52 protein-coding genes and 5 tRNA genes (1 of these 57 running past the window's edge) are annotated in these 57,671 nt (G+C 39.4%); 16 read left to right on the top strand and 41 right to left on the bottom strand.

The window, feature by feature from the left end:
* On the bottom strand, window positions 1-296 hold the 5' portion of the coding sequence (locus I6F45_RS09025) for a prolyl-tRNA synthetase associated domain-containing protein (RefSeq protein ID WP_165741164.1). The gene continues 205 nt to the left of window position 1, outside the view; only the first 296 of its 501 coding nucleotides appear in the window; its start codon is at window positions 294-296; its stop codon lies beyond the left edge, outside the window.
* A gap of 1 nt (window position 297) precedes the next feature.
* Complete coding sequence (locus I6F45_RS09020) at window positions 298-693, bottom strand: hypothetical protein (protein WP_010554359.1); 396 nt, start codon at window positions 691-693, stop codon at window positions 298-300.
* Between the two features lie 166 nt (window positions 694-859).
* Here I6F45_RS09020 and I6F45_RS09015 point away from each other — a divergent pair.
* The 4 genes from I6F45_RS09015 (at window position 860) to I6F45_RS09000 (ending at window position 7,861) form a co-directional block, all read left to right on the top strand.
* A tRNA-Ala gene (locus I6F45_RS09015) sits at window positions 860-935 on the top strand.
* A gap of 179 nt (window positions 936-1,114) precedes the next feature.
* The gene (locus I6F45_RS09010; RefSeq protein ID WP_197160272.1) at window positions 1,115-2,377 is read left to right on the top strand and encodes an ABC transporter substrate-binding protein; all 1,263 of its coding nucleotides are present in this window, start codon (window positions 1,115-1,117) and stop codon (window positions 2,375-2,377) included.
* The gene (locus I6F45_RS09005) at window positions 2,377-5,595 is read left to right on the top strand and encodes an ATP-binding protein (protein WP_197160270.1); all 3,219 of its coding nucleotides are present in this window, start codon (window positions 2,377-2,379) and stop codon (window positions 5,593-5,595) included. The genes I6F45_RS09010 and I6F45_RS09005 overlap by 1 nt, the downstream gene beginning before the upstream one ends.
* A gap of 58 nt (window positions 5,596-5,653) precedes the next feature.
* Entirely contained in the window at window positions 5,654-7,861 is a 2,208-nt protein-coding gene (locus I6F45_RS09000) for a two-component system response regulator (protein WP_197160268.1), read from the top strand.
* A 76-nt stretch (window positions 7,862-7,937) separates the two neighbouring features.
* Here I6F45_RS09000 and I6F45_RS08995 read toward each other — a convergent pair whose 3' ends face one another.
* Together I6F45_RS08995 and proB are read right to left on the bottom strand one after the other, a co-directional pair.
* Window positions 7,938-9,185 carry a glutamate-5-semialdehyde dehydrogenase gene (locus I6F45_RS08995; protein ID WP_007586417.1) on the bottom strand — a complete coding sequence of 416 codons (1,248 nt, stop codon included), beginning with the start codon at window positions 9,183-9,185 and terminating at the stop codon, window positions 7,938-7,940.
* Window positions 9,182-10,288 (bottom strand): glutamate 5-kinase, encoded by a 1,107-nt coding sequence (proB, locus tag I6F45_RS08990; protein WP_010554355.1) that lies wholly within the window; start codon window positions 10,286-10,288, stop codon window positions 9,182-9,184. Before proB ends, I6F45_RS08995 begins: the two co-directional genes overlap by 4 nt.
* Before the next feature lie 870 nt (window positions 10,289-11,158).
* Here proB and I6F45_RS08985 point away from each other — a divergent pair.
* Window positions 11,159-13,006 carry a cation:proton antiporter gene (locus I6F45_RS08985; protein WP_007586413.1) on the top strand — a complete coding sequence of 616 codons (1,848 nt, stop codon included), beginning with the start codon at window positions 11,159-11,161 and terminating at the stop codon, window positions 13,004-13,006.
* Window positions 13,007-13,076: 70 nt separating this feature from the next.
* Here I6F45_RS08985 and I6F45_RS08980 read toward each other — a convergent pair whose 3' ends face one another.
* The 21 genes from I6F45_RS08980 to rpsJ form a co-directional block, all read right to left on the bottom strand.
* Window positions 13,077-13,715, bottom strand: a complete 639-nt coding sequence (locus tag I6F45_RS08980; protein WP_007586412.1) for a tetratricopeptide repeat protein — start codon at window positions 13,713-13,715, stop codon at window positions 13,077-13,079.
* Between the two features lie 111 nt (window positions 13,716-13,826).
* Window positions 13,827-15,140, bottom strand: a complete 1,314-nt coding sequence (locus tag I6F45_RS08975; protein ID WP_010554354.1) for an adenylosuccinate synthase — start codon at window positions 15,138-15,140, stop codon at window positions 13,827-13,829.
* 214 nt (window positions 15,141-15,354) lie between these two features.
* Window positions 15,355-16,233: a protease modulator HflC gene (gene hflC, locus I6F45_RS08970; protein ID WP_010554353.1), complete on the bottom strand. Its 879-nt coding sequence runs from the start codon at window positions 16,231-16,233 to the stop codon at window positions 15,355-15,357.
* 5 nt (window positions 16,234-16,238) lie between these two features.
* On the bottom strand, window positions 16,239-17,408 hold the full coding sequence (gene hflK / locus I6F45_RS08965) for an FtsH protease activity modulator HflK (RefSeq protein WP_010554352.1): 1,170 nt from the start codon (window positions 17,406-17,408) through the stop codon (window positions 16,239-16,241).
* 100 nt (window positions 17,409-17,508) lie between these two features.
* Window positions 17,509-18,798, bottom strand: a complete 1,290-nt coding sequence (gene hflX / locus I6F45_RS08960) for a ribosome rescue GTPase HflX (protein ID WP_197160266.1) — start codon at window positions 18,796-18,798, stop codon at window positions 17,509-17,511.
* 15 nt (window positions 18,799-18,813) lie between these two features.
* Complete coding sequence (gene hfq / locus I6F45_RS08955) at window positions 18,814-19,077, bottom strand: RNA chaperone Hfq (RefSeq protein WP_007586402.1); 264 nt, start codon at window positions 19,075-19,077, stop codon at window positions 18,814-18,816.
* A gap of 78 nt (window positions 19,078-19,155) precedes the next feature.
* The gene (miaA, locus tag I6F45_RS08950) at window positions 19,156-20,073 is read right to left on the bottom strand and encodes a tRNA (adenosine(37)-N6)-dimethylallyltransferase MiaA (RefSeq protein ID WP_007586400.1); all 918 of its coding nucleotides are present in this window, start codon (window positions 20,071-20,073) and stop codon (window positions 19,156-19,158) included.
* 10 nt (window positions 20,074-20,083) lie between these two features.
* Window positions 20,084-21,931: a DNA mismatch repair endonuclease MutL gene (mutL, locus tag I6F45_RS08945; protein ID WP_197160259.1), complete on the bottom strand. Its 1,848-nt coding sequence runs from the start codon at window positions 21,929-21,931 to the stop codon at window positions 20,084-20,086.
* 32 nt (window positions 21,932-21,963) lie between these two features.
* A complete protein-coding gene (locus tag I6F45_RS08940; protein WP_197160257.1) occupies window positions 21,964-23,307 on the bottom strand; it encodes an N-acetylmuramoyl-L-alanine amidase in 1,344 nt (447 codons plus the stop codon).
* A 27-nt stretch (window positions 23,308-23,334) separates the two neighbouring features.
* The gene (gene tsaE / locus I6F45_RS08935) at window positions 23,335-23,802 is read right to left on the bottom strand and encodes a tRNA (adenosine(37)-N6)-threonylcarbamoyltransferase complex ATPase subunit type 1 TsaE (RefSeq protein WP_007586392.1); all 468 of its coding nucleotides are present in this window, start codon (window positions 23,800-23,802) and stop codon (window positions 23,335-23,337) included.
* A 486-nt stretch (window positions 23,803-24,288) separates the two neighbouring features.
* On the bottom strand, window positions 24,289-24,546 hold the full coding sequence (gene rpsQ, locus I6F45_RS08930; RefSeq protein ID WP_002957888.1) for a 30S ribosomal protein S17: 258 nt from the start codon (window positions 24,544-24,546) through the stop codon (window positions 24,289-24,291).
* On the bottom strand, window positions 24,546-24,737 hold the full coding sequence (gene rpmC, locus I6F45_RS08925; RefSeq protein ID WP_002957889.1) for a 50S ribosomal protein L29: 192 nt from the start codon (window positions 24,735-24,737) through the stop codon (window positions 24,546-24,548). Before rpmC ends, rpsQ begins: the two co-directional genes overlap by 1 nt.
* Window positions 24,737-25,150 carry a 50S ribosomal protein L16 gene (gene rplP / locus I6F45_RS08920; RefSeq protein ID WP_002957890.1) on the bottom strand — a complete coding sequence of 138 codons (414 nt, stop codon included), beginning with the start codon at window positions 25,148-25,150 and terminating at the stop codon, window positions 24,737-24,739. Before rplP ends, rpmC begins: the two co-directional genes overlap by 1 nt.
* Window positions 25,151-25,162: 12 nt before the next feature.
* Window positions 25,163-25,864 carry a 30S ribosomal protein S3 gene (gene rpsC / locus I6F45_RS08915; protein ID WP_002957891.1) on the bottom strand — a complete coding sequence of 234 codons (702 nt, stop codon included), beginning with the start codon at window positions 25,862-25,864 and terminating at the stop codon, window positions 25,163-25,165.
* 11 nt (window positions 25,865-25,875) lie between these two features.
* Window positions 25,876-26,208 carry a 50S ribosomal protein L22 gene (gene rplV / locus I6F45_RS08910; protein ID WP_002957892.1) on the bottom strand — a complete coding sequence of 111 codons (333 nt, stop codon included), beginning with the start codon at window positions 26,206-26,208 and terminating at the stop codon, window positions 25,876-25,878.
* Between the two features lie 13 nt (window positions 26,209-26,221).
* Window positions 26,222-26,500, bottom strand: coding sequence for a 30S ribosomal protein S19 (rpsS, locus tag I6F45_RS08905; protein ID WP_004588689.1), 279 nt, complete (start codon window positions 26,498-26,500; stop codon window positions 26,222-26,224).
* A gap of 15 nt (window positions 26,501-26,515) precedes the next feature.
* Window positions 26,516-27,340 carry a 50S ribosomal protein L2 gene (rplB, locus tag I6F45_RS08900; RefSeq protein WP_002957895.1) on the bottom strand — a complete coding sequence of 275 codons (825 nt, stop codon included), beginning with the start codon at window positions 27,338-27,340 and terminating at the stop codon, window positions 26,516-26,518.
* A 15-nt stretch (window positions 27,341-27,355) separates the two neighbouring features.
* Window positions 27,356-27,658, bottom strand: coding sequence for a 50S ribosomal protein L23 (gene rplW, locus I6F45_RS08895; protein ID WP_002957896.1), 303 nt, complete (start codon window positions 27,656-27,658; stop codon window positions 27,356-27,358).
* Window positions 27,655-28,260: a 50S ribosomal protein L4 gene (rplD, locus tag I6F45_RS08890; protein WP_002957897.1), complete on the bottom strand. Its 606-nt coding sequence runs from the start codon at window positions 28,258-28,260 to the stop codon at window positions 27,655-27,657. The genes rplW and rplD overlap by 4 nt, the downstream gene beginning before the upstream one ends.
* Window positions 28,261-28,277: 17 nt before the next feature.
* A complete protein-coding gene (rplC, locus tag I6F45_RS08885; protein ID WP_002957898.1) occupies window positions 28,278-28,913 on the bottom strand; it encodes a 50S ribosomal protein L3 in 636 nt (211 codons plus the stop codon).
* Between the two features lie 27 nt (window positions 28,914-28,940).
* Complete coding sequence (gene rpsJ, locus I6F45_RS08880; RefSeq protein WP_002957900.1) at window positions 28,941-29,252, bottom strand: 30S ribosomal protein S10; 312 nt, start codon at window positions 29,250-29,252, stop codon at window positions 28,941-28,943.
* A gap of 418 nt (window positions 29,253-29,670) precedes the next feature.
* Here rpsJ and plsB point away from each other — a divergent pair, with 418 nt between their 5' ends.
* The gene (gene plsB / locus I6F45_RS08875; RefSeq protein ID WP_197119723.1) at window positions 29,671-32,109 is read left to right on the top strand and encodes a glycerol-3-phosphate 1-O-acyltransferase PlsB; all 2,439 of its coding nucleotides are present in this window, start codon (window positions 29,671-29,673) and stop codon (window positions 32,107-32,109) included.
* Between the two features lie 21 nt (window positions 32,110-32,130).
* Here the strand turns inward: plsB and tesB are convergent, their stop codons facing one another.
* The gene (tesB, locus tag I6F45_RS08870) at window positions 32,131-32,988 is read right to left on the bottom strand and encodes an acyl-CoA thioesterase II (RefSeq protein ID WP_165740429.1); all 858 of its coding nucleotides are present in this window, start codon (window positions 32,986-32,988) and stop codon (window positions 32,131-32,133) included.
* A 77-nt stretch (window positions 32,989-33,065) separates the two neighbouring features.
* Here tesB and I6F45_RS08865 point away from each other — a divergent pair, with 77 nt between their 5' ends.
* Together I6F45_RS08865 and I6F45_RS08860 are read left to right on the top strand one after the other, a co-directional pair.
* Window positions 33,066-33,524 carry an EVE domain-containing protein gene (locus I6F45_RS08865; RefSeq protein WP_024592465.1) on the top strand — a complete coding sequence of 153 codons (459 nt, stop codon included), beginning with the start codon at window positions 33,066-33,068 and terminating at the stop codon, window positions 33,522-33,524.
* A 69-nt stretch (window positions 33,525-33,593) separates the two neighbouring features.
* Complete coding sequence (locus I6F45_RS08860) at window positions 33,594-34,628, top strand: hypothetical protein (protein ID WP_007587047.1); 1,035 nt, start codon at window positions 33,594-33,596, stop codon at window positions 34,626-34,628.
* Window positions 34,629-34,664: 36 nt separating this feature from the next.
* On the opposite strand, the gene I6F45_RS08855 is transcribed toward I6F45_RS08860, so the two are convergent.
* On the bottom strand, window positions 34,665-34,862 hold the full coding sequence (locus I6F45_RS08855) for a PLDc N-terminal domain-containing protein (protein ID WP_007587044.1): 198 nt from the start codon (window positions 34,860-34,862) through the stop codon (window positions 34,665-34,667).
* The gene (locus tag I6F45_RS08850) at window positions 34,862-35,929 is read right to left on the bottom strand and encodes a potassium channel family protein (RefSeq protein ID WP_007587041.1); all 1,068 of its coding nucleotides are present in this window, start codon (window positions 35,927-35,929) and stop codon (window positions 34,862-34,864) included. Before I6F45_RS08850 ends, I6F45_RS08855 begins: the two co-directional genes overlap by 1 nt.
* Before the next feature lie 169 nt (window positions 35,930-36,098).
* Here I6F45_RS08850 and I6F45_RS08845 point away from each other — a divergent pair, with 169 nt between their 5' ends.
* Window positions 36,099-37,409: a short-chain fatty acid transporter gene (locus I6F45_RS08845; protein ID WP_165740426.1), complete on the top strand. Its 1,311-nt coding sequence runs from the start codon at window positions 36,099-36,101 to the stop codon at window positions 37,407-37,409.
* A gap of 55 nt (window positions 37,410-37,464) precedes the next feature.
* Here I6F45_RS08845 and I6F45_RS08840 read toward each other — a convergent pair whose 3' ends face one another.
* Window positions 37,465-38,481: a metalloprotease gene (locus tag I6F45_RS08840; RefSeq protein WP_165727092.1), complete on the bottom strand. Its 1,017-nt coding sequence runs from the start codon at window positions 38,479-38,481 to the stop codon at window positions 37,465-37,467.
* 166 nt (window positions 38,482-38,647) lie between these two features.
* Here I6F45_RS08840 and I6F45_RS08835 point away from each other — a divergent pair, with 166 nt between their 5' ends.
* On the top strand, window positions 38,648-39,859 hold the full coding sequence (locus tag I6F45_RS08835; protein ID WP_165727091.1) for an EAL domain-containing response regulator: 1,212 nt from the start codon (window positions 38,648-38,650) through the stop codon (window positions 39,857-39,859).
* A gap of 32 nt (window positions 39,860-39,891) precedes the next feature.
* On the opposite strand, the gene I6F45_RS08830 is transcribed toward I6F45_RS08835, so the two are convergent.
* Complete coding sequence (locus I6F45_RS08830; RefSeq protein ID WP_024590554.1) at window positions 39,892-40,968, bottom strand: hemolysin family protein; 1,077 nt, start codon at window positions 40,966-40,968, stop codon at window positions 39,892-39,894.
* A gap of 84 nt (window positions 40,969-41,052) precedes the next feature.
* Here I6F45_RS08830 and I6F45_RS08825 point away from each other — a divergent pair, with 84 nt between their 5' ends.
* Together I6F45_RS08825 and I6F45_RS08820 are read left to right on the top strand one after the other, a co-directional pair.
* A complete protein-coding gene (locus I6F45_RS08825) occupies window positions 41,053-43,548 on the top strand; it encodes an alpha/beta hydrolase family protein (RefSeq protein ID WP_197160255.1) in 2,496 nt (831 codons plus the stop codon).
* Window positions 43,549-43,764: 216 nt separating this feature from the next.
* Entirely contained in the window at window positions 43,765-44,469 is a 705-nt protein-coding gene (locus I6F45_RS08820; RefSeq protein ID WP_002957913.1) for a response regulator transcription factor, read from the top strand.
* Here the strand turns inward: I6F45_RS08820 and I6F45_RS08815 are convergent.
* The 8 genes from I6F45_RS08815 to nudE form a co-directional block, all read right to left on the bottom strand.
* Window positions 44,466-45,977 carry a YifB family Mg chelatase-like AAA ATPase gene (locus I6F45_RS08815; RefSeq protein ID WP_165727089.1) on the bottom strand — a complete coding sequence of 504 codons (1,512 nt, stop codon included), beginning with the start codon at window positions 45,975-45,977 and terminating at the stop codon, window positions 44,466-44,468. The two genes, I6F45_RS08820 and I6F45_RS08815, sit on opposite strands and share 4 nt — an antisense overlap.
* Window positions 45,978-46,011: 34 nt before the next feature.
* Window positions 46,012-46,626, bottom strand: a complete 615-nt coding sequence (locus I6F45_RS08810) for a trimeric intracellular cation channel family protein (RefSeq protein ID WP_007587018.1) — start codon at window positions 46,624-46,626, stop codon at window positions 46,012-46,014.
* Between the two features lie 919 nt (window positions 46,627-47,545).
* Window positions 47,546-47,622, bottom strand: a tRNA-Met gene (locus I6F45_RS08805).
* 62 nt (window positions 47,623-47,684) lie between these two features.
* Window positions 47,685-47,761 (bottom strand) — tRNA-Met (locus tag I6F45_RS08800).
* A 62-nt stretch (window positions 47,762-47,823) separates the two neighbouring features.
* Window positions 47,824-47,900 (bottom strand) — tRNA-Met (locus I6F45_RS08795).
* 79 nt (window positions 47,901-47,979) lie between these two features.
* Window positions 47,980-48,056: transfer RNA gene (locus I6F45_RS08790), tRNA-Met, on the bottom strand.
* A 136-nt stretch (window positions 48,057-48,192) separates the two neighbouring features.
* Window positions 48,193-48,996 carry a 3'(2'),5'-bisphosphate nucleotidase CysQ gene (cysQ, locus tag I6F45_RS08785; RefSeq protein ID WP_007586545.1) on the bottom strand — a complete coding sequence of 268 codons (804 nt, stop codon included), beginning with the start codon at window positions 48,994-48,996 and terminating at the stop codon, window positions 48,193-48,195.
* On the bottom strand, window positions 48,989-49,561 hold the full coding sequence (gene nudE / locus I6F45_RS08780; RefSeq protein WP_007586548.1) for an ADP compounds hydrolase NudE: 573 nt from the start codon (window positions 49,559-49,561) through the stop codon (window positions 48,989-48,991). Before nudE ends, cysQ begins: the two co-directional genes overlap by 8 nt.
* 61 nt (window positions 49,562-49,622) lie before the next feature.
* Here nudE and yrfG point away from each other — a divergent pair, with 61 nt between their 5' ends.
* The gene (gene yrfG / locus I6F45_RS08775; protein WP_007378908.1) at window positions 49,623-50,270 is read left to right on the top strand and encodes a GMP/IMP nucleotidase; all 648 of its coding nucleotides are present in this window, start codon (window positions 49,623-49,625) and stop codon (window positions 50,268-50,270) included.
* Window positions 50,271-50,285: 15 nt separating this feature from the next.
* Here the strand turns inward: yrfG and I6F45_RS08770 are convergent, their stop codons facing one another.
* The 3 genes from I6F45_RS08770 to I6F45_RS08760 all read right to left on the bottom strand — a co-directional run bounded on the left by I6F45_RS08770 (window position 50,286) and on the right by I6F45_RS08760 (window position 51,724).
* A complete protein-coding gene (locus I6F45_RS08770; protein WP_165726845.1) occupies window positions 50,286-50,909 on the bottom strand; it encodes a dUTP diphosphatase in 624 nt (207 codons plus the stop codon).
* A gap of 105 nt (window positions 50,910-51,014) precedes the next feature.
* Window positions 51,015-51,383, bottom strand: coding sequence for a YacL family protein (locus I6F45_RS08765; RefSeq protein ID WP_024592461.1), 369 nt, complete (start codon window positions 51,381-51,383; stop codon window positions 51,015-51,017).
* A 116-nt stretch (window positions 51,384-51,499) separates the two neighbouring features.
* Window positions 51,500-51,724 (bottom strand): hypothetical protein, encoded by a 225-nt coding sequence (locus I6F45_RS08760; protein WP_169060705.1) that lies wholly within the window; start codon window positions 51,722-51,724, stop codon window positions 51,500-51,502.
* 303 nt (window positions 51,725-52,027) lie between these two features.
* Here I6F45_RS08760 and uvrD point away from each other — a divergent pair, with 303 nt between their 5' ends.
* The 3 genes from uvrD to I6F45_RS08745 all read left to right on the top strand — a co-directional run bounded on the left by uvrD (window position 52,028) and on the right by I6F45_RS08745 (window position 57,191).
* Window positions 52,028-54,193: a DNA helicase II gene (gene uvrD / locus I6F45_RS08755; RefSeq protein WP_197160254.1), complete on the top strand. Its 2,166-nt coding sequence runs from the start codon at window positions 52,028-52,030 to the stop codon at window positions 54,191-54,193.
* Window positions 54,171-56,240: a GNAT family N-acetyltransferase gene (locus I6F45_RS08750; protein WP_197119728.1), complete on the top strand. Its 2,070-nt coding sequence runs from the start codon at window positions 54,171-54,173 to the stop codon at window positions 56,238-56,240. Before uvrD ends, I6F45_RS08750 begins: the two co-directional genes overlap by 23 nt.
* Before the next feature lie 102 nt (window positions 56,241-56,342).
* Window positions 56,343-57,191: a chemotaxis protein gene (locus I6F45_RS08745; protein WP_165727087.1), complete on the top strand. Its 849-nt coding sequence runs from the start codon at window positions 56,343-56,345 to the stop codon at window positions 57,189-57,191.
* Window positions 57,192-57,671 lie beyond the last annotated feature (480 nt).

Raw genomic sequence — 57,671 nt, 5'->3', positions numbered from 1 at the left:
GGAGCCACTTTTAAATACGTTGCTAAGCGTTCACTCGATGCAAACCCTAAACGCGAAAGCCCTTGTTGCTTTGATAGTGCCTTTAAATCGAGTTGCTTATTGTGCGCTGTAATAACTAAAAAGTGTCGCTTGCCTTCGTTATCGCGTAAAAATAGGTTTTTAAGACGAGTACCTGGGCGCTCAATCATAAACTCATCAGCCGCTAAGCTAGTATGTAGCGGCGGATGTTCTATTGCATCGTAAGTAATATTTAGGTCCACTAAAAGCTCTGCTAACTTAGTTTTATCAGCCAACATATTACAAGCAACGTCCTCTTAGCTGTACGCTCAAATCTCGCCATAAAACATCATTAACTTCATGTTTGTTATCGCAATACTCACGCTCTTTTAGCTCTTGATTTAATAATTCAACTGCTTGATCTTCTAGCTGCAACTTCAGAATGCTCGACTCTTCAAAATGCTCTTTCTCTATATACTGCTTAACCTCACCACGGCTTGGTCTATTGTTAGGACCACGGTCTAGGTTAAAGTTTTCACGATGCTTAGCTTTTACCGAAACAACATAAGCAAAAAGCTTATTGCCTTGCTCATCTTGCTTTTCGTGAAACTGTTTATTATTTATTTCAAAAGGCGGCTCATCATTTGAGGCACAGCCAGCGAGTAAAACCATAAGCGCTAGAACACATTTTTTCATTGTTTTTTATCGTTTTAGTTTTGAATTAAGCCGAGTCTAACAAAAATTGACGTAAACAGTGAAAATTTACGAAAAAATACTTGACCAAATTTATAAAAAAACTTAAAGTTCGTCCCGCTTGGAACTCAGCAGTCAAGCAGTTACATTATATGTAATTTAGGAATGTGGGGCTATAGCTCAGCTGGGAGAGCGCCTGCCTTGCACGCAGGAGGTCAGCAGTTCGATCCTGCTTAGCTCCACCACTTTCCTACTCCTTTTCAAATTCGCTCTACTCTTCTATTTTTCCATTGTTTTTATTATTTTTTGACACCCTACTATTCTAGTTTTTCATTTTATATAATTTTAAATTTATCCATTCAACTTGTGTCTTTACAAGTTCTTAGCTATACATAATGTCACACATTAGTACTTTAGGCTTAACATGGACATACCTAAGCGTTCAACGCTAAAAAAGCTAGCTGCAATAGGTTTAACAGCTGGTGCAATAACACATGCGCCTTATGTTTTTGCTCGAAAAAAAGTCACATTAAGAGTGCTTGGTACGCATGTAACACTCCAAGAGGCTATCCGCAAACAAGCGATGAGTGACTTGGGTATTAATATAGAATTTACTCCCGCAGGCAGCGCTGCTGTTTTGCAAAAGGCATCAATGGACCCTAGCTCCTTTGATTTATACGAACAATGGTCAAACAGCATTAATGTGCTTTGGGATGCAGGTTCTATACAGCCAATAGAAAAAAAACGACTCACCTACTTTAACGAGATAAATCCACTTACTAAAACGGGAAAACTAACCGAAACTGCAAGTATTGGTGCAGGTGATGCTCCCTATAAATTATTAAATGTTCAACCCGATGGCACATTAAGCTCACAAGAAAGCGATCATATTAGCTTTTTACCTTATGTGCATAATGTTGACTCTTTTGGTTACAACACCGATTTTATTAAGCCCGGTATAGCATACGAAACCGAAAGCTGGAGTTGGCTGCTTGATGACGAGAACAGAGGTAAAGTAGCTATCGTAAATGCGCCTACCATTGGACTCTTTGACCTAGCCCTAGCAGCGCAAAGTAAAGGGCTTATAAAATTTAAAAATATAGGTGCGATGACTCGCCCAGAACTTGATAGATTGTTTAGTATATTACTCGACTTTAAACGCCAAGGTCACTTTAGTGGCTATTGGAACTCGGTTCCTGAGTCGATTGAATTTATGAGAAGTAAGCGAGCCCATATAGAAAGTATGTTTTCGCCTGCCGTCTCTGCGTTAAACAGCCAAAATATTAATATTCGTTTTGCCGCGCCAAAAGAAGGCTACCGAGGCTGGCATGGTGTTATGTGTTTATCGTCACAAACACAAAGTAGCGTAAAAGATGCAGCTTACGATTATATGAATTGGTGGCTTTCAGGCTGGCCTGGTGCATTTATTGCTCGCCAAGGTTATTACATTAGTAACCCACAACGCTCTAAACTACTCTTATCGCCGGCCGAATGGGATTACTGGTACGGTGGAAAAGCAACAAACATAGACTTATTAAATACAAATGGCGACGTAGCTATTAAAGCTGGTGCGCAACGTAATGGTGGTAGTTACTATAAACGCTTTAGCAATGTAGCAGTATGGAATACAGTTATGCCAACCTATGACTACAGTCTACAAAAATGGTATGAGTTGATTAGCCGATAATGATAATAAATTCAATTAAATCAAAAATAATATTAGCTTTGTGTTCGCTGATTGGATTACTTCTTTTACAAAGCTATTTGTTTAACTATTCGCAAACGTCCTTACTTAACTTGCAAAAGTCGCAGCATAACGCGCTTATTCAAAGTGAAGCTGTGAATCACTTAGAAAACGATATTATTTCCCTGCAAGGGCATGCAGTTTCATTTATTGACAATGCAAATGAAAATACGATTACCAAATTTAATTTTTATTTAAATAAGGCAAATCTAAATCTCGAGCAGCTAAAAACAAACACTCAAAACCAGACCCCTGAGTATCAAAACTCACTAATACGCCTTGGCGAGTATCTAAATAATTACCAAGATACATTTGGCCAAGTTGTCGTAAACAGACAAAAACGCGAACACCTTTACACTACTCAGTTCAAACAGCCTATTGATGACCTACAGGTAACAATTAGTGATTTAGAAGGGTCTTCAAACAATGATAATAAAGTTATTTTTAACGATGTTTTACTCACAATAAGTAATTTAAAACACGCAATTATAAGCTATCTCTATAAACCTAATTTTGATGAAGCACAAAATGTAAAACAAAACTTAAATCACTTACATAAAAAACTAACGAGCACCTCTGTAATAAATGAATCCCTCTCCAATAAAACAACAAGCTTAAAACAAGCTTATAACCAACTTGTATTACTCACCCGTAGCTACACTTTTTCTGTAAATGTAGTGCTTACAGGCATAGAAAACGAATTGCTGTATTTAACTAATGAAATTAAAAATATAGAAAAAAATAAACTAACCGAAACAGAAGAGCTACTAAGTAGCCACTTAACAAAAAATACAGAACAGGCAAATATATTTGCCGTTTTAATTATGTTAATCATTTTATTATTAAGCTATTTTATTTTTAGATCGGTTATAAAACCGATTACCCAGCTCACTTTATTACTTAAAGACATGAATAACGAAAAGCCAGTAACCATTTCAAATACCAGCCAAAATCAAACTGAAATAGCGTCGGTAATAAAAGCAGCCAACGCTTTATATTTAAAAAATAAGCAAACCAAAGAGCTACTCAATGAAACCCGCGTATTAAATTCCCAAATGGAAGCAATGAATGCCGACCTGACGAGTGCTATGGAGCAAACTGATAAAGCCAATAAAACAAAAATAGATTTTGTAGCCAATATGAGTCATGAACTTCGCACCCCAATGAATGGTATATTAGGTATGTTGCAACTTTTACAAAGCAGCGAGCTTCCCTCAAGGCAAAAACACTACGCAGATAAAGCTTTTTCAAGTGCTCAAAATTTATTGCAGATTTTAAATAATATTCTGGATTTTTCTAAACTAGAATCAGACAAAGTTCAGTTAGAGCAAATCCCGTTTACCTTACATACTATAGTTTCTAACGTTCAAAATTTATTCTCAACAAATGCTAAGCAAAAAGGCTTGTTATTAAACTTTACTTTACACGTTGATGCAGGGCTTGAACTTATTGGCGATCCAATGCACTTAAGTCAAATAATAAATAACTGTGTAGGTAACGCAATTAAGTTTACTGAGCATGGTGAAATATCATTAATTATAGAAGCGACATCTCAACACGAAAAAACAATAAACCTTCGCTTTAGTATAAAAGACACGGGTATTGGGATGACTGAAGAGCAATCAAAAATTATATTCCAGTCTTTCTCGCAAGGTGATTCAAGCACAACAAGAAAGTATGGTGGGACTGGTTTAGGACTCACTATAAGCAAACAATTAACTAAATTGCTGGGCGGAGATATACAAGTAAGGAGCACGATTAATCAAGGTAGCGAGTTTTTCTTTACTCTACCCTTTACTTTATCTGAGCAACAAAAGCTTAAAAAACACGCCTTATTAATTAGCCCTGATAATGACCAAATTAAAAAATTAATGGACTTACTAAGTGATATAAATATAACGACAGAAACAACACAAGAACCATTAAGAGCCATTGCAAAAATGTCTCAGCCTAGTAGCCCATTTAGTATTGTAATAATGTCGATAGAAAAAAAAGAGCTCAACGATAACTTTATTTTACAACAACTGTACGCTCAAAATAAAAACGTTAATGAAAAATTGACACTGATTTTATTAATTACCGATGAAGAGTCTCCTGAGCCAATTGCAAAAAATGAAAATATAGACATTATAATTATTGGTAATAAAAATAGTGAAGTTGAAATTTTAAGAAAGCTTTCACCAAATAATTTCAAAGAAAAGCAATTAAAGCCTCACCCTAAATTCTCGGGTTTTAATGCATTAGTTGTTGATGATAATAGAATTAACCAAGAAATAGCCTCCGCCCTTTTAGCAAAATTAGATATGACCGTGATCATTGCTGATAATGGACATGATGCATTAGATAAAATAGAGATAAATGACATCGATATTATTTTTATGGATGTTCAAATGCCAGTTATGGATGGGCTTGAAGCAACAAGCATATTAAGAGAGCGAGGCTACAAAACTCCCATAATTGCAATTACGGCAGCCGCAGATCCTAATGATAAAAAAGCAGCGTTTAGAGCGGGTATGGATGACTTTTTAGTAAAACCGATTATTTTTGATGCGCTTTACGAAAGTATAGAAAAGCATCTGCAAAGTAGCGAATCTCTGAGCACTATAAACCTGCCTTTAGCAAAAGAAAACCTAGAAAACAATGACGAATTGTTAGCTAAATTATTTACTCAGTTTGTCAACGATTACAATGACTTTTCGATTAAAGCTGATATATTAATCAAAAATGGAGAGTTAGAAAGCTTAATTCGACTAGTACATACACTCAAAGGCTTGGCCGGCACATTAGGCTTTGAGCTACTGCAACAAAGTGCGCAAAGTGTTGAGAAAAGCTTAATAGATAAGAAAAGTATTAATTTATCTCATTTTAATGAGCAATTAATACTTACACTTTTTGCTGTAAAACAATTTTTGATAGCTTACAGCTTTAAAAAAGAACATATACAGCAACATGAACTAGAAAACGAAGACTCAGTTATTGATAATATATACTCATTAGCATTAACGGCTCGCCCCGTACCTAGCAGTTTGATTAGACAGCTAGAAATGAATCAATATGAGAGAGACCACTCTCTATTTAAGCTCAAAGAAGCAATTGATCATTTTAACTACGCGTTAGTAATTGAGCTTATTGATAAGTATAGAAACGATAATAAAAATTAGGCATAACCACTAACCTGAACTAGATTAATATTGTAAAGAACGCAGAGAAGGACAGATAGTGCATTCAAATTACCTCGCAAACAATAATGGATTAACCACAGAACAAAAGCATAAACCTTTAATTCTTATTGTTGATGACGAACCTAGTAATTTACACGTATTAGTAGAAGGACTTTTAACTGACTACGATGTACGTATTTCTACTAGTGGTGAGCAGGCTTTGATCTTTATTGAGTCAACTCGGCCTGACTTGATTTTATTAGACATAATGATGCCTGGCATGGACGGCTACGAAGTATGTAATATACTCAAAGCGAAACAAAATACCAAAGGCATCCCCGTCATATTTGTAACTGCGCTTACCGAGGAAGAGTCTGAAGAAAAAGGCTTTGCTATGGGCGCAATTGACTACATACACAAACCTTACAAGCTAGCGCTCGTTAGAGCACGCATTCGCACTCATATTACCGCTCAAGGCATGCTAGATAGGCTTATAGAAAAAAACTTTGACCTGCACGACAAACTACTTGAAATAGAGTCACTGGCGAAAGAGTTAAGTCAGCGTGAAGAAGAATTAAAAGAACTCTCCTCAAAACAAAAGTTATTTTATCAAGCCCTAACGGGAACCGCTGATGGCGTTGTTATTACCGACAGTAACGGAAAAATTATTGCCGTAAACCCTTCATTTTGCCGGATTACAGGTTACTCTGAATCTGACTCCCTGCAAATGCAGTTGCACGATATTAAACAAAATAACCACCCTAGTATTAGCTTTGATCAAGTATGGCATCATGCAAACCAAGCAGGATATTGGAGTGGAGAGCTAGTAACCAGACGAAAAAATGGCGAGCTTTATCCTGAGTTATTAACTCTTAGTATGGTAAGAGGCGAGCAAGATACCAACGTGCACTATATTGGTGTATTTAGTGATATTTCTAGCGTTAAGATAACGCAAGAAAGAATTCACTACCTCACATGGCATGATGAACTTACAGGTTTGCCCAACCGAAATGGTTTTTTAAAGCAGTTGGAGCAGCAACTTCAGGTTTGTAGTACCGAAAATAGTTATGCCTATATTTATATTATTGACATAGACAGCTTCCACTCAATAAATGATGGATTAGGCCTACTCGCTGGCGATAACATTTTAAAAGAATTAACTAAACGAATTCATTCTAAGGTGAATAAAAAAGATGTTATTGCTCGCTTAGGCAGTGATGAATTTGCAGTACTGTGTACAGTTGAAAAAGGCGTTGGCAGGATCAGAGCCCAAGCTATGGCTGAAAATAAAGCCCAAGAACTGATCATAAGTGTAAACCACCCCTTTGTCGTTGATGAACAAGACGTTAGCTTAACAGTAAGTATTGGCACGTATATTTTTCCTCGGGAAGATCAGTGGGAAAGTGCTATAGAAACAATCCGTAACTGTGAGGCGGCTTGTTACAAAGCAAAAGAAAAAGGCGGTAATAGAGTTACCTTTTTTGATACTTCGTTTGGCGAGCAAGCAAAACGCCGTTTTGAAATAGAACAAGATTTACGTAAAGCAATCTCAAATAATGAGTTATCCCTATATTTACAATCCCAATTTGACCGAAGCCAAACCCTTAAAGGGGCTGAGGTTTTATTAAGATGGGAGCATCCTCAAAAAGGCTTCATTAGCCCTGGTGAGTTTATATCTATAGCCGAAGAGTCAGATATAATTTATGACTTAGATTGCTGGGTAACTTCAAATGCACTTGAAATATTAACGCAACTTAGTAAAACTCATCCTGAGTTAAACCTATCAATTAATGTAAGTGGCAGGCACTTTCATGAAGCGCGCTTTTTAAGCTTTATTAGCCAACAAATAAAGCAACATAGCATTAATCCTCAGCAACTCACTATTGAGATAATTGAAGGTACATTGCTTAATCACATGGAAGCGGCTATTGAGGCTGTTCACTTTCTCAAGAAGCTAGGTATTAGGGTATCAATTGATGACTTTGGTACTGGATATTCGAGTTTAACTTATCTTAAACAATTACCCATACAAGAACTAAAAATTGACCGTTCTTTTGTATTGGAAGCACCGACTGATAATAACGATAAGTTGATTATTGATATGATTGTAAGCTTAGGCCGTTTATTTGAACTCGAGATAGTTGCCGAAGGTGTAGAGAATCAGTCCCACTTTGATTTATTGCAAGAATATCCAGAAGTTATTCTTCAAGGCTATTATTTACACAGGCCTGAACCTGCAAGCGACTGGCTTGAAAAACTAAATTAATTACAGAGTAGTCTGAAAAAACAAAAAAGCCGAGTATTTCCATACTCGGCTTTTTAATGAAATTAAGCTTTAGCGGTTACTCGCGAACTTGGCCTTCACCATTCACTAAGTACTTCTCAGTAGTCAGTGACTCAAGTCCCATAGGGCCGTATGCATGAAGCTTAGAAGTTGCTATACCAATCTCTGCGCCTAGACCCAGCTGTGAGCCATCAGAAAAGCGAGATGATGTATTAACCATAACTACAGAAGCATCAACACTACGCTGGAATAACTCTGCAGCGGCTGCGTTCTTAGTGCAAATTACTTCAGTGTGGTTTGAACCAAACTGTGCAATGTGTTCAACCGCTGCCGTAAAGTTTGGTACAACGCGAATAGCGATTTCTAGGTCTAGATATTCTTCACCAAATTCGTTATCGGCTAACACAGTTGCATTATCAAAGTATTTAGCTGCAAAGCTGTCAGCATTTATTTTTACACCTTCTTGGCGTAATACAACTGCGCACAGATTTAAAAACTCATCTGCAACATCTTGATGAACTACTAAGCCCTCAAGTGCATTACAAACACCGGTACGCTGCGTTTTACCGTTAAGTAGTAAGTTAAGCGCAATTTCTAGGTCTGCATCTTTATCTACATATAGATGACAAACGCCTTTGTAATGCTGAATTACTGGGATCGTGCTGTTTTCAGTAACAAAGTTAATTAAGCCTTCACCGCCACGTGGAATTATTAAGTCAATGCTTTCACGTTGCTGCATTAATTCCATTAATAGTGCACGATCTGGATCTGGAATCACTGAAATAAGTGATACTGGTAAGTTATGCTTTTCAAGTACGCTGTGCATTACACTTGCGATAGCTTGCGAACTTTTAAGTGCTTCTTTACCGCCACGTAAAATTACGCCATTACCTGATTTAAAACATAATGCGCCAGCGTCTGCTGTTACATTTGGGCGTGCTTCGTAAATCATACATACAACGCCAAGAGGTACGCGCATTTTACGAATTTTAATGCCATTTGGACGCTCTGTAATATCACGTAGCTGACCAACAGGATCGTCCAGGCTTACGATTACTTCAATGCCTTCTGCCATTGCTTCAATACGCTCATCGTTTAGCGTTAAGCGGTCGATCATTGAAGCTGCTAAGTTATTGTCGCGTGCTGCGCTTAGGTCACTTTCGTTTTCTTTGATTATAAATGCTTTTTGCTCTCTTAGTGCCGCTGCCATTTCAACTAGTACTTGATTTTTAGTCTCGGTATCGAGTAAAGCAAGTGTATGGGCAGCTTTAGCTGTCTGGCGTGAAATGTCCGTAATTAAACTCATGACTTCTCCAATAATGCGATATGTTTTTCAGATATAACTGGTCCAATTGAATCCTGCATTTTTTCGCTGAATTCACTCTGTTCGTTGTCTGCAATAAAGTTTAACAAACAGCTACTATAATTTGCGGTCGCTTTAGCTAAACGCGTACCGTCTTCACTACGTACTAAAATGGTATCACCAACAGCAAATTCACCATGGACTTCCATGATTTCATCACCGCGAATACATCCACTTTCACCTTCAAGGGATTCATCAAATGATCCATCAACAACAACTTCACCTTGCTCATTTGCTGTGTGTGTCATCCAATGTACAGAATCTTGCATCGGTTTTTCGTACGGTAAAAATACGCTACCAGGATTTTCCCCAGCTAGCAGTTTCGTAAATGTTTCTTCTTTAAAGCCGTTTATAATATAAGTCGCGATACCATGTGACGTTGCTTTTTCTGCCGCTTCTATTTTGGTTTTCATGCCACCAGTACCAACAGCACTTGTAGCACATCCTGCCATAGCATAAATAGATTCATCAATTGATTTTATTTCAGGCAGTAACACCGCATCATCATGTAAGTTAGGGTTTTTATCATATAACCCATCAACGTCTGAGAATATTAATAAAGCATCGGCATCGGCTGCTGCTGCGACCATTGCTGATAAGTTGTCGTTATCACCCACTCTTAAGTCGTCGGTAGTTACAGCATCATTTTCATTAATGATAGGAAAAACACCATGCTCAAGTAAAGTAAACACTGTTTCGCGAATACTTTGGTAACGCTCGCGGTCACGTAAATCGCCGTGCGTTAATAATAGTTGCGCAGATGGAAAGTCAAAAAAGCGGTCCCACATGGCGATCATTTCTGTTTGGCCTGCTGCTGCCATTGCTTTTTTCATCACCACAGAGCGAGGTTTGTCTGATGGGAATAAATGCGCTCCAGCCGCTACAGAACCCGATGATACTAAAATGACCTCGATTCCACGGGCACGACAACGAACAATGAACTGTGCGATGGTTAATATGTAACGCGAACGGCAGCCATCTTGATCTGGTGCAATTAATGCACTACCTACTTTAAGTACGATACGTCGCCAATTTAACTTTTGCATAAATGCTCAACTTTCCATTTTATCTGCGCTCATCTTAATTAGACGAGCTAAAACTAAGTAGCTAGGTTTAAAACATAGCTTCGAATTTTTCTTTTCATTTAGGCAACACTTTTTTACACACACGCAAAAACCATATCTAAAACAAGAAGCTTAGATTTGAGGTTAAGTAAAAGTAGCAACAACCCAATAATATTGAGCAGCACTAATCAAAAAATTTAAAAGTGTTGTTTATGCATCGCTGTAAAAAGCTGTGTGTGGCTTTTTTATTAACAACATACATAGAGCCTCTAAAGTCTGATACACCAACAGATAGGGTGAAGACCAAAGGACCGAGATTTAACCGCCACGATGGGGGGCTAAATATTGAAAGTAATAGTTCAACTCAAACCTTTATTTACTTAAATAATTAAATAAACTTGTTTGGCAAAACCATACCAAGAATTCGGCAAATGATATTTTGTAATGCTCTAATACTAGAAACATCACTAACACATGATTATAAAGATTAAAAATGACGTTAAGATTAACAAGCCTGTTTTATCTTCAATAAACTTCGTTAGATGACTAATTATTAGAACACGAAGCATAATACACCAAATACCCCTTTAAAATCAAGGTTAAAATTCGAACTAAGTTAATACGAAACACTCATACCCTTTATATTGTTATTAAAATTCAATAAATTAAACAATTAATACACTTTAAAATAAGGTGGCTAAGTTCTCGCTAAATAATTTAAGCCTACTAATCTTTTATAAGCAGCTAAAATTGATTAGTAATATTTCAGTTTCCGGTGTATACCCCTGTATTAATAATTAACAAAAGTTATACTTTCTAAACATATCGTCATAAATAAGGAATTCTTAATCTATGTCAGCAATTTACATAGCCGGTATCGCACTTTGCTCTGTGCTTGCCCAATGGGTCGCGTGGGCTTTTAGAGTACCCGCTATTCTTTTTTTATTGCTTACTGGTCTTTTACTTGGACCATTTAGTGGTGTTTTAGACCCTGATGCACTTTTAGGTGATTTACTGTTTCCAGTAGTATCACTAAGCGTTGCCATCATTTTATTTGAAGGTTCCTTAACTCTGCATTTCAGAGAATTAAAAGGGATAGGAAAAGTTGTAAGGAATCTCTGCTCAATCGGTATGCTTACTACCTGCATTATTATTAGCTTAAGCGCCTACTGGTTGCTTGAGCTCAATTGGCGTGTTGCTGCGGTACTAGGCGCAGTACTCGTTGTTACTGGCCCTACCGTTATAGCACCGCTATTAAACTCAATGCGTCCAACACAAGACATAGACCGCATACTTCGCTGGGAAGGTATTGTAATAGACCCAATTGGCGCATTATTTGCTGTATTGGTATTTGAAGCTGTAATGCTTGTAGGCCAAGGCGAAGTATTTAGTCATACTATTATTGCTTTAGTTAAAACCCTGGGTGTTGGTTTAAGTATTGGTGTTGCTGCAGGTTGGCTAACAACCCTATTAATGCGTCGCGAGTGGCTGCCATTTGAATTACATAAGTTTGGAATTTTAGCACTAGTCCTTATTAGTTTTTCTGTATCAAACTATTTAAGCCATGAATCAGGCTTATTAGCAGTAACTGTATTTGGTATTTGGCTTGCGAACCAAGACGATTTAGAAATAGATTCTGTACTTGAGTTTAAAGAAGACTTGTCGATGATATTAATATCAACGCTGTTTATTTTACTTGCAGCACGTTTACAGCTTTCTGATTTGATGATGCTCGACAGCGATGTATTTATATTTTTAGCTATTGTGCTTTTTGTTGCACGCCCACTGTGTATTGCTATTTCAACCTTTGGTACTGACTTACCAATGAAGTCTCGCTTGGTACTTGCCTGGATTGCTCCACGCGGTATAGTTGCCGCAGCCGTTGGGTCGGTATTTGCACTAAGTATGATGGAAGCTGGCGTTGCTGATGCTGAAAAGATGGTGCCACTTATATTTACGGTGATCATCATTACGGTTGTGCTGCAAAGCTTAACAGCCATCCCTGTTGCCAAGCTATTAGGTGTACGCCAACCATCGCCAAACACAATATTAATTATTGGTGCAAACCATGTATCGCGTGCAATTGGACGTGGCTTACAAGAGCAGAATATTCCGGTTCACCTTTCAGATCCTGCATGGGAAAACTGCAGAATGGCACGTATGGATGGCTTAGCTTGTTATTATGGTAACCCGCAATCAGAGCATGCTGAACGCTACTTACCTCTAACAACTATTCGCAGTGTCTTAGCGCTATCGCCAAACCGTCATCATAATGCGCTAGGCGTTCAATACTTTTCGCATTTACTTAATGAAAAAAATGTATTTTCGCTTCGCTCATCAACGTCGCATGCTAAAGCAAATAAAGACAGTGCAACGTTTTTATCTAGACAAATATTGTTTGGCGACGAAGGCTCATACGCACGTTTGAGCAGTATCATAGCTAAAGGCGGTAAGGTTAGTTCAACACGTATCTCGGATGAGTTTAGCTGGGAGCAATACCTAGAAATGAACCCTGAGGCTATCCCTTTGTTTATTCTTAAAGGTGATAAAGACAGCGACGACGATACGCCAATTAAGCTAAGACCGTTTACAATCAACATGGAAAAACCGCCGCAAGAAGGCGAGCGTGTTGTTGCATTACAGCCGCCTAAAATGTCAGTCTTAAAAGACCCGCAAACAAAGGCTAAAGAAGAAAGTTAAACACTTTTATTACCTGTAAAAACTGAAAAACCCTAACTTAAAAAGTTAGGGTTTTGTTTTTTAAGAGCCATTAAATAGGAAGGCGAGCTCGCGCAACCACACTATCTGGCATTTTTTGCGCTAACTTAGTCAGCGCTCGCTCAATTTTTTTATGAGTCGCTTTATCTGCGACCATAGAATTAAATAGCCAACGGTATGCATCTTCAAAATCACGCGGGCTGCCATAGCCATCATTAAATAATTTAACCAAACGTAGTTGTGCTTTTAAATTGCCTTGCGACGACGCTTCACGCAAATACGTAATTGCCATTGCTTTATCTTGCTGAACTAAACGCCCGGTGTCGTAGTAACGCCCTAACTGCTCTAGCGCTGCCGCTAAGCCTTGTTCAGCCGCTTTTCGCATGTAATACACACCTAACTCTACATTACGATCCACGCACACGTTATAAGCCAGCATATCGCCGTATAAAAATTGATAAGACGGCAATGCCATTTTATTGGCTCGTGCTTCTATATCTTGCACTAACTGGCAATCATCTGCCTTCACCCGCGCTAAATGCGTATTTTTATTTATTAACGCAATTAGCTCAGATTCTGTATACAGCGGTACAGCAGCAGGGCTTTCTGTAGCTAAGCTGTTGGTTGCTATAAATAAAGACAGCGGAATTAATGAAAGCCTTAATACGCAATTACGGTAAAATAAACGCATGCTCACCACTTATAAAAATAAACTTATTAAAATATATACAAAGATCGTTCCAAGGTGAATTTTAGATACAAAAAAAGCTGCACTAGGCAGCTTTTTTTAATCTAATGGTAATTACGCAAACGGGTTGCGAAGTACCATAGTTTCTACGCGGTCTGGACCTGTAGAAATAATATCAATTGGAACACCCGTAATTTCTTCAATACGCTTGATGTAGTCAATCGCAGCTTTTGGTAAACCGTCAAGACTCGTTACACCAACAGTGTTTTCTGACCAACCTGGCATTTCTTCGTATACTGGCGTTACTTTATCGTAACCTTCAGCTGCTAATGGTGTTACGTTAGTAACTGTGCCATCTTCAAGCTTGTAACCAATACAGATTTTAAGCGTTTCTAAGCCGTCTAAAACATCAAGCTTAGTTAAACAAAAACCTGAAATACTGTTGATTTGAACCGCACGGCGCATAGCCACTGCATCTAACCAACCAGTACGACGAAGTCGACCTGTTGTAGCGCCAAACTCATGGCCTTTATCACCTAAGTGCTTACCAACTGGATCTTGTTTCTCAAGACCGTCGTAAAGCTCTGTAGGGAAAGGACCTGAACCAACACGTGTAGTGTACGCTTTAATAATACCTAAAACGTAATCAAGGTTTAATGGACCAAAACCTGCACCAGTAGCAACACCACCAGCTGTAGTATTTGAAGATGTTACATAAGGGTAAGTACCGTGATCGATATCAAGTAACGTACCTTGTGCACCTTCAAATAAAATGTTTTCGCCTGCTAAACGCGTTTGATCTAAAAGCTCAGTTACATCTACAACCATTGCTTTTAAGATATCAGCAACAGCCATTGCATCATCAAACGTTTTTTGGAAATCTACAGCGTCTACTTTGTAGTAGTTAACTAAAGTGAAGTTATGGTATTCAAGAACTTCTTTTAATTTAGCTGCAAATAATTCAGGATTAAATAAATCGCCTACGCGTAAACCACGGCGAGCCACTTTATCTTCGTACGCAGGACCGATACCACGGCCAGTTGTACCAATTGGCTTATCGCCACGAGCAGTTTCGCGGGCTACATCTAATGCAACATGGAAAGGCAAGATTAGCGGACATGCTTCACTTATTAAAAGACGCTCACGTACTGGTACGCCGCGTTCTTCAAGCATGCCAATTTCTCTCATTAGCGCTTCTGGTGATAAAACTACACCATTACCAATCACACATTTAACATTGTCACGTAATACACCCGATGGAATAAGGTGTAGAACCGTCTTTTCACCTTCGATAACTAAAGTATGACCCGCATTGTGGCCACCTTGATAACGAACTACTAAAGATGCTTTGTCTGTAAGGAGATCAACTACCTTACCCTTTCCTTCGTCACCCCATTGGGTGCCTAATACAACAACGTTTTTACCCATCGTAAATTCACTTAGAGAAAATTAGGACGAGATTTTACCAGAAAACTAAAGTAAAGATCACCCCTGTTCAGCTTATTTTTTCTGCGCGCATTTGTTATATCCAAATATTAGCTAATAACCACATAAATAACAGTGATTTAAAGAACTAGACTGTGTTTAACAAAAAGCCCCGCAAATGCGAGGCTTTTTAACTTCTAAATAATTAACGTAAAACCTATTGAGCTTTAGCGCCTTTCATATATTGGAAGAAGTCGCTATCTGGTGAAAGCACCATAACGTCTTGCTTATTTTTAAAAGTCTTTTTGTAAGCCTCAAGCGAACGCACAAAACTAAAGAACTCAGGGTCTTTGTTATACGCGCTTGCATAGATGCCTGCGGCATCAGCATCGCCTTGACCACGTACAGAACGCGCATTACGCTCTGCATCGGCAAGCATTACTGTTACACGACGGTCAACACCCGCACGAATAGTCTCGGCTTTTTCCTGACCTTCAGAACGATGCTCTTTTGCAACAGCAGTACGCTCAGCGCGCATACGTTGGTAAATAGAGCTACTCACTTCTTGTGGTAGGTTAATTTGCTTAACACGTACGTCTAGCACCTCAATACCAAGCTCACGTGCACTTTCAGAAGCTTGTACTAACGCTTCTTCCATCAACTCGCTACGCTCACCCGATACAATTTCGCGAATTGTACGTGTACCAAAGTTTGTACGAAGACCATTATTTACTTTTTGTTTAAGTAGCGTTTCAGCATATTGCTTATCGCCACGGGCACGTAAGTAAAAAGCGCTAAAGTCATTAACACGCCATTTTACAAACGAATCAACAATTAAGTCTTTTTTCTCACTAGTAACAAAGCGGTCCGGCGCACCATCTAGCGTTTGAATACGTGCATCAATGCGACGTACTTGGCTAAAAAATGGCACCTTAAATTGTAGGCCTGGGCCATATACAATCGCTTGATCGTCGCTGTCTTTTTGTACTTTACTAAATAACATTACAATTGCTTTTTGCCCTTCAGGTACAACAAATACCGATGAGAAAGACATAACAATGGCAGCTAATAGTATTACTAAACTAAAGTTTTTCATTATGATTATCTCCCATCATTGAAGCGGTCGTTGTTAAAGCGGTCATTACCACTATTAACAGAGCTATTGCGCGACGTATTTACTTTATTGCGTAAATCTTGAATATCACTAGAGCTTGGAAGTGCAACACGTGTTGCTGTCCCTTGCTTATCCATGATCTTATCAAGTGGTAAATAAAGCATGTTATTACCGCCTTTAACATCAACCAATATTTTAGAACTACTCCCTAACACTTCTTCCATTGCATCAATGTATAAGCGCTCACGAGTAACTTCTTTAGCTGCTTGATATTCAGGTAATAGCTTTTCAAAACGAGCTACTTCACCTTGTGCTTCTAATGTAATACGCTCTTGGTAACCTTCCGCTTCTTGAGTCATACGCGTTACTTGACCACGAGCACGCGGTTCAATTTCACGAGCATATGCTTCTGCTTCACGAATGAAACGTTCTTCATCTTCTTGTGCAGCAATCGCATCATCAAATGCATCTTTAACTTCAGTTGGCGGACGAGAGTCTTTAAAGTTCACGTCAGTAACAATTAAACCTAAGTTATATGGTTCGATAATCTTATTAAGCTCATCCCATGTATTTTGACGAACAACCTCACGGCCATTAGTTAATACTTGGTCCATTTTTGCATGGCCCACAACGTAACGTAGTGCACTATCTAGTGCTTCTTCTAAGCTACTATCAGCGTTAGTTACGCTAAATTCATAAAGGTATGGGTCAATAACACGGTATTGCACCTGAAACTCAACGCTCACTACGTTTTCGTCTTCAGTAAGCATAAAACCAGAAGCCGATAATGAACGAACTGCTTCAATATCTACTGGGATTACCGTTTCAATAAACGTCATTTTCCAACGCAGACCAGGATCAGCAATTCGGTCATATTTACCAAATTGAAGAACCACACCACGCTCGGCTTCTTTAACCGTATAAATACCACTTAACGCCCATACAATAACGGCGATAATAAGTATAAATGAAATACCGGCTCCGCCAAGTCCACCGCCGCTACCATTGCCGGATTTTTTCCCGCCAAATAAGCCGCCGAACTTGTTACTAAACTTGCGGAACACCTCGTCTAAATCAGGTGGGCCTTGATCACGTCCGCCTTTATTATTCCACGGATCTTTGTCATTGCCATTATTACCCGGTTCATTCCAGGCCATAGCTATACTCCATTGTTATCTAAATAAATTAGGAAATTGTGTTAAATCTAACAAATCTACCGCGTTTCTCATACAAAAACCGACATTAAAACGTCAATTTTTAATTACGGTTGATAAAACCAGCAATTTCAGGACCAAATTCTTTAATTAAACGATTCCACTCAACCATTGGCATTCTAACATCTAACAGCCAATTACCTTGCTCATCAAAGCGTTCTTCATGTACTGCATTTAAACTAAACAATGCAGCCCTTAGGCGACCATACAATGGCGTAAGAAATAATGTTTCGTTAAACATCTTCTTAGCAAGCAGTTCACTAATAGCCTCACTAAGTAATTCACACCCTTCACCAGTCTGAGCGCTAAGCCATACTCTTATAGGTTGGCCTTCGTCATCTCGATCAATACGTGGGCTTACGTTATCCAGCGCATCAATTTTATTATAAATTAATAGCTGTGGTACTTCATCGGCTTCAATTTCTTTAAGCACCGATTGTACTTGTTCAATATTTTCTTGAAGACGAGAGTCTGCTGCGTCAATTACATGTAACTGTAAATCAGCTTCACGAGTTTCAGTTAGCGTTGCTTTAAAAGCAGCAACTAAGTCGTGCGGTAAATGACGAATAAAGCCCACTGTATCAGCTAAGATAACAGGACCAACATCACCTAATTCAAGCTTACGTAGAGTCGGGTCAAGCGTTGCAAACAACTGATCGGCCGCGTATACATCTGAATTCGTAATTCGATTAAATAATGTAGATTTACCCGCATTGGTATAGCCAACTAACGATACCGTAGGTATTTCGTTACGAGTACGAGCTCGCCTACCTTGTTCGCGTTGCACTGCTACTTTAGCTAAACGCGCACGGATATTTTGAATTCGGGCACGAAGTAATCGTCTATCTGTTTCAAGTTGGGTTTCACCAGGTCCACGTAAACCAATCCCGCCTTTTTGGCGTTCAAGATGGGTCCAGCCCCGAATTAATCGAGTCGACATATGGCGAAGTTGTGCCAATTCAACCTGCAGCTTACCCTCATGGGTACGTGCACGTTGGGCAAAAATATCAAGAATTAGCGTCGTTCTATCAAGCACACGACACTGACAAACACGCTCTAAATTACGCTCTTGTGACGGCCTGAGTTGATGATTGAAAATTACGACATCTGCATTGTGGATTTTGACAACCTCAGCTATTTCTTCTGCTTTACCGGTACCGACGAATAGTTTCGGATGTGGTGCTTGACGGCTGCCTTGCACAACCGCCAAACTACTAACACCAGCAGAAGATACCAACATTTCTAATTCATGAAGATCTTCACGATCCCCTTCTTTAGGTAAGTCGATATGAACTAAAATTGCCTGTTCGCCGGATTCATAGCGGTCAAACAAACATTATGCTCCTAATTAAAAGTTACCAGCTTCTGGTTCTTCAGTGTCTTCACTCCCTTGAACTGCTTGGAAGTTAACTGCGCGAGCAGGGACAACTGTTGAAATTGCATGCTTATAAACCATTTGATTTACGGTGTTCTCTAGTAAAATAACAAATTGGTCAAATGACTGAATTTTGCCTTGTAATTTTATGCCATTTACCAAAAAGATTGATACTGGAATGCGCTCACGTCGTAGTGCATTCAAAAATGGGTCTTGTAACGATTGGCCTTTTGCCATGTTATTGTTCCTTCGTTCTAGGTGTTATTATAATTAAGTGGCTGAACTTATTTGATAAAAAACAATATTCAACTACTACTAGCTTAGCGAACTTACTACACGATGCAAGTTTTCTTCGTCACCCGTTGTTAACCAAGTAACATCAGGCCAGCTACGAAGCCACGTTAACTGACGTTTTGCCAATTGACGTGTTGCTGCGATGCCACGAAAAACCATTTCATCATGGCTTGTTTCACCCGCAAGGTAATCCCACATTTGTCTATAACCAACACAACGAATAGAAGGCATATTGGGGTGTAAATCCTTACGTAGATATAGGGTCGAAACTTCATTTTCAAACCCCTGATCAATCATTATTTTAAACCTTTCTTCAATTCGGCGATGTAATTCGCTACGTTCTTGCGGTGCAATCGCAAATTGATGAAAAGTATAAGGTAAAGCCGGCTGTTTTTGCTTTTGCAACTCAGTCATGGTCTTACCAGTTAACCTGTAAACCTCTAAAGCTCGATTAATCCTTTGTGAGTCATTCTCACTTATTTTTTCGGCTGCTTTTGGGTCAACTTTAACTAATTCTTTATATAAATGAGGCCAGCCAAATTCTTTAGCTTGTGCTTCTAGCTCTGATCTTATTACTGTATCTGCTTCAGGCAAAGGCGATAAACCATCAATTAAAGATTTAAAGTACAACATTGTACCTCCAACCAATACAGGCACTTTACCTTGTCTATGAAATTCGTCAATTTTTTGTACTGCATCGCGCCTAAAATCAGCAACTGAATATGTTTCACTCGGGTCAAGTAGGTCGATCAGATGATGCGGAGCTTTAGCAAGTTCTTCTGCATCGGGTTTTGCAGTACCAATGTTCATATCTTTATACACTAAGGCTGAATCAACGCTGATTATTTCTGTATTTAAATGCTCGCACAGTGAGATTGCCAATGCTGTTTTACCAGCAGCAGTTGGACCCATTAAAAATATGACTGGTAAATTACTCAACACTGATACCTTAATCTAATTGCATTAAATAGTGATTTAGCTCTATTTTAACTGCTTTTTCGCGTAAGCGTTCAATAGTTTGCGGATTATTTTGTAAGCGCATTTGTTGCGCTAAAAACACATTGCTTAAATAAAACCGGGGAGGTACACATTTTATCTGCCACTCTAACCAATTCTCTATATTTTCAAGCCCTGCTTTACACCCATCAAGTAGCTCACCTATCGCTGTACTTACATCAAGTAAATATAAGCACGCTGGCAATTTTTTAACCATTACAAACTGTTTTTCTATTACGAGTTCAAAACCAAGTAAAGTAAACCACGATTGCTGAGCTTCTATAAGTAAGCAATCTTCTTTTGATAAGTTTACTCTTACGGGCAGCAAAAGAGCTTTCCCTTCTAAACTTCCGGACTCTTTAATTTGATTATGCCAATCATCTACCAATGCATATTTGAAATGTGAGCAATACAATTGCTGCTCAACACTAAATACACACGCACCTTCATTAACACTGATGATTGAAACTGTCTTTAAAACATTATGCGCAGACTCTAACTGGTGTTGTGCTACGGGTATGTTTGCTACATTATCAAAATGCGCAGCGTGTTGCTCACTCACACCTTGATAAAACGCGTTTACATCATGATGGCTCGTACTTGGTGTAGCCCGATATCCCCCATTACCTCCACCAGTTCTAGTGCCTGATGATGAGCTACCAGCACTTCCAGAATAAGAGGGCTGTAATTGCGATTTAGGGTAATCAAACACGGCTTCGCTCTGAATATTATTAGCAATGCTATGCGTTGTTCTCATGGACGCTGGCGAGGACTCAGTTTCGGTGTTCACCGGTGCATTACTAAATTCGCCTTGCAGTGGTACTACTACCTGCTTAATCGCTTGCAATATAAAATCATGAATTAAGCGCCCTTGATGAAAGCGCACTTCATGCTTAGCTGGATGAACATTTACATCAACCTGGCGAGGGTCTATATCAATATAAATGACAAAACCGGGTAATTCTTGTGTTCCACTTACTTCTTCAAATGCTTGGCGTATAGCATGCAGAATAAGTTTATCGCGCATCATACGATTATTAACATAAGTATACTGAGTCGTATTAGCTGAACCTACAGGCAGTACCCAACCATGCAGCTGTAAGCCACCCTCTCCTGATTGAATATGCAGACCTTGCTCAGCAAAAGCCTTACCTGCAACTTGCGCTACACGTGTAATAGCCTGAGAGGGATCTGTCTTCGCACGATACTGCCTTACTACTTTTTCGTTGTGAGTTAGTGTAATAGAGACATCAAAGCGACTAAGCGCAATACGCTTTATCAACTCATCAATGTGGCTAAATTCAGTCTTTTCGGTGCGTAAAAACTTACGCCTTGCTGGGGTATTAAAAAATAAATCTTTTACTTCAATCGTTGTGCCATCAGGGTGCGCTATAGGCTTTACTTGCACGGCCATATCGCGACCTTCTGCAAATGCTTGCCAGGCTGCTTCTTGCTCTTTAGGTTTTGAGCTCAGCGTTAAACGCGATACAGAGCTAATTGACGCAAGCGCTTCGCCCCTAAAACCAAGTGAACAAATATTTTCAAGGTCATCTAGAGATTTTAATTTACTCGTAGCGTGACGAGAAAGTGCAAGCGTTAGCTCATCTTTACTTATCCCTGAGCCGTTGTCGCGAATACGAATAAGCTTATGACCACCACGCTCTATATCTATTTGAATACGTGTAGCGCCAGCATCTAAACTGTTTTCGACCAACTCTTTTACTACCGACGCTGGGCGCTCTACCACTTCGCCTGCGGCAATTTGGTTAGCTAAACGCGCGGGTAATATTTCAATATTCATTAATTTCCTAACAGATATATTTTAGTGATGATTTAGCTTTGCGGTATATCGAGCTCTTGCCCAATAAATAAAGTATTAGAGCTAAGCTTATTAACTTGTTTTAATTTAGTGACCGTAATGCCATAGCGACTCGCTAACATACTTAAAGACTCACCCGGGCGGACTTTATGCTTTGTTGGATATTGCGATTTTAATTTGGCAAATAAAGAATCATCGGGTGGATTTTTTAAATAATAATTTTTAATTGAAGTAAATATAGCTTTAGCCAAACGCTCTTGATGGTTAGCACTTTTAAGCAGCTTTTCTTCTCGTGGGTTAGATATAAACCCTGTTTCTACTAAAATTGATGGGATATCTGGTGATTTAAGTACAGCAAGACTCGCATGTTGGGGATCTTTTTTATGCAGCTTAGCAACTTTACGTAGCTCTTTAACCACTTCGTCAGCTACGTTTAAGCCGGTTTTCATAGAGTGATCCATCGACATATCAAGTAATGCTTGCGCTAAGTATTTTTCGTTAGCGGCATCTTTCATTACATCCGCAGCGCCACCTAAAAGCTCAGAGTGCTTTTCTTTATCTTCTATCCATTTACCTATCTCTGAATTAGCACGCCTTAACGACAACACCCAAACAGAGGCACCATTTGGTCCCGGGCTCGTAAATGCATCAGCATGAATAGAGACAAAAAAGTCGGCCTTTTTTTCACGAGCACGATTGGTACGCGTATTAAGTTTTACAAAGTAGTCACCGCTTCGTACCATGCGCGAAATCATCCCACGTTCGCCATCAATCATGCGCTCTAAACGTTTTGCAATTTGCAGTGTTACTGTTTTTTCGTACGTGCCAGTGGGACCAATTGAACCTGGATCTTCGCCGCCATGACCCGCATCAATTGCAATCACAATATCGCGCTCTTGGCTTAACTGGCGGTTTTTAGCTGCTGTTTGAGCAGGAGAAACAACTGTGGCAGCTTGGCTTTTATTGTATAAATCAACAACGAGCCTGTTTTTATAAGGGCCTGTAGGCGCTAAAGCAAATACAACTGGCTTTACTGGTGCGTTTAATTCAAACACTAACCGAACACTGTGCTTATTTTTAGGTTTTGAGTAGCGTAGCTTGCTCACTATTTGATGTTTTGGTGGTACACCTGGTAGTATTTTTAATTCACTAGTGTTTTCTAAATCAATTACTAAGCGGCTTGGGTTTTTAAGCATGAAATAGCTAAAGTCAGGCTTATCATTTAAATCAAATACCACACGCGTACTATCAGGGGACGGCCATACGCGTACACTATTAATTGTATTTTTGGCCCACAGCGGCAAGCTTATGGTAATAACCATAAGGTAAATAAAGAGTTTAACTACACCTCGGCTCATTTGATAATTACTGCCTTAACTATATTATTATTTGTTATTTAGTTTTTCGACAATTGCTACACCACGCTCACTGGCGCTATTAATAACAATTTTACGTTCGTTACCCATATAGCTTAGAGTAATATCTAAATCAGGCACAGGAATAAATTCACCACCTTTTTCTGGCCACTCAACAACGCAAATTGCATCTGGTGAAAAATAATCGCGTATTCCCATGTATTCTAGTTCTTCAGGGTCACCTAAGCGGTATAAATCAAAATGATAAACATTTGCGCGCTCGAGTTCATAAGGTTCAACAAGTGTATACGTTGGGCTTTTAACTTTGCCTGTATGTCCAAAGCCTTGCACTACACCTCGAGTAAACGTTGTTTTACCAGCGCCTAAATCACCATGTAAATAAATAACCGCACCTTGCTCTATAATATCAGCAACGCAATTACCCATTGCGACCGTGGCTACTTCATCAGTCAAATGAAATTCAAAACTACGCGTCATTACTACCTCAAAAATTCATTCAAAAGCGCATATTTGCTAATCATACCAGAATATTAATTTAAGGCGATAAATTGAGGTTTTAGACATAAAAAAACAGATAAGCTGATAATGAAAGTTGTGTATGGATGTCTATTTTCGATACTTTGAAACTGTATTATTGTAATAAAATAAGGTAAGTGAGTTCTCAGACTAAAAGACTGTAAAAGAAAAGTAACACCACGAATTAGATGACCCCATATTGGCATTAAATTAACTGAGATATGTAAGTTTATTATCTAACTTCTTCTGATTCAGCAGATGGTTCTGCTAGCAAAAAAGTAACTGGTAAATGAAACTCTCACTACTCCCCAAGATAACTTTGTATTTTCAGATAGAAGACTAATCCAGGTGACCCGCTCATCCTAGTTTACTGTTTGCAGGTGCTTTAAAAACAAAAAGCCCCAGCTAATGCCGGGGCTTTTTTACAAAACTAACTTAATTAAAAAATTAAGCTTGTTTTGGACTAGAAATAACGTCTACTAAAGTCCAAGATTTATTCTTAGAAATTGGTGCGCATTCACGGATAGTAACTACGTCACCCGCTTTTGCTGTGTTATTTTCGTCATGTACGTGTAACTTAGTCGTACGTTTAATGAATTTCCCATAGATTGGGTGCTTCACATAACGTGCGATAGCGATAGTGAAAGATTTTTCCATCTTGTCGCTGATTACACGGCCTTGAAGAGTACGAATTTTATCGCTCATTATTGACCTGCCTTCTGGTTAATAACTGTTTTTACACGCGCGATATCGCGGCGTACTGTTCTTAGCGTGTGTGTCTGAGCTAACTGACCAGTGCTAGCTTGCATGCGCATATTAAATTGCTCACGAAGTAGTCCTAGAAGTTCAGCATTAAGCTCTTCTACGCTTTTGTCTTTTAGTTCGCTAGCTTTCATCACATTACCGTCCGAGTTACGAAAGTTGTTTTGAATGGCAATTTACGAGCAGCAAGGTCGAATGCTTCACGAGCAAGCTCTTCTGAAACACCTTCCATTTCGTAAAGTACTTTACCAGGCTGAATTTCAGCAACCCAATATTCAACAGAACCTTTACCTTTACCCATACGAACTTCAAGAGGTTTTTCTGTAATCGGTTTGTCAGGGAAGACACGAATCCAGATTTTACCTTGACGTTTCACGTGACGCGTCATAGCACGACGAGCTGCTTCGATTTGACGAGCAGTCATACGGCCACGGCCAGTTGCTTTCAATCCGAAAGTACCGAAGCTTACTTTGTTACCGTTTTGCGCTAAACCGCGGTTGCGGCCTTTGTGCATTTTACGGAATTTTGTACGTTTTGGCTGTAACATTAGTCGCTACCTCTACTTAGCACTTTTCTTGGCTTTCTTTGGTGCGCGTTTAGCTGGCTTCTCTTGCTCTTGTACTAGTGGTAAACCACCAATAACTTCGCCTTTGAAGATCCAAACTTTAACACCAATGATACCATAAGTGGTTAAGGCTTCAGAAGTTGCGTAATCGATATCAGCACGAAGAGTATGTAGAGGTACACGACCTTCACGATACCATTCTGAACGTGCGATTTCAGCGCCGCCAAGACGACCGCTAACTTCAACTTTAATCCCTTTAGAACCGATGCGCATTGCATTTTGTACCGAACGCTTCATAGCGCGACGGAACATAACACGACGTTCTAGTTGAGAGGCAATGCCGTCTGCTACTAGTTGTGCATCTAGTTCTGGTTTACGTACTTCAGAGATATTAATCTGAGCAGGTACACCAGCGATTTTAGTTACCGCTTGACGTAATTTTTCTACGTCTTCGCCTTTTTTACCGATAACAACACCCGGACGAGCCGTGTGGATTGTTACTCGGATTGATTTTGCTGGACGCTCAATAACGATTTTAGACACAGAAGCCGTTTTCAATTCCTTTGTAAGGAATGTACGAACTTTGTGATCGCCAAAAAGCTGTGCAGAGAAATCTTTTGAACTCGCGTACCAGGTAGAAACCCAAGGTTTAGATATACCTAGGCGAATACCAGTAGGATGAACTTTTTGTCCCATTACTTATACTCCTAGCTATCTGAAACCATAACAGTGATATGGCTTGTACGCTTAAGGATGCGGTCTGCGCGTCCTTTAGCACGAGGCATAATACGTTTCATTGTAGGACCATCGTCCACAAAGATCGTTGTTATACGAAGCTCATCAATGTCAGCACCTTCGTTATGCTCTGCGTTAGCAATAGCAGACTCAAGTACTTTCTTAACTAATACAGCGGCTTTCTTAGGGCTGTACGCCAGGATTTCTAGTGCGCGATCTACAGGTAACCCGCGGATCTGATCTGCAACTAGACGTGCTTTTTGCGCCGAACCAGAGGCGAATTTATGTTTAGCTAATGCTTGCATTTATCTTCCCCTCTTATCGTTTCTTCGCTTTCTTATCCGCAGCATGGCCACGGTAAGTGCGAGTTGGTGCAAATTCACCTAGTTTGTGACCGATCATTTCGTCAGAAACGAAAACTGGTACGTGCTGGCGACCATTATGGACAGCAATGGTCAATCCGATCATGTTAGGTATGATCATTGAACGACGGCTCCAAGTTTTAATTGGCTTTTTCTCACCGCTTTCCAAAGCTTTCTCTACCTTCTTCAGCAAGTGTAGGTCTATAAAAGGACCCTTCTTGAGAGAGCGTGGCATGGCTATTCCTCAATATTACTTAGTACGACGACGTACTATAAATTTATCCGTACGCTTGTTCTTACGCGTCTTCGCACCTTTAGTCGGTTTACCCCATGGAGACACAGGATGACGACCACCAGATGTACGACCTTCACCACCACCGTGTGGGTGATCTACCGGGTTCATGGCAACACCACGAACTGTCGGACGAATACCACGCCAGCGATTTGCACCTGCTTTACCAAGTGAACGAAGCATATGCTCAGCATTGCCTACTTCACCTAGAGTCGCACGACAATCAGATTCAACTTTACGAACTTCGCCTGAACGAAGACGTAATGTTACATATTGACCATCACGAGCAAGGATTTGAACGTATGCACCAGCAGAACGTGCTATTTGAGCACCTTTACCTGGTTTTAATTCTACGTTGTGAACAGTCGAACCTACAGGCATATTACGCATTGGTAATGCATTACCAGGTTTGATTGGTGCATCAACACCAGACTGGATTGCATCGCCAGCTTTTAAGCCTTTAGGTGCGATAATGTAACGACGCTCACCGTCTGCATATAATACAAGAGCGATGTTTGCGCTACGATTTGGATCGTATTCTAAACGTTCAACAGTAGCTGGAATGCCATCTTTAGTACGTTTAAAATCGATTAAACGGTAGTGTTGTTTATGACCACCACCGATATGACGAACCGTAATACGACCATTGTTATTACGACCACCTGATTTAGAGTTTTTCTCTAAAAGTGGTGCGTATGGCTTACCCTTATGTAGATCAGAGTTAACCACTTTAACTAGGTGACGACGGCCCGCAGAAGTAGGCTTACACTTTTGAAGTGCCATAATTCTATCCCCTTATTACTCGGCGCCGCCGACAAAGTCTAGCTCGCTGCCTTCTTTAAGAGTAACGTAAGCTTTCTTCCAGTCGCTACGACGACCGAAACGTGCGCCAGTACGTTTTGTTTTACCCTTAACGTTAAGTGTGCGAACACCAGTTACTTCTACTTCAAAAAGCTTCTCAACTGCTACTTTAATTTCAGCTTTAGTTGCGTCATTTACTACTTTAAAAACAATAGTATTGTTTTCTTCAGCAGCAATTGTGCTTTTTTCAGAGATATGTGGAGCAAGGATCACTTTTAAAAGACGTTCTTCGCGAATCATGCTAGCGCCTCCTCAAGTTGCTTAACAGCAGCGGCTGTAATAAGTACCTTATCGAAAGCAATTAAGCTTACAGGATCGATACCAGCTACATCACGTGTGTCAACCTTATAAAGGTTACGTGCCGATAAGAAAAGATTTTCATCTACTTCTTCAGTCACGATAAGAACATCTTTAAGCTCAAGTTCTTTAAGCTTAGCAACTAGTTCTTTAGTTTTTGGTGCTGCTAGAGCAAAACTTTCAACAACGATTAAACGCTCTTGACGAACTAATTCAGATAAGATGCTTTTAATCGCACCACGGTACATTTTACGGTTTACTTTTTGGCTGTGGTCTTGTGGTTTAGCTGCAAAGCTAACGCCACCTGAACGCCAAATTGGGCTACGGATTGTACCGGCACGTGCACGGCCAGTACCTTTTTGAGCCCATGGTTTTTTACCACCACCGCTTACTTCAGAACGTGTCTTCTGAGCACGAGTACCTTGACGAGCGCCTGCTGCGTATGCAACAACTACTTGATGTACTAATGCTTCGTTAAACTCACGTCCAAAAGTAGCTTCAGAAACTTCAAGACCGCCAGAAGCGTCTTTAATTGCTAATTCCATCACTAAATCTCCAGGACTTATGCTTTAACAGCTGGTTTAACGATAACGTCACCGCCAATAGCTCCAGGTACTGCACCCTTAACTAAAAGCAAATTACGCTCAGCGTCAACGCGAACTAGTTCTAAGTTTTGAGTCGTTACACGCTCAGCACCCATATGACCGGCCATTTTCTTACCTTTAAACACCTTACCAGGTGATTGGTTTTGACCGATTGAACCAGGAGCACGGTGAGATAGAGAGTTACCATGTGTAGCGTCTTGCATGCTGAAATTCCAGCGCTTAACACCACCTTGGAAACCTTTACCTTTAGAAGTACCGGTTACGTCAACCTTGTTGATTTCGTTGAATAATTCAACAGTAAGCTCAGCGCCTACTTCAAAATCGCCTTCACCACCGTTAAGGCGGAATTCCCACAGACCGCGACCCGCTTCAACACCAGCTTTAGCGAAATGACCCGCTTTAGCTTTGTTTACACGACTTGCTTTTTTAGTGCCTGCGGTTACTTGAAGCGCGTTATAACCGTCTGTTGCGTCAGATTTGATCTGAGCAATGCGGTTAGGTGTCGCTTCAATAACTGTCACAGGGATAGATACACCATCTTCAGTGAAGATTCGTGTCATACCCACTTTACGACCGACTAGACCTAATGCCATTTTCCTAAAACCTCTCTAATCTTTCGATTAACCCAGGCTGATTTGAACATCAACACCAGCAGCAAGATCTAAACGCATAAGCGCGTCTACAGTCTTGTCAGTTGGTTCTACGATGTCAATCAGACGTTTATGGGTGCGGATCTCGTACTGATCACGCGCATCTTTATTAACGTGCGGTGAAGTTAGTACAGTAAAACGTTCAAAGCGTGTAGGTAGTGGAATTGGTCCACGTACTTGTGCGCCAGTGCGTTTCGCAGTTTCCACGATTTCTGCCGTTGATTGGTCAATCAAACGGTGGTCAAAAGCTTTTAGGCGAATACGAATGCGTTGATTTGACATTCTTAACCTCAATATAAAGAGCATATAAAAGAGCATAAAAAAACGACCGAAACAATCTTAAAACTTAAGATGCCGGCTGTTTGATTATATCTACGTTGAGTTCCAAATCGGAACTCCTGTTTATTAGCTTGAAATCCAAGCTTAATTTATCCTTTCTAATTCCCAGAGGAATTTTGAAAGCCTGCGTATTATAGAGGTATTGGTGATAAATGCAACAACTATTTAGAAACAATGCAATGGCTGTAAATTTGATTAAATAAGCGCCCATAAATGCTTATTCGCTATACTTGAACTAATAGATCTACTTGCTAGTCAATAAACAAGTTAACACCTTAATTACGCAAACTAAGTGATTTTTAGATATTATGGTATCCTACTGCGCTAATTTTGCCCTTAATACTCTCAATATGGTGAGTCGATGCGTATTTTTAATTATTGTTTAAATGTTATGTCTGCTGGATTTAGCCGCTTATTTGTGAAAAGCAAAGTGCTGCCAGAAAATCCTATTAAACAGTATGATCTAAACCCTGAGTATCCTACATTTTATATAGTGCGCCTAAATTCGCGATTTGATTTAGCCGCCCTTGCACATGCTTGTAAAAAAAATGGCCTACCTAGTCCAACCGAAGAGCAAGTATTAGGCAACCAAAATTTAGACCGCTTTATTGGCATTAAAAACCCGCCGCCACTGTTTGGTGATGAAGCTAAGCCAACCAATGCTTTAGCTCAAGGTAAGCAAATTATTGAGTACCTCATACAAAGCGGACAGCAAAATGTACAAGTTGTTCCGGTAACTATTTTATGGGGACGCGACCCAGGCAAAGAAAAGCCAGGATTGCGCACTTTAATCACGCACTCCCTAACTCCTAGCTGGTTTAGAAAGATTTTTGTCGTGTTGTTTTCAGGTCGCGATAACTTTATTCGCTTTAGTCAGCCTCTCGACTTATCGCTGTTAGTGAATGAGAAAGCAGACGTAAGTGAATTACCACATAAGTTGTTACGTGTTGCACGTGTACATTTTAAGCGTCAAAAACTTGCAGCTACGGGCCCTAAAATGCCCTCTCGCGAGCAATTATTTAATTCATTATTAGCATCACCTACAATAAAAAAAGCAATTCAAGATGAAGCTAAAGCTAAAAATATCAGTCAAACCGAAGCGCGCCAAAATGCACTTAAGCTACTTGATGAAATAGCGGCTAATTACTCTGAGGCGATGATACGTGTAGCTGAAAGGTTTTTAACCTGGTTGTGGAATAAGCTTTATAACGGTATAGACATTAAACATGCTGAACAAATTCATGAGCTAACCGATAAAGGTCATGAAATTATTTATATGCCTTGTCATCGTAGCCACATGGACTACTTACTGCTTACCTACTCTATTTATCATTTAGGTTTAGTACCACCGCATATTGCTGCGGGTGTAAATCTTAATTTTTTCCCTGCTGGCGGTATATTTAGACGCTCAGGTGCATTTTTTATTCGTCGCTCGTTTGCCGGTAATAAGCTTTACTCAGCCATATTTAAAGAGTATTTAAGCCAGCTATTTATTAAAGGCTACTCTGTTAAGTTTTATACAGAAGGCGGACGAAGCCGCACTGGGCGTTTGCTACCGCCTAAAACCGGCATGCTCTCAATGACCTTACAAGCCATGCTACGCGGAATAGACAGACCTATATCTATTGTTCCTGTGTATATTGGCTATGAGCATGTAATGGAAATTAATACTTATCTTAAAGAACTAGATGGTAAAGATAAAAAAGGCGAATCTATTTTTGGAATTTTTAAGGCAATCAAAAACCTTAAAAACTACGGTCGTGGTAATTTAAACTTTGGTGACCCAATCTCTATAAACCAATATTTAAACGATAACCAACCAGATTGGCGTGATTCAATACACCCAACCGACGTGCAAAAGCCGCAATGGTTAGCGCCACAAGTAACTAAGCTTGCCGACCAAGTGATGGTTAAAATTAATAATGCGGCGGCGCTTAATGCGGTTAACTTACTAGCGATGATATTGCTGGTTAACGATAAACAAGCATTGAGCAAACCAAAGCTATTAGCACAACTTGATTTTTACCTGCGTTTACAACGCGATGCAAGCTATAGCGATAAAGTAACCGCGCCAGACGAAACACCAGAGCAATTACTAACGCATGCATTAAAGCTGAATAAGTTTGAAGTTATCAGTGATGAATTTGGCGAAATTATTACTATTAGCGATAAAGAAAAAGTACTGTTTAATTACTACCGAAACAACATTTTACACTTGTTTGCAGTACCAAGCTTAATTGCACTACATCTATTTAAACAACACAGCACAACTATTGAGCAATGCCAGCAACTTGTAAAAACGTTTTATCCGTTATTTGCTAAAGAATGGTATTTACAGCCTCTTGATGAAAACTACATTACACGTATTTTAGCGAACTTTGCAGATCAAAACTTAATTGAGTTTGATGGTGACAATATTCATATAACAAACGGTAATGACTGCTTAGCTAAGCTAGAGATGCTTGGGCGAGCACTTAGCTTTACTCTGCAACGATACGCTATTGTGATTGGTTTTATTCAAACAAGTGATGGCATTGAAAAAGCTGAGTTAGAGCGAGAAAGCCAAGTGTTAGCGCAACGTTTAGGCACACTGCATGGTATTAAAACACCCGAATTTTTTGACAAAAAAGTACTTGTTAGTTTTATTGAAAACTTGCGTGGTGAATCATTAATAACAGAAGGTGATAAGGGCTTAGTAGGTAGTACACAACTTTGTGAAACCTATGCACACCTTAAAACATTACTGCCAGCACGCGTCTGGCAGTCAATCAGCGATATAGTACAAGATCAGTGTAACTAGCACTATATCTATAAAAGGGGGTTAGCGCTGACGCATAACCCCTTCTTGCATTGTTGAGGCAACCAAGTTGCCTTGGCGATCAAAAAACTGCCCGCGTACCAAACCACACCCATTACTCGCACTTGGACTATCAATTGAATACAAAATCCAATCATCCATTCTAAATGGGCGATGAAACCACATTGCATGATCAATAGTCGCTACTTGCATATTTGGCTGCATAAACGATACACCATGTGGCTGTAATGCAGTTGGCAAAAACTCAAAGTCAGACGCATAAGCAAGTAAATAATTATGAATGCGTTGATCGTCTGGCATTTCACCATTAGCTTTAAACCAAATATGCTTTACCGGCTCCATAGCTTCTGGTTTAAATGGATTATGAAAAGTAACTGGTCGCATTTCAATCGGCATTTCACGCGTAAACTTATTACGGATCACCTCTGGAATATGCGCAGCATTTTCTTGATAAAACTCAAGCGATGAACGCAGGTCTTCAGGTGCGGGTACATCAGGCATTGTTGCTTGATGCGACAAACCATTTTCTTCACCCTGAAACGACGCTGTCATATAAAAAATTGGCTTACCGTACTGAATCGCTTTTACTCGGCGAGTACTAAAGCTCTTTCCATCGCGAATAGTTTCTACATCATAAACAATCGGTTTAGCTGGATCGCCTGGGCGTAAAAAGTAAGAATGTAATGAGTGAACTATACGCCCCTCAGGTAGAGTTTCTTTAGCGGCAGAAAGCGCCTGCCCCATAACTTGACCGCCAAACACAGCACCAAAGCCTAAATCTTGGCTTTGTCCTCGATATAAACCTTGCTCAATTTCTTCAAGTGTTAACAACGACAATAAATCATCTAATACTTGGCTCATTACTTCTTCCTCATTACCCTAGTATCCAAATGATACTATACAATAGTGGGAAGTAAATATTTGTTAGGAATACTGTTATGGCTTACTGGCTATTTAAAACTGAACCCGATGCGTTTTCATTAGATGATTTAAAAAACGCACCAAAACAAACGACTCTTTGGGAAGGCGTGCGTAATTACCAAGCGCGAAACTTCATGCGTGATGGCGTTAAGGTCGGTGATTCAGTGATGATTTACCATTCAAGCTGTAAACACGTAGGTGTAGCGGGTATTGCCGAGGTTACAAAAGAAGCCTACCCAGACCCCACTCAATTTGATTTAAGTAGCGACTATTACGATGCAAAAGCCACCAGCGACAAACCACGCTGGGTTGTTGTTGAAGTTACTTATCAAAGCCATTTAAAAAAATTAATTAGCCTTAAAGATATTAAAGCCAATAATAACATTACTGAAATCGCACTTAAAAAAGGCGGACGACTATCAATAATGCCTGTTACTAAAAATGACTGGGATGAAATAATCAAAATGGCGCAGTAACACCCTCTCGGTTTGACCTAATTTCATTGAGTTTGATATGATCTATGCTGACTTATAGCTGGAGGATTAATGAAATTACTGTATTGGTTAGATGAATGGTTAACTCTCCCGCGCAATGAGCAACAAACTCGATTACCCATGACGGGTAGTGATTTACTCGGCGATGTATTTGTTAAGTATGATTTTGTTGACGTTAATAAGCCCCTGCTTTTTACCTTTTCACCCGCAGGCACTAATGTGCAAGAGCAAGATCTTCACCCTGATTTTGCACCATGGGGTTATCACTTGGCTCAAAAACAAAACGTAAACGTAATCGCTTTTCAGCATTTAGGTAAAAGTAATTGGTTTCGTAATCGTAATTTAATCTTTTTTCTCGAGCAATTATCAACATTACTTACGCCGTTTAATTGTCGATTAGGCTATGGCTTAAGCCGTGGCGGATTTGCTGTTGGCGCTTTTGCTAAACTATTAAAGCTAAACCAAGTACTGTTCTTTCACCCGGTAAGTACTAAAAATAAAGAATTAGTACCCTGGGATGACCGCTCTAGTACCGATATAGCTCAGCAGTTTGACTGGCAACAAGATTATCACGATCTAGATTTAGGAGATGCCCAAGGCTATATTATTTACGATCCTACTAATCGTATAGACCGAATGCACGCCAAGCGCTATAAGCAGTTAACTCACTTGCGAGTATTTGGTATGGGACATGGCACACACGCTACATATTTGAATAAGTTTGGGTTTTATAAGCAAGTAGCCGTTGATTTCATTCAACATCAGCAAATCGATATTGCACAGTTTCGCCTGCAAACCAAAACCTTACGCTTAAAAGAAGATTATTATCAAAGTCTCAATACGGCTAATGCAGACTCCCCCCATCGTTTAGCATTATTGAGTACAGCGCATAAAATTTTAGCTGATGAAAAAGAAGTGTATGTACAAGAGCATCAAGCAAAAATTGATATTCAGCCATTAATAGATGTGGCACTTAAGCACCAAGATGAGCACCCTAATGATGCTATTCAGCTATTAGAAGTCGCCCAGCAACTTCTACCTGACGACCCTCTAATTGAGCATAAACTCAAACAGTTGGAAGAGTAATTATTCCAACTAAAACGGCTATAAAGGCTAACTACTCTATTTAGCCTTTTTCTTTTTGTGCCTATGCTTGGGCACAATGGTAAAGTACATCATTAAACCTAACCAAGAAAATATAATGATTCCCATTAGCCAGCCATTCTTTTCATGACCCTGTGTACGCTTACTGTTGAGTACAATAACGACAGGTAATATGTAAGCACTTAAAACAACAATTAAAAATACAACTTCATTCATTATTTTTCTAGGCTCGACCAGTCTACTTCACTACTTAATACTCGATCTACCGATATATAGTGCAAAATATCGCCTTCACTTACTTTGTAATCTAATGGTGGGTTTAAATCCATATTTTGCGCACTTAAATTATGGGCAACACCTAACAGTATTGCATCATGCTCAAGCTTAAAATGATGAAACAAAGTACCAAACTCCATATCTTTGCAGCCACTTGGTACTTTCAAGCTAAATTGTGTATCGCCGTGCAAAGTAGATAGCAGCTCCTCTTGCACACGGCTCGAACCTGGATCTTGCATTGAGCGTACTAATATCTCAGCTGATTTTGCACTACTACATTCTACATTTTGGCAATGCTCTAACATCATCTCAACTTTAGTTTCATCTAAAAAGTGAGCACTTATATGACAATCATCTTTTACTAAGCGACTTATGCGCAGGGCTGTCGTAAATGTCTGGTCGTCATCTTGACCATCAATAATCACCTTATCAGCACTACGAATAGCTACCCGCTCTAGTTCAGCTAAATTTGTAAAACTCGTTAAACGTGCAAAATCAACGCTTTCGTTAGCTAAAAAAGGATGATCCATTTGCTCGGTTACCGCGAGTAAAATACGACGGTCAGTACGTTTCGTATCTGCCAAAATGTAATCAATCATCTTTTTTGTACGAGTGTCGTGCCAACCAAAAATAATAATATGGTGGTTACTGTGGGCAAAGTTTTTATCACCAGTCATAGCGCGCCTAATTAAGTAAGTAACAGTTTGTCCTGCTTTTCCTAGCAAAACACCAAATAAAGCTAAACCAAATGGAATTTGTATTAATGCTACCACCCAACGACCAAGATCAGTAGTTGGACTAAAGTCACCATATCCCACTGTTGATGTTGTTACTGTGTAATAGTAAAAAAAGGTAGTAAGCGAGGTTAACGCTTTCTCATTCGCTATAAATAGTAAGCTCCATGTTAATAGCATATGAGTCAAAATAGCTAATGCCACTGCTTGCCAACTCAACTGATCTATATGAGCGCGAACAAGTAACGCTAGCCTTTTAAATATCACCGGCATAATACAAAGTCTTCGTTAGTAAATTATCTATAAACAGTACGTTACTGTAAGCGATGCTTTTAAGCAATGTTTAAGCTTTTAACCACAAATATAAGACTAAATGCTGTTTGCCAATGGTGATTTTTCATGATTAATTAGCGTTAAAATAATAACCAAAACAGTTGTGCTTATGCTTAATAAAATAGCCCGCCCTTTTACTAAAATTGTAGAGCGCTATCTTCCCGACCCTTTTATATTTGTAATTTTACTTACAATAATTACTCTTATTAGTGCGAGCTTATTTACAACCGCAACCAACATTGAAGTATTACAAGCGTGGGGAGGTGGATTTTGGAACTTATTAAGTTTTGCTATGCAAATGCTACTAGTGTTAATTACAGGCTACATGTTGGCAAGTACGCCACCTATAAGTAAGTTATTAGAAAAACTAGCAACACTCGCAAATACAGCACCTAAAGCAATTATATTGGTAACGCTTATTTCGCTTTTAGCGAGCTGGATAAATTGGGGATTTGGCTTAGTTATTGGTGCTCTTTTTGCCAAAGCAATTGCTAAACATACTCGTGTAGATTATCGATTATTAGTAGCCAGCGCTTACTCAGGTTTTGTTGTATGGCATGGCGGATTAGCCGGTTCGATTCCTTTAACTATCGCAACCGATAGTCACTTTTCAGAGGCCAGCATTGGTATTATTAGTACAGAGCACACTTTATTTGCGGGCTTTAATATAGCCATATTAGTTGGTTTATTCATTATTATGCCGCTCGTTAATCGCTATATGCTGCCAAGCGAGCAAGAAAGCGTATATATCGACCCAGCTCTTTTACAAGAGACAACACCTAAGCCCACAACAATAACCAGACCCGCCCAACATTTAGAACAAAGTAAACTACTCGGTATGACAATTGGCTTATTAGGTTTGGCATATTTAGGTTATTACTTTTTTATTGCTGGCGGAAACTTAAACCTTAATAGCGTTATTGCCGTATTTTTGTTTTTAGCTATTACGCTGCATCAAACACCCCATAATTTACTTAACAGTCTGCAACAAGCAATTCCAAGCGGGGCTGGCATTGTTATTCAATTTCCTTTTTATGCCGGCATCATGGCGGTAATGGTTGATAGCGGATTAGCACAACAGATATCACGTGGCTTTATTGCCGTTGCAGATGCTGATAGCTTGCCATTTTTTAGTTTTATAAGTGCAGGACTCGTTAATATGTTTGTTCCCTCTGGCGGTGGCCAATGGGCTGTACAAGCACCCATTGTAATACCTGCAGCACAAGAGCTAGGTGCTGATATATCGCGCGTTGCAATGGCTGTTGCATGGGGTGATGCCTGGACTAATTTAATTCAACCTTTTTGGGCGTTGCCCGTATTGGCTATAGCAGGCCTAAAAGCAAAAGATATTATGGGGTTTTGTGTTGTGCAGTTGTTTGTGACTGGGGTTTTTATATCGCTGGTATTGAGCTTTTATTAATTTTTAACGGGCTGTAACAAATATTACAGCCCGCTTTTACCTAGAACGATAAATGCTAGCTCGATAAAATAGTCATTGGAAGGCTTAATATTGGATTTTCTGAATCGGCAAAGTGCATCATTACAGCTACATGCCCAGCTACTACAATTGCATACATAACCGCTGAAAAACCTTGGCCATATTTATCTAGTGGCATTAAATGTGAATAGTGACGGCCTCGCCATTCAAATACAATTTCCAGCGCACCTACAAACAAAAAGAATACCAGTAACATTAAGCCAAATGTGTAGCTCAGCCATAAACCAAACAGTACACCGAGTAAACATACACTTAAACCAATCCATGAACGCATTGAAAAGCTAATACTTTTTAATACATGCCCGCCATCAAGCGGTAAAATAGGTAACAAGTTAAATAAATTTAATAACGCACTAAGAACTGCCACACCTGCAAATATTTCCATCTCGGTGGCGTAATATAAAACGACACCCAGTACCGAGGTAATTAAACCAAATGCGGGTCCCATTAATGATATAACGACATCTTGCCAACGAGTTGTTATTTTGTCGTCACTTACAGCGAGCCCACCTACAAATGGGATTAAGTAAATACCTTTGGTTTTTATGCCAAAGTATTTCATTGCTCGCACATGGCCGTACTCGTGTACGACTAAGCAACCAATTAACATCAGTGCAAATTCAATACTAAATAACCACGCATAGCCTGCAACAGAAGCCCCCGCAAGCACTACTTTAATGACCTTAGCACTTTTAAAAAGCTTAAAGCCTAATGCAGCCAGGCCTAAAAAGCCTTTTTTAGGTGAGCCATTTGTAGGTGCTGGTAGCGCAAGCTGTGTTGCAAATTGCTCATCCACAAAAAGCGAAATACTTTGCTCTTCCGCCGCTCCAGTATCAATACCAATTACTTTGTTGTCGTAAGTAAACTGATAATAGTTTTCACGAGGGTTATCAAAGGTAATGGCTTGTTGTCCATGAAACACTTGCACAATTTTTTGCCCAGACACCATAAGCGAAAATGGTTGCTCGGCTAAGGTAAGATCTATTCTTATCATAATTAAGACCGTTTAAAATAATGGCGCTAGTATACCTAATCAGCTTAAAAACACGAGTGAAGGTGCTAGGTAACTATTTTCAAAATAAAAGTATTTGATACTGACAAAATAAAAAAACACTACTACTTTTATAGTAACTCCAAGCGATACATTGAAAGGGATAACAGTGGACAAAATAGTGCCTAATATTTTAGTTGTTGACGATTCAAAAGCAATTTTGATCGTTATGGAAGCTATACTTAACGAATTGGGTATGTCTAACACTATAACTACGTGCCTGAATGCAAAAGAAGCTCTTGAAAAAGTAAAAGAAGATGTTAACTACTTTGATGCTATTTTTACTGATCTCAATATGCCCGAAATGGACGGCATGGAACTAATCCGCCACTTAGGAGAGTTACATTATCAAGGCGGTATTATAATTGTTTCTGAAATGGACCATAAAGTTATTAGCTTAGCTGCCAATCTCGCGAAACAACATAACGCTCACCTCATTGGTAATATTTCAAAGCCAGTGCAACTGTCTCAGGTTAGTAGGTTACTTATTAAAGTGGCGCAATTAAACAGCCACACTTTATTAAAAGAGTCGGCCATTTCAAAAGATGAGCTTATTGATGCATTAAAAAACGATGAAATAACGCCTTTTTACCAACCAAAAATAAACGCTGATAACAATAAAATTGAAAGCGTTGAAGTCTTAGCACGTATTTTATCAAGTAAAGACGGCAATATTATTTTACCTAACCGTTTTATAAACACTGCCGAACAACACAACTTAATTAATCAAATTACATTTTCTCTTTTTGAAAAGGCCACCAGCGAATTCAAAAATATGAAAGCGCAACTAGGTCATGATTTTAAAATGGCATTTAATTTATCGCCAACTCAGCTCGACGACTTAAACTGCCCTAATAAATTACTGCTCATTTTAGAATTAAACCAACTCACGCCTAGTAATATAATTATAGAAATAACAGAACAACATGCACTCTCAAGCCTCATGCAATTAGAAACACTAAACAGATTAAGAATGCATGGCTTTGGTATATCGCTAGACGACTTTGGTGTTGGTTTTACTAATATGAATCAGCTTCGAAATCTTCCTTTTACTGAAATTAAAATAGACCGTTCACTTATTAGCCATATAGAAACAGATTTATTTTCTCAAGTGGTCGTAAGTTCGTTATTTAATATTACGAGTAAAGATAATTTAGACTTAGTAGCAGAAGGTGTTGAACGACCAGAAGAGCTCGTTTATTTAAGGCATTATAGAAGAAAACTAGCCATACAAGGTTTTTTATTTAGCCGCCCTAAACCACAAAACGAATTTATATCTTGGGCTAAAGATTGGCTGAAAACTGATGGCAGCCCCGCTTAAAGCGGTATTAATATTTAATCGGGGCTGGTTAACTAATTATCACCCCGAGTGTGTTTATCTTCTTCACTGACTATATGCGCACTGCTTGCTAAACGTTTGTGCCAACGCTGCCTTGCTACTGCGCGCATATTAGTAGATTGGTCACGCTCATCTACAATCTCTAGCCCCATTAAAGCTTCAATCATATCCTCTAGCGTTACAATACCTTGCACGTCACCGTACTCATCTACAACTAGGCATATATGCGTGCGCTTTGTTAAAAGAGTTTGCAGTAACGACGATACATTTTGAGAACTCGGCACCGTATAAATAGGCTTAATCAATTTGCTAATTTTGTAATCGGTACCTAAACGGTGAAATGCCAGCATAATATCGTTTTTATGCACAAACCCAACAATATCGTCGCTGTCTTTATCAAATACCAATATACGAGAAAATGACGACGAGCCGTGATCGTTTAAATACTGATTCACTGTTAAGTCTTTGTGGATTTTAAAAATTACAGTTCGAGGCGTCATTAAGTCGCATAATTTTGCATGTCTAAAATGCAATAAATTACGAATTATTTCGGACTCATCCTGATGTAATGCACCCGACTCCGTACCTATATCAGCCATTGCCTCTATCTCTTGACGAATATAGTAAGCCTCATCGTGCTTTGGACCCATTAAATTTGTTAGCTTTTGTGCAAACCATACAAAAGGCTTTAGCGATATAACTAAAAACCTCAAAGCGTAAGTAACACTTGGCGTTAGAGCTCGCCAGTAATTAGCCCCCAAGGTTTTAGGAATAATTTCAGAAAGAATTAATACGAGGAATGTCATAATGGCTGATGCAATACCTACAGCCGCATCGGAAAACACGACAGCTGCCTGTGCGCCTACCCCAGCAGCACCCGCAGTATGGGCAACCGTATTTAAAGTTAAAATAGCAGCTAAGGGCTGATCTATATTGTTTTTAAGCTTTTCGAGCTGTTTAGCAAGCTCAGGATGATCTTTCCTAAGTGATGCAACATAGCTGGGCGAAATACTTAATAACACAGCCTCCATCACAGAACATAAAAACGAAATAACAATCGCCACTACCATATAAACTATCAGTAAAGTCACTTTCTCTCCTCTATATTGGATATGTGAGCATGGTATCAATACATGCTATATTTGGCCAAACTTCCAATAATAATAGGCATAATAATGAAATTTAGCGCACCATGGTGTCATCAAAATAAGCTATTTAAGTACGCAGCGACTCTTTTGACGCTTAGCAGCTTAAGCTTTGCTGCAATAGCTGCACCATTGGATAAATCAAAAATTCAGTTTATCGGCCCACTTGCCGAAGACATGCAGTTAAAGCCTTTTCAAACACCTCATGGCAATGCCATTATTAATAACCTATTGCCGCAGCTACAAGCAGACTCAGATAGTTTTTCTGTATTTGGGAAAAAACAAAACTGGCAGCCGTTTAATAAAATCAATGCCCTCACTTTAGGTGGGTTACAGGCACTAAAATTTAATATTGAAACAACCCGCTTTACACAAGGTACGCTTACCTTAAAAGGGATTGAGCAAGGTCAGTTATTTATTAATGGCGAACTACAAACAGGTGATAAAAATAGCTATAAGTTAGCTTTAAATAACAGTACTCACTCTATTTTAATAGTAGCCCAACAAGTAGCTAATTGGCACGACGTAATGCTTGATTTTGCACCTAAAAACGACGTTGATAAAATTACGCTTAGCGCCTTAAAAACAAAACGCTTATCTGCAAAACAATTGTTTGATGCCCCTACGATCAGCCAATTATCACTCGCACCTAATGCTAAGCAGTACGTTACTACTACTCGCACTTATAGCGATAAAACACAAAACCAAGCAAATACAGTTACTGTACTTAAAGATTCAGATAATCAAACGCTTTATCGCTTCGAAGCAGGCCAACCAAGTAACATTATTTGGAGTCCAGATAACCAATATTTAGTGTATTTGTTAAATGGTGAACTTAAACAACTTAGCCGTAAAAACTTCTCAATAAAAACATTAGCAAACGATTTAGAAGGAGCCAATGGCTTTACCTTTTATAACGACACCAGTCTTTTGTTTAGCTGGTCTAAATCACCTGAGAGCACTAACAGCTTAACCAAGCACTATAAAGGTCTACAAGATCGTTGGTCGTATGCACGTACCACCAGCCAAATTTACATGCTTGATACTAAAAGTGGTTTAACAAAAGCACTTAGCCAAGGTCCTCTTTCTTACAGCCTTGAAGATTCAAATAGTAACCGTGGCAAAATATTAATGAGCCGCCCAGTAATGGCAATGCAAGCATCAACCCACCCTGAAACAGAGTTAGCCGAACTCGATTTAAAATCAAACAAGCTTTCATCGCTTGGTAAATTCAAAACATTTAATTTAGCCAAATACGCAAATAAAGATATTTATGTAATTGCAGGCCCTGACTTTAAAAATGGCGCAGGCAGAGCTCTACCAAAAGCAATGCTTGCTAATAACTACGACGGGCAACTTTACCTACTTACTGAAGGCGGTAAAAACGTAAAAGCACTTAGTAAACAATTCGATTCTGCTATTGGCCAACTGCAAGTTTTAGAAAACGGCGATGCGCTCATTAAAGTAACAGAGCAAGACACTCAACCGCTTTACCTATTTGATTTAAGTAAACAGCGCTTTAAAAAGTTAAATACAGGATTGGATATTGTTGAACAATTTAGTTACTCACACGACCGTAATACCGAAATTTTATTAAGTGGCACTAACGCTTTAGCGCCACAACAGCTAAAGCGCCTTAACGTCAGTAAAAATAAAACAGATTTAATATGGGATTCAAAACCAAGTAGCTATGCAAATACACGACTCCCTACATTAGAAGAGTTTAATTTTAAAAATAAACATGGGGTTGAAATAACTGGCCGCGTTTATATTCCTAGCAATTTAGATAAAACTAAAAAGCACCCGGCGCTCGTGTATTACTACGGCGGCACTTCACCAGTTACGCGTGGTTTTACAGGTCGTTATCCGTTTAACTTATGGGCAGAAAATGGCTACGTTGTTTATGTAGTACAGCCTACTGGCGCAACAGGGTTTGGACAAAAGTTTTCAGCGCAGCATGTTAATGCCTGGGGCGACTACACTGCAGACGATATTATCGAAGGCACGCAAGCCTTTTTAAAGAAATACAACTATGTTGATAGTGAAAAGGTAGGAAATTTAGGGGCATCATACGGTGGCTTCATGACCATGTTATTGGCAACTAAAACCGATATATTTAGTGCTTCAATAGCTCATGCGGGTATTTCTAATATTACCTCGTATTGGGGTGAAGGTTGGTGGGGCTACTTATATTCTGGCGAAGCATCAAAAAATAGCTTCCCATGGAATAACCCTGAGCTTTACAGCCAACATAGCCCTGTGTTTCATGCCGACAAAGTAACAACACCTATGCTACTTCTTCATGGTGATAGTGATACCAATGTACCTGTTGGCGAAAGCTTAACAATGTACACTGCGCTTAAACTGCTTAATAAGGACGTAGAGTTAATCGAATACAAAGGCGCCGACCACCAAATTTTTGCACGCGATAAACGATTTGATTGGTGGAACACCATGCTCGCATACTTTGATAAAAAGCTAAAAGATGAACCTCAATGGTGGGACTCAATGTATAAAAATAACTGAGCCTGAACCTTTAAAATAACGACTTAATACAGATTTATTAATAGTAGTATTAATTATTTAGCACCTTTTAATTAGTTTAAAGGTGCTAACCTCATCCTCTAATAACGTCTTATACACCTTTGAAATATTAAGTTACTTAAAACTAATAAACCCCCTTCTCAGCATTTACCTAATGGTGCTACCATACAGAGCTATAAGCATTCAAAATAAAGTACTATGGCTATTAATGTTTTATTGGTTGAAGACGATGAACTACTCGTTAAACGCATCCAAAATCACTTTGCAGATACCGAATTTACAATAGAGGTAGACCCAACTGGCGCTGATGCACTTAACATTGTAAGGCAGCGGGTAAACCTGCGCGGTGCTATATCATTAGCCATAATTGACATTGTTTTGCCAAAGCGTGATGGGCTTCAGCTGGCAAAAGAATTAAACACACTTACCGATATTGGCGTTATTGTATTATCGAGTCGTGACTCCCAAGCCGATCGTATTGCAGGCCTTGCACAAGGTGCTGATGACTATATTTGTAAGCCTGTCGATTTACTTGAGTTAGAACTTCGCATGCGCGCGCTCTATAAGCGTGTTGCCGTTAACCTAGAAGACGACGAAAGCGAAGAATTTATAGAATATGCTGACTTTAAGCTTCACCCCGATAACCGCACACTAATTACTGCTGCGGGCGTTGAGTCACGCTTAACTGAAGCCGAACATAAAGTGCTTATTTGCTTAATTAGTAATGCAGGTAAAGCCACATCCCGTGAAAAAATATCAGAAGAAATAGGCCAGCCCGATTGGAGCCCAAACGATCGTACTGTTGATGTGCTTATTGGTCGTTTACGTAAAAAATTAAATGACGAAAAAGATCAAAAACGTATTGTTACCGTTCGCGGTAAAGGCTATATGCTTTCTATTTAATACTTAGTTAATTGCGCAATAAGGCGCTCAAATGCGCGGTAATTAAGTGCTTCTTTAAGCTCATTTAAACTAATGTTTTCAGCGCCTTTTAAATCACTAATTGTACGCGCCACCTTAATTACTCTATGGTAAGAGCGTGGCGATAAAGATAACTTCTCGCTTGCTCTAGCTAAAAACTGCAACTCTGCTGGCGCCAGTACACAGTGCACACTCATTTCTTTATTATTAAGCCTCGCATTAACCTTACCTTGGCGTTTTAGCTGTAGGTAATAAGCCGCTTCAACTCTTGCTCTAACCTCAGCACTACTTTCCTCTGGCTGAGTACTTTGTAGTTCAACGCTCGTTAGACGAGGCAGTTCTATTTGCAAATCAATACGGTCAATAAAAGGTCCTGATACTCGCGATAAATAACGCATAACTTGATCGGGAGTTGCCCGCTTATCAGTATGGCTCCCTGTTGGGCTTGGATTTAATGCTGTAATAAGCTGAAACTGCGCCGGAAACTCCATTTGCCTTGCTGCACGTGAAATAGTAACCGTGCCGGTCTCCATTGGCTCACGCAGTGAATCAAGCACCTTACGCTCGAACTCCGGTAATTCGTCCAAAAAAAGTACGCCATTATGCGCCAATGAAATTTCACCGGGCTTCGGGTTTGAAGAGCCACCCACTAAAGCAACAGCTGAGCATGTATGATGCGGATTACGAAATGGCCGCTGTCGCCAATTAGTTAAATCTATGGATTGCCCAATAATGGAGTAAAGCGCGGCAGTCGAAATAGCTTCATCGTCCGACATAGTAGGCATTATAGTTGCCATTCGCTGAGCAAGCATTGATTTACCAGTGCCTGGTGGACCTAAAAATAATAAATTATGCCCGCCAGCTGCAGCAATTTCGAGTACTCGCTTTGCACCGGGCTGACCTTTCACATCGCTTAAATCAAGTAAAAAGTCAGGGGCTTGTGTGCAGTCGGGATACTCTATATTTAATGGTAAGGGTTGTTGATTAAGTAAATCCCCCCACACTTCTTGAATAGAGCTTACGGCTTTGCGTTTAACGCCATTAACTAGGCTTGCTAGGCTGTCGTTTGCAATAGGTAAAAAGCAGCAACGATCTTGCTCTTTTGCAGCAAGTACCGAAGGTAAAATAGCGTTTACACCACGCACCTCACCATTAAGAGCAAGCTCACCATAAAACTCGTACTTGTGAATATCAGGACACACTATTTGCCCAGAGGCGACTAAAATACCCACCGCAATAGCAAGATCAAACCGTCCGCCATCTTTTGGCAAATCGGCAGGGGCTAAATTTACAGTTATTCGTTGATCGGGAAAACCAAATTGTGAGTTTTCGAGTGCGCTACGTACTCTATCTTTTGATTCTTTAACGGACGCTTCGGGCAGGCCTACTATATGAAAAGCGGGTAAACCATTTCCTAGGTGAACTTCTACAATAACTTCAGGGGCATTTATACCCACTTGAGCACGAGAAAATATACGAGCTAACGACATTCCTTATCCTAGTAAATGGTGTGATTACACCAGTTTAGTCAGGATATTTAAAAACGTGTAATGTGATTTGCCATTTTATAGCAGCTAAACGAAGTAATAAGGTCATTAACATACCTAATACCATCGCCATTTCGGTTACTAACGAAAAACTAATGCCAAGCGTATAAACAGTGCCACCCGCTATACAGGTAATAGCGTAAAGCTCACCTTTTAATAGCATAGGGATCTCGCGTGCAAGCACATCTCGAATTAATCCACCAAAGCAGCCTGTAATTACAGCCATAATTACCGCTGTCATATCGGGCATACCAACAAGCTGCGCTTTTTGCGCCCCCATTACTGCAAAAAAAGCTAAACCAAACGCATCCGCTGTTTGTAAAATATAATGAGGTATCGGCTTTTGTTTATTTATAAGGCGTGTTGTAACAAATACTGAAGCTAGTATGGCAAAAAAGTAACTTTGATCGTGTAACCAAAACACAGGAACATCTAAAATTAGATCTCGCACTGTACCACCACCAATAGCAGTTACCGTCGCTAAAACTACGACTCCAAAGCCATCCATTTTTTTTTCGTACGCTAGCAAAGTGCCCGACACAGCAAACACCGCAATGCCTATTAAATCAAACCAGTGATAAAGTTCTGTCATGTGATGTGTATTGTTACTTAAAATCTTTTAACCGTTTTAACATAAAATACTCTTTTTTAAAAAATAAGTTATTTGTTAAACGTCACAGATATTAGAGTAAAGTCATTAAATAAAGCAGAATATAAGGTATTTTATCAAACTGCTGACACAAAAAATCACTCGATAAAGAGTGCGATTTTGTTTTAAATTTTTAGATATTTAATTTCAGTGGTTGCGGGAGCTTGAGTTTATAAAAAGCGAACCGACGACCTTCGCTTACTTATGCAGAGTATTTTGCGCAGTAACAGTGGGTTTAAATTTATAAGAATTTATTAAACTGCAGACGTAAAAAATCACTCGATAAAGAGTGCTATTTTATTTTAACTTTTTAGGTATTTAATTTCAGTAGTTGCGGGAGCTTGAGTTTGTAAAAAGCGAACCGACGACCTTCGCTTACTTATGCAGAGTATTTTGCGTAGTAACGGTGAGTTTTATAATTATAGGAATTAATTAAACTGCAGACGCAAAAAATCACTCGATAAAGAGTGCGATTTTGTTTTAGCTTTTTAGGTATTTAATTTCAGTAGTTGCGGGAGCTTGAGTTTGTAAAAAGCGAACCGACGACCTTCGCTTACTTGTGCAAAGTGTTTTGCGCAGTAACGGTGAGTTTTATAATTATAAGAATTTATTAAACTGCAAACGCAAAAAATCACTCGATAAAGAGTGCGATTTTGTTTTAGCTTTTTAGGTATTTAATTTCAGTGGTTGCGGGAGCTTGAGTTTGTAAAAAGCGAACCGACGACCTTCGCTTACTTATGCAGAGTATTTTGCGTAGTAACGGTGAGTTTTATAATTATAGGAATTAATTAAACTGCAGACGCAAAAAATCACTCGATAAAGAGTGCGATTTTGTTTTAGCTTTTTATGTATTTAATTTCAGTGGTTGCGGGAGCCGGATTTGAACCGACGACCTTCGGGTTATGAGCCCGACGAGCTACCAGACTGCTCCATCCCGCGCCTGAAATTTGTAGACTTGTTTAAAGTTGCTTACATTACAACTTGGCTTCCAATTAAAGAATTGGTTGCGGGAGCCGGATTTGAACCGACGACCTTCGGGTTATGAGCCCGACGAGCTACCAGACTGCTCCATCCCGCGCCTGAAATTTGTAGACTTGTTTAAAGTTGCTTACATTACAACTTGGCTTCCAATTAAAGAATTGGTTGCGGGAGCCGGATTTGAACCGACGACCTTCGGGTTATGAGCCCGACGAGCTACCAGACTGCTCCATCCCGCGCCTGTGTATTTTAAGTCTATCGACTACTTTATTTTATCTCTTAAGCTAGAGTTTACAGTAACCAAATCTTATAAAAAATTGGTTGCGGGAGCCGGATTTGAACCGACGACCTTCGGGTTATGAGCCCGACGAGCTACCAGACTGCTCCATCCCGCGCCTGTAATTTCTTTAAAACATTTTCGTAATATTTACGAGCCTGCCTTGAAGAGAGCGCTACTATATAGGAATAAACATTTAATGCAAGGCCTAAACTAATTAAAGTTGTTCAACCGAACAAAAAGCAATCAAATTGCTATTCTGCGCTCAACCTTTGATGCGGATTAATCATTTTTTGCCATTCCCAGTCTGGATGCCCCATCACTATAAAGTCAGGGTTCTCAGTACTCTCGCGTTGGTTGTACGTTAGCGGGTTAAATTCTGCATCGGTAATACAACCACCGGCTTCTTCAACAATAACTTGTGAAGCACCTGTATCCCACTCTCCCGTTGGACCAATTCTTAAAAAACAATCTGCTTTACCTTCTGCAACAGTACAAGCTTTTAATGAGCACGAGCCAATAGCAATAGTTGTAAACTGACTATTTAAATACTGACTCACCGCTTCTATTTTTTGGCGGCGGCTCACTGCAAGCGTCAAGTTCTCTGGCGGCGCTACAGATATTTGCTTATCAATTGAGTTTTCACGTTTAAAGGCACCATTTTTAGCTGTAGCAAAATAAGTCACACCTTTTGCAGGCCAATGAATAACGCCAAGCACAGGATGATTATTTTCAATCAATGCAATGTTTACTGCAAAGTCGCCACTTTCTAAAATAAATTCGCCTGTACCATCCATCGGATCGAGTAACCAATAACGCTGCCAGTCCTGTCTGTCGGCAAGTGCAGGTATAGGTGTTTCTTCCGACATAATTGGGATATCGGGCGCTAAGACTTTTAATCCAGCAACCAGTACGTCATTTGCTGCTAAGTCAGCTTTGGTAACAGGCGTATTATCTGATTTCTCTTGTTGGCCAATATCGCCTTTTTTATAAATGGCCATAATTGCATCGCCAGCACGCTCAGCTAATTCAATACACGGTTCGATTAATTTATTCATCGGCAGCTCCAGACGCTAAATACTTATCTAATAATAGCAAAGCTGCAACACTGCGTGCTTCGGTAAAATCTTCTTGGTCTAATAATGACTGCCACTGAGTTAATGGCCACTTAACAACAACAAGCGGCTCTGGTTCGTCGCCAATAAGGGTTTGTGGGTATAATTGCTTAGCAAATAAAATATGCATAGTGGCATTAAAGTAACTCGGCGCCATTGTTACTGTTCTTAATGGTTTAAAATACTCAGCACCAAAGCCAATTTCTTCTTTAAGCTCTCTGTTAGCAGCTTGCTCTGGCGTTTCGCCCGGATCGATTAAGCCTTTAGGAAAACCTAACTGGTAATCGTTTGTGCCCGCACAGTATTCACGTACAAGTAGTAATTCGTTGTCTGCACTTAACGGAACAATCATCACTGCTCCCCGGCCACCGCCGCGAATTCGCTCATACTGACGCTCTTCGTTATTAGAAAACTTTAGCTCTAAAGACTCCACAGTAAACAGGCGGCTTTTAGCGACAACATTGTTACTGAGGATTTGTGGTGGTGTTGGGTGCTTTTTCTGTGTCATTGGCGTTAATTTGCTATCATGGCAGTTAGTTCAATAATAAACCTTATAAGTTGAAATTCCTATGTTAAATTGGTCAAAAATCGATACCGTTTTGCTCGACATGGATGGAACATTACTCGATTTACATTACGACAGTCATTTTTGGCTTAACGTTATTCCTGCGCAACACGCATTAGCAAGGGGCATTAGCCTAGATGCAGCTAAAGCAGATATTTTAAAACGCTATCAAGCTGTGAGCGGTCAAATACAGTGGTATTGTTTAGATTATTGGGAGCAGCAATTAAGCTTGCCTATAATGGAGCTTAAACGAGAGTCTCAGCATTTAATTAAAATGCGCGAAGACGTACCTCATTTTTTAACTGAGCTTAAAAAAGCAGGCAAAGAGTTAATTTTACTTACCAACGCCCACCCTGAGAGTGTCATGCTTAAATTTGAGCATACAGCGATTGATAACTACCTAGATGGCGTAGTGTCTACTCATGAATATGGAGTAAGTAAAGAGCAACAAAGTTTGTGGCACCAAGTACAAAAAGACTTAGGGTTTAATAAGCAGCGCACTTTGTTTGTAGATGACAGTGTGCCGGTTTTGAATGCCGCACGAGAATACGGCATTGAGCACTTACTTGCAGTTGCTAACCCAGATAGCCAACAACCACATAACGAAATAGCCGATTACCTAAGTGTTACCGACTATCGTAAGATTATCTAACTCAACTTACGTGACTTAAATTTTTGGGTAACGCGCTTCTAGCCCTTGATATACTAACTTTGCAAAATCTGCATGTTCTGTATCAAGGCTTTTAACTACTTCAACTAAATGCTCGTTATCTTCTTGCCCATTCCATTCTTTAATATAGCTACCATCTTTGTAACCGTGATCTTGGCGGAAAAAATTTAACGTATTTTTACCTACGTAGCCGCGATATAAATCATCAATATCCATACCTATTTGCGCCATACAGCCGGCAAAAGCACCTGCATTAAACGTTTTATCAGCAACAGCAGACGCCGCTAATATCTCTAGTGTTTGTTTAAAGTCATCAGCTTGTTGAGCATTACTAAGCTCAGTTTCAAGTTGCTTTGCTAAGTCTTCGTAGCTAGTTTCGCCGTCAATTCTAAGCGATAGACCAAAATGAAAAATATCAACCAACTCTAAAATAACTTGTTCAGTATCTGGTGTTTGTTTTTTCCACCATTTCCAACCATGATGATCTAGCATTTCAGCACACTCAACCCAAATAGCGCGGTACCATTCAAACCCTTGAGTAAACCATTGCTCATGTACTTTAGTATTCATGGCGTTTTGCATTTCTAGCATCACTACTAGCTTGTTTAAATTGGCAGACATATCAATTCCTGTCGTTTTGGTTGGCGTAATTTTCGTTGGTGTAATAATACAGATAAAATGCTGATTGTGCATTGCTGTATATTTTTATTAGTGTGCTAGTTATGTTTATCGTGACGTCGTAAACTCATGCCATGAATCAATTAAATCAATGAAATCTTCAAAGCCACAACCACTACTTAAACCATTTTCTTCAAGCGCTAAATCGTCATCTTGATACGCTATTAGGTCTTCGCTGTCTTGATGAAGTGCATGGGCTTCAAATAATGCTTCGTCTTTCGTTAATATTAAATCTATTTCTTGGCCTTTTAGCGTTAGCGGCTCATAGCTTGAACTTACCGATGCAATAAGCGCTTGCACCATGGCTACTTTGTCTTTGCCTATTTCTTCGTTTAGCCAGCGACCAATAATAGCGTGTTCACTGCTTATTTTAATACGTAGCCCACTAATAGGGTCGCGAATAAATTGATATTCCATAGGGTTTGCCTGTAAATCTTTAATTGCGTAATTATATACGTAAACGCCCGTAAACCACAGGACATATAAAGTAAAATAGCGCCACATGGGCGCTATTTTACTCAACTTTAAAACCGTTAACTTCGCGATTTATAACGCGCTGCGTCAATGATCGACCATAAGTAAATAATAGGCACAAGTACAAAGCCTACAAGCACATAAATTAGTGCGTAACTTATTATAATAGCGAGTGCAAAAAATATAGCCGCTAAAATACGCCCTTGCACTAACTGCCCTAAACCAGGAAAAAATATATTACATAATGCTGCAATTACGTTACCGCCAGAACCTTGATCTGCCATACTAACCTCTGTATTTATTTGATTTTATAATTATTTACCTACACACTCTATGCCAATTTATTAAAGCTTACAAATCAAATAGTTAAATTAGTCTAGATTTAGAGAGTTGGTAGATTTTGCTAAAATTAGGTCAAATTAGCAATTATTGTTATCCGTTTACACTTTTTTATTCGCTTAATTAATTAGCAAGTTACTCGTTTTGAACACTATTTTATAAATAGCTGTTTATAAAAACAGTATTTTATTTAGCCTAACAAAAACACCTGTTATACTGCCCACAATATTGATTAAAAAGGCGTAACGATGGACGTTTCACAATTACTCGATGGCTTAAATGACAAACAACGCGATGCCGTTGCAGCCCCACTACAAAACATGCTGGTATTAGCAGGTGCTGGGTCTGGTAAAACACGAGTGTTAGTTCATCGTATTGCGTGGCTTATGCAAGTTGAGCAAGCCTCCGCTTACAGTATTTTTGCAGTTACATTTACTAATAAAGCCGCTAAAGAAATGCGTGGCCGCGTTGAAGAAACACTAAAAGCGCCTGTAGGTGGTATGTGGATTGGTACTTTCCATGGTTTATCGCATCGTATTTTACGTGCTCATCACCGTGAAGCTAATTTACCAGAAGCCTTTCAAATTTTAGACTCTGACGATCAGCTTCGGATGATCAAGCGCTTATTAAAATCGATGAATATTGATGATAAAAAATGGCCCGCTAAGCAATTTGGCTGGTACATAAGCGCCAAAAAAGATGAAGCACTTCGCCCTAAAGATATTCAAGCATACGATATTAATGAGCAAATGATGCTGCGTGTTTATGCCGCCTATCAAGAGGCCTGTGATAGAGCGGGCCTAGTTGATTTTGCTGAAATATTACTACGCAGCTACGAAGTGTTAAAAAATAACCCTACGTTACTGCGTCATTATCAGCAACGCTTTGCGCATATGCTCGTAGACGAGTTCCAAGATACAAATACCATTCAATATGCTTGGTTAAAATTACTTGCTGGCGATACTAACAGCATTATGATTGTAGGCGACGATGACCAAAGCATTTATGGTTGGCGTGGTGCTAAAATCGAAAACATTAAACGTTTTTTAACTGACTTTAGCGCAGAAACCATTCGTCTTGAACAAAACTACCGCTCAACAGCGACTATTTTGAAAGCGTCTAACGCATTAATTCAAAATAACTCAGAACGTATGGGTAAAAGCTTGTGGACCGACGGTAACGACGGCGAGCCAATCTCTATTTATGCAGCATTTAATGAGTTAGACGAAGCACGCTTTGTAAGTAGCAAACTACGAAGCTGGTTAAATGCAGGTAATGCCCTACAAGATGCCGCAATTTTATACCGTAGTAACGCGCAATCTCGTGTACTTGAGGAGGCCATGCTGCAAGAAGGCTTAAAATACCGTATTTATGGTGGTATGCGATTCTTCGAACGACAAGAAATTAAAGATGCGCTTTCGTATTTACGCCTAGTAGGTAATCGTCAAGACGATGCCGCGTTTGAGCGTGTAATTAATACGCCAGCACGCGGTATTGGTGATAAAACATTGAGCCATATACGAGATTGTGCACGAGCAGAATCGTTACCGCTTTGGTATGCCGCAAAAGCAATTGTAGAACAACAGCACTTATCTGGTCGTGCCTCTGGTGCAGTAAGTAAGTTTGTAGAACTAATCGAACAAATAGAAGATAAAATTAGCGATCTAACTTTGCATGAGCAAGCCAAGTACACAATTCAAACCTCAGGCTTGATGGCAATGTACCAAGCTGAAAAAGGTGAAAAAGGCCGTGCTCGCGTAGAAAACTTAGAAGAGCTAATTAGCGCATGTGACCAGTACGAACTTCCTGAAGACGAAGAATACAGCTCGCCTTTACAAGGCTTTTTAACACATACATCACTTGAGTCAGGTGAAGGACAAGCAGAAGAGCACGAAGACGCCGTTCAAATGATGACACTTCACTCAGCTAAAGGCTTAGAGTTTCCGTTAGTGTTTATGGTGGGCGTAGAAGAAGGCATGTTCCCTTCTCAGCAAAGTAACGAAGAGTCTGGTCGTTTGGAAGAAGAGCGCCGCCTTTGTTATGTAGGCATGACACGAGCAATGGATAAGTTATACATTAGCCATGCTGAGAGTCGCCGTTTATACGGGCAAGAAAAATACCATAGCCCATCACGCTTTTTACGCGAAATACCTGAGGACTGCGTTGAAGAAATTCGTATTAAAACACAGGTTTCTCGCCCGCCTGCCGCCGGGCGTTTTAGCGCATCAGTTAGCCATGCCGCATTTGAAGACAGTGGCTTTAACTTAGGGCAACGAGTTTTGCATGCTAAGTTTGGTGTTGGTACCGTACTTAATTACGAAGGCAGTGGCGCGCAATCTCGCGTACAAGTTAACTTTGACGACCTTGGCAGTAAATGGTTAGTAACGGCCTATGCACGATTACAAGCTGTATAAAGCTCACCTAAATGAGTTAGAACAACAACTAGCTGGCGCGTATCATCGTCAGCTAGTGTTGATTACGGGCAGCCCTGCTTGGTGTTATGAATTACTTAACTCATTAATAGATGAAAACAATACACTTGTTGTATCAAAGCAGTGCGCGATTAAAAATTCGTACTGGCCTACTCGCACTCACCAAATTTTAGGGCAAGAATTTGCTCATGCTGTTTACGATGGTTTTAGTGGTTTACACCCTGATAAACTTGCAGCACTTACCGGCACCGTTAAAGCAGGCGGTATACTGTTTTTATTACTGCCCGAATTAAATGATTTAGCCTCTTGGCAAGACCCCTCATTAAGTACAGTGCAATCACACGGTCAGAGTATTGAATACAGTTTATTTAATCAACGTTTCGCGGCTATTATTAAGCAATTACCCGCTTTTCATTTTAGTGAAAAAAATGGCTGTATTAGTAATCTCGTCAGCTCTGTTACGCATAATAAAATTGATTATGTACCACAGCAAAACTGCGTTGAACAAATAGTAAAAATAGCTAATGGTCGTGCCAACAGGCCTTTACTCATTAATGCTGATAGAGGTAGAGGCAAATCGGCAGCACTTGGCTTAGCTGCCGCAAAATTGACTGATAAAAAAGTAATTATTTGCAGCACTCAGTTTAAAGCGACCCATAGTAGCTTTAAACATTTAGCCAACGAGTTAGACCTGCAATACAACGCTCAACATAAACAGCTCGCCAACTTGCACTACGTTGCACCTGACGCGTTATTAAATGCATTACCTGAGTGCGATTTATTACTCATTGATGAAGCTGCCGCGATCCCTGTACCGTTATTGCTAAAAATGCTAGCTCATTACCCTCGTATAGTCTTTGCAAGTACACTGGTTGGGTATGAGGGCAATGGTAGGGGTTATACCATTCGCTTTAGTAACTATATAAAAGCGCACTATAAAGCCTCTAAAGTTGTAACGCTTGATGAGCCACTGCGTTTTGCTAAACACGATCCCCTCGAGAAGCACATTCGCACCTTGCTTGCACTCGATGCACAATATAAAGAGTTAAGTAGTGAGCAATTAGAGCAGCCAGTTCACAGCGAAATAACTCAGCAATCCCTTGTAAACAATGAGCCTTTACTGCAACAAGTTATTGCCCTGCTTGCATTGGCTCACTATCAAAGTAGTGTAAACGATTTACGCCAACTACTAGACGCACCATCGCAACGAATATTCATCAGCAAAATTAACAATCGATTAGTTGGTGTATGTTTAATCGCAATAGAAGGTGGTTTAAGTGAAGAACTTGCTCTACAGGTTATAAGCGGAGAGCGCCGCCCACAGGGTCATTTAATGGCTCAAACCCTCTCACAACTTAGTTTTAATAATGACTACTTAACACAGTTGAGCGCTCGCGTTGTACGAATAGCGATTGATCCGAGTTCTCACAATATGGGTTTTGGTAAAAAGCTACTTAGCTATTGCGAGTCGCAAGTAAAAAGCCAATGTAGTTGGTTTGGTGCAAGCTTTGGCGCAACAGCGCAGCTACTTAACTTTTGGCAAAAACAAGGGTTTGATACCGTAAAACTGGGTTATCAACGCGATAAAAGCACAGCTGAACATTCAGCGCTTGTGGTTAAATGCTTAAGCAATAAAAGTGCAATTATCCAACCTTTGAAAAAGCAGTTTAAAAACGACTTTTTTTATGCTCTTTTAACACATTTTAAAACACTAGATTGGCAACTTGTAAGTATTTTAATTGAAGGATTTAGCGATGAGTTAGTAAGCCCCGAGACTCGCGAACGATTAGCCTTACTCGTAAACAGTAACTTCACTCAATTTAATATCTCTGCGACTCTCTGGCAGGTAGTGAATCAGTCTCCTTCTTGTATGTCTCAATTAACAGAGTCTGATAAACAACTTTTAATAAAGTTAGTGCTGCAAAATGAATGTAATGAAAAAGTGATTCAACACTTAGGTTTATTAGGAAAAAAGCAGCTTGAGAATCAATTTAAACGTGCCATAAAAAACCTCACTAGTGCCATCTAATAACTCCTAGTTACCTATCTCTATTAAATCTTATCCATCTTTAAGCTATTTATTTAATTTGTTCTATCCTTAAAGCATTAACAGGTAAATTAAGATAAAGGCATGGAATTAATAAACTTTAAAGTGGGCTGCAAAACAATTTCACTTAAAATACTCGATATTTTATTAACAGAGCGCTTTGACAATAATCTAACAACTTTACCCAACAATAATAAAAGCTTTATTGGTGTTAAAGATTATATGGATATACCAACGCCTGTGTTTGATTTAGGTATTATTTTAAATAATATCTCAACCGAACAAAGTAATGCGCATGTACTAAAACAACTAAGAACATGGCAAGAAAAACTATTAAACTGGTTCAATACCCTTCAAAGTAACTTGCTAAATAGCTCGGCTTCTATTTCAAGCAATGATGCAGAACTACAAGATTTTGTTCTGTTTTACAAAGAGTTCAACACCGATAATGAAGACTTAAAACTAACAATGTCTCGACTTAACGAACCTTTCCAATCATTGCTAGAAACGGTAAAAGAAGCTATATCAGCTCATAATCAAAGCGATTATAAACAAGTATCAGCTCTGCTCGAAAAAATTAAGCGTAGTAACCTAATTCAGCTAGAGCGTTTATTCGAATCAGCTAAAGAGCAAATAACCTTAGACTATAAACCTATTATTGTTTTTACCACTAAAGACGGCTTAAACCCACACGTAGGGTTATTGGTAGATAAAGTCGAAGATAATATCGACTATAAAAAAGAAGACATTAAACCACTAGATAAGCTCACTGAGGTTGGTTTTGATCTAGACCCACAAACTAAAAATATGATGCGAGGATTAATCAAGCTTACACAAAAGCACAGTGTATTAATTGATCCAAGCGTAATATTTAAACCAACACAACTAGAAGAATCTGAAAGTGAAGAAACTCAAGCTTACGGACTATTTTAAATAGTCGTTAGATTTGGTTATAAACTTTAGTACTGAAGTAAGGAGCTATTCTACTCGACTTGTACATTTAGATAAATTGGAGAGAAATCGAGTGCGTAATGTTAGTTACTCATATTTCACTTTTCTGCAAACGTAAAAAAGCCCGAATCGTTAGATCCGGGCTCGCTACAATGTGAAGTCGGTGCGCTACGCAGTAGAATGTCATAGTGCCCACAGCAGTAGAAAGTCACGTAGCAAATGCTAATTTATTGGCCGAATGGGGTATTGAGGGTTTTTGTTGTGATTCTAGCGTCAGGAGTCGCTGCGCTGCGCTCGCCCTAAGTGATAGGTGTTGATGTGAGTGTGTATTAATTGCGCACATTTTACTTTTCTGCAGACGTAAAAAAGCCCGACTATTTCTAGTCGGGCTTTCTACAATTTGAAGCCTGGTAATGTCCTACTTTCACATAGCAAATGCTACACTATCATCGGCGCTGTTTC

The organism is Pseudoalteromonas sp. SWYJZ19 (genome assembly GCF_015864375.1).
Lineage (GTDB): Bacteria > Pseudomonadota > Gammaproteobacteria > Enterobacterales > Alteromonadaceae > Pseudoalteromonas > Pseudoalteromonas arctica.
The sequence above is the reverse complement of the archived record's forward strand: the minus strand, read 5'-3'. Positions and strand labels throughout refer to the sequence as shown.

Excerpts from the sequence above, each read along its gene's own strand:
- I6F45_RS09020 (WP_010554359.1), bottom strand. The coding sequence starts at position 693 with ATGAAAAAATGTGTTCTAGCGCTTATGGTTTTACTCGCTGGCTGTGCC.
- I6F45_RS09010 (WP_197160272.1), top strand. The coding sequence starts at position 1,115 with ATGGACATACCTAAGCGTTCAACGCTAAAAAAGCTAGCTGCAATAGGT.
- I6F45_RS09005 (WP_197160270.1), top strand. The coding sequence starts at position 2,377 with ATGATAATAAATTCAATTAAATCAAAAATAATATTAGCTTTGTGTTCG.
- I6F45_RS08995 (WP_007586417.1), bottom strand. The coding sequence starts at position 9,185 with ATGAGTTTAATTACGGACATTTCACGCCAGACAGCTAAAGCTGCCCAT.
- proB (WP_010554355.1), bottom strand. The coding sequence starts at position 10,288 with ATGCAAAAGTTAAATTGGCGACGTATCGTACTTAAAGTAGGTAGTGCA.
- I6F45_RS08985 (WP_007586413.1), top strand. The coding sequence starts at position 11,159 with ATGTCAGCAATTTACATAGCCGGTATCGCACTTTGCTCTGTGCTTGCC.
- I6F45_RS08980 (WP_007586412.1), bottom strand. The coding sequence starts at position 13,715 with ATGCGTTTATTTTACCGTAATTGCGTATTAAGGCTTTCATTAATTCCG.
- I6F45_RS08975 (WP_010554354.1), bottom strand. The coding sequence starts at position 15,140 with ATGGGTAAAAACGTTGTTGTATTAGGCACCCAATGGGGTGACGAAGGA.
- hflC (WP_010554353.1), bottom strand. The coding sequence starts at position 16,233 with ATGAAAAACTTTAGTTTAGTAATACTATTAGCTGCCATTGTTATGTCT.
- hflK (WP_010554352.1), bottom strand. The coding sequence starts at position 17,408 with ATGGCCTGGAATGAACCGGGTAATAATGGCAATGACAAAGATCCGTGG.
- hfq (WP_007586402.1), bottom strand. The coding sequence starts at position 19,077 with ATGGCAAAAGGCCAATCGTTACAAGACCCATTTTTGAATGCACTACGA.
- mutL (WP_197160259.1), bottom strand. The coding sequence starts at position 21,931 with ATGAATATTGAAATATTACCCGCGCGTTTAGCTAACCAAATTGCCGCA.
- I6F45_RS08940 (WP_197160257.1), bottom strand. The coding sequence starts at position 23,307 with ATGAGCCGAGGTGTAGTTAAACTCTTTATTTACCTTATGGTTATTACC.
- tsaE (WP_007586392.1), bottom strand. The coding sequence starts at position 23,802 with ATGACGCGTAGTTTTGAATTTCATTTGACTGATGAAGTAGCCACGGTC.
- rpsQ (WP_002957888.1), bottom strand. The coding sequence starts at position 24,546 with ATGAGCGATAAAATTCGTACTCTTCAAGGCCGTGTAATCAGCGACAAG.
- rpmC (WP_002957889.1), bottom strand. The coding sequence starts at position 24,737 with ATGAAAGCTAGCGAACTAAAAGACAAAAGCGTAGAAGAGCTTAATGCT.
- rplP (WP_002957890.1), bottom strand. The coding sequence starts at position 25,150 with ATGTTACAGCCAAAACGTACAAAATTCCGTAAAATGCACAAAGGCCGC.
- rpsC (WP_002957891.1), bottom strand. The coding sequence starts at position 25,864 with ATGGGACAAAAAGTTCATCCTACTGGTATTCGCCTAGGTATATCTAAA.
- rplV (WP_002957892.1), bottom strand. The coding sequence starts at position 26,208 with ATGCAAGCATTAGCTAAACATAAATTCGCCTCTGGTTCGGCGCAAAAA.
- rpsS (WP_004588689.1), bottom strand. The coding sequence starts at position 26,500 with ATGCCACGCTCTCTCAAGAAGGGTCCTTTTATAGACCTACACTTGCTG.
- rplB (WP_002957895.1), bottom strand. The coding sequence starts at position 27,340 with ATGGCACTTCAAAAGTGTAAGCCTACTTCTGCGGGCCGTCGTCACCTA.
- rplW (WP_002957896.1), bottom strand. The coding sequence starts at position 27,658 with ATGATTCGCGAAGAACGTCTTTTAAAAGTGATCCTTGCTCCACATATC.
- rplD (WP_002957897.1), bottom strand. The coding sequence starts at position 28,260 with ATGGAATTAGCAATTAAAGACGCTTCTGGCGGTCTTGAAGTTTCTGAA.
- rplC (WP_002957898.1), bottom strand. The coding sequence starts at position 28,913 with ATGGCATTAGGTCTAGTCGGTCGTAAAGTGGGTATGACACGAATCTTC.
- rpsJ (WP_002957900.1), bottom strand. The coding sequence starts at position 29,252 with ATGTCAAATCAACGCATTCGTATTCGCCTAAAAGCTTTTGACCACCGT.
- plsB (WP_197119723.1), top strand. The coding sequence starts at position 29,671 with ATGCGTATTTTTAATTATTGTTTAAATGTTATGTCTGCTGGATTTAGC.
- tesB (WP_165740429.1), bottom strand. The coding sequence starts at position 32,988 with ATGAGCCAAGTATTAGATGATTTATTGTCGTTGTTAACACTTGAAGAA.
- I6F45_RS08865 (WP_024592465.1), top strand. The coding sequence starts at position 33,066 with ATGGCTTACTGGCTATTTAAAACTGAACCCGATGCGTTTTCATTAGAT.
- I6F45_RS08860 (WP_007587047.1), top strand. The coding sequence starts at position 33,594 with ATGAAATTACTGTATTGGTTAGATGAATGGTTAACTCTCCCGCGCAAT.
- I6F45_RS08855 (WP_007587044.1), bottom strand. The coding sequence starts at position 34,862 with ATGAATGAAGTTGTATTTTTAATTGTTGTTTTAAGTGCTTACATATTA.
- I6F45_RS08850 (WP_007587041.1), bottom strand. The coding sequence starts at position 35,929 with ATGCCGGTGATATTTAAAAGGCTAGCGTTACTTGTTCGCGCTCATATA.
- I6F45_RS08845 (WP_165740426.1), top strand. The coding sequence starts at position 36,099 with ATGCTTAATAAAATAGCCCGCCCTTTTACTAAAATTGTAGAGCGCTAT.
- I6F45_RS08840 (WP_165727092.1), bottom strand. The coding sequence starts at position 38,481 with ATGATAAGAATAGATCTTACCTTAGCCGAGCAACCATTTTCGCTTATG.
- I6F45_RS08825 (WP_197160255.1), top strand. The coding sequence starts at position 41,053 with ATGAAATTTAGCGCACCATGGTGTCATCAAAATAAGCTATTTAAGTAC.
- I6F45_RS08820 (WP_002957913.1), top strand. The coding sequence starts at position 43,765 with ATGGCTATTAATGTTTTATTGGTTGAAGACGATGAACTACTCGTTAAA.
- I6F45_RS08815 (WP_165727089.1), bottom strand. The coding sequence starts at position 45,977 with ATGTCGTTAGCTCGTATATTTTCTCGTGCTCAAGTGGGTATAAATGCC.
- I6F45_RS08810 (WP_007587018.1), bottom strand. The coding sequence starts at position 46,626 with ATGACAGAACTTTATCACTGGTTTGATTTAATAGGCATTGCGGTGTTT.
- cysQ (WP_007586545.1), bottom strand. The coding sequence starts at position 48,996 with ATGAATAAATTAATCGAACCGTGTATTGAATTAGCTGAGCGTGCTGGC.
- nudE (WP_007586548.1), bottom strand. The coding sequence starts at position 49,561 with ATGACACAGAAAAAGCACCCAACACCACCACAAATCCTCAGTAACAAT.
- yrfG (WP_007378908.1), top strand. The coding sequence starts at position 49,623 with ATGTTAAATTGGTCAAAAATCGATACCGTTTTGCTCGACATGGATGGA.
- I6F45_RS08770 (WP_165726845.1), bottom strand. The coding sequence starts at position 50,909 with ATGTCTGCCAATTTAAACAAGCTAGTAGTGATGCTAGAAATGCAAAAC.
- I6F45_RS08765 (WP_024592461.1), bottom strand. The coding sequence starts at position 51,383 with ATGGAATATCAATTTATTCGCGACCCTATTAGTGGGCTACGTATTAAA.
- I6F45_RS08760 (WP_169060705.1), bottom strand. The coding sequence starts at position 51,724 with ATGGCAGATCAAGGTTCTGGCGGTAACGTAATTGCAGCATTATGTAAT.
- uvrD (WP_197160254.1), top strand. The coding sequence starts at position 52,028 with ATGGACGTTTCACAATTACTCGATGGCTTAAATGACAAACAACGCGAT.
- I6F45_RS08750 (WP_197119728.1), top strand. The coding sequence starts at position 54,171 with ATGCACGATTACAAGCTGTATAAAGCTCACCTAAATGAGTTAGAACAA.
- I6F45_RS08745 (WP_165727087.1), top strand. The coding sequence starts at position 56,343 with ATGGAATTAATAAACTTTAAAGTGGGCTGCAAAACAATTTCACTTAAA.